The sequence below is a fragment of the Thermocatellispora tengchongensis genome, from assembly GCF_014202315.1.
Taxonomy (GTDB): domain Bacteria; phylum Actinomycetota; class Actinomycetes; order Streptosporangiales; family Streptosporangiaceae; genus Thermocatellispora; species Thermocatellispora tengchongensis.
In genome coordinates this window covers 57,033-102,059 of the sequence record NZ_JACHGN010000034.1, presented here as the reverse complement: position 1 = coordinate 102,059, position 45,027 = coordinate 57,033, and the positions used below count along the sequence as shown (strand labels likewise).

Annotated in this window: 44 protein-coding genes and 1 pseudogene (1 of these 45 cut by a window edge); 27 read left to right on the top strand and 18 right to left on the bottom strand. The window is 72.6% G+C overall.

The features are described 5' to 3' along the window. Window positions 1-153: 153 nt before the first annotated feature. Window positions 154-282 (top strand): annotated as a pseudogene (locus HNP84_RS56990) (peptide-methionine (S)-S-oxide reductase MsrA); the annotation flags it as partial. A 29-nt stretch (window positions 283-311) separates the two neighbouring features. Here the strand turns inward: HNP84_RS56990 and HNP84_RS47620 are convergent. Then, a complete protein-coding gene (locus tag HNP84_RS47620; protein WP_150935878.1) occupies window positions 312-563 on the bottom strand; it encodes a GntR family transcriptional regulator in 252 nt (83 codons plus the stop codon). Between the two features lie 76 nt (window positions 564-639). On the opposite strand from HNP84_RS47620, the gene HNP84_RS47615 reads away from it, so the two are divergent. Together HNP84_RS47615 and HNP84_RS47610 are read left to right on the top strand one after the other, a co-directional pair. Beyond that, window positions 640-1,167 (top strand): hypothetical protein, encoded by a 528-nt coding sequence (locus HNP84_RS47615; RefSeq protein ID WP_185056755.1) that lies wholly within the window; start codon window positions 640-642, stop codon window positions 1,165-1,167. Between the two features lie 606 nt (window positions 1,168-1,773). Beyond that, window positions 1,774-2,244, top strand: coding sequence for a DUF4262 domain-containing protein (locus HNP84_RS47610; RefSeq protein ID WP_246519542.1), 471 nt, complete (start codon window positions 1,774-1,776; stop codon window positions 2,242-2,244). Between the two features lie 371 nt (window positions 2,245-2,615). Here HNP84_RS47610 and HNP84_RS47605 read toward each other — a convergent pair whose 3' ends face one another. The 4 genes from HNP84_RS47605 to HNP84_RS47590 all read right to left on the bottom strand — a co-directional run bounded on the left by HNP84_RS47605 (window position 2,616) and on the right by HNP84_RS47590 (window position 6,693). Next, window positions 2,616-3,074, bottom strand: a complete 459-nt coding sequence (locus HNP84_RS47605) for a hypothetical protein (protein WP_185056753.1) — start codon at window positions 3,072-3,074, stop codon at window positions 2,616-2,618. Window positions 3,075-3,593: 519 nt separating this feature from the next. Beyond that, on the bottom strand, window positions 3,594-4,979 hold the full coding sequence (locus tag HNP84_RS47600) for a S8 family peptidase (RefSeq protein WP_185056752.1): 1,386 nt from the start codon (window positions 4,977-4,979) through the stop codon (window positions 3,594-3,596). A gap of 363 nt (window positions 4,980-5,342) precedes the next feature. Continuing rightward, the gene (locus HNP84_RS47595) at window positions 5,343-5,753 is read right to left on the bottom strand and encodes a hypothetical protein (protein WP_185056751.1); all 411 of its coding nucleotides are present in this window, start codon (window positions 5,751-5,753) and stop codon (window positions 5,343-5,345) included. A 235-nt stretch (window positions 5,754-5,988) separates the two neighbouring features. Next, window positions 5,989-6,693, bottom strand: coding sequence for a MerR family transcriptional regulator (locus tag HNP84_RS47590; protein WP_185056750.1), 705 nt, complete (start codon window positions 6,691-6,693; stop codon window positions 5,989-5,991). Between the two features lie 54 nt (window positions 6,694-6,747). On the opposite strand from HNP84_RS47590, the gene HNP84_RS47585 reads away from it, so the two are divergent. Next, window positions 6,748-7,446, top strand: coding sequence for a hypothetical protein (locus HNP84_RS47585; protein ID WP_185056749.1), 699 nt, complete (start codon window positions 6,748-6,750; stop codon window positions 7,444-7,446). Window positions 7,447-7,520: 74 nt separating this feature from the next. Here the strand turns inward: HNP84_RS47585 and HNP84_RS47580 are convergent, their stop codons facing one another. After that, entirely contained in the window at window positions 7,521-7,955 is a 435-nt protein-coding gene (locus HNP84_RS47580) for a nuclear transport factor 2 family protein (RefSeq protein WP_185056748.1), read from the bottom strand. A 97-nt stretch (window positions 7,956-8,052) separates the two neighbouring features. On the opposite strand from HNP84_RS47580, the gene HNP84_RS47575 reads away from it, so the two are divergent. The 3 genes from HNP84_RS47575 to HNP84_RS47565 all read left to right on the top strand — a co-directional run bounded on the left by HNP84_RS47575 (window position 8,053) and on the right by HNP84_RS47565 (window position 11,073). Beyond that, complete coding sequence (locus tag HNP84_RS47575) at window positions 8,053-8,526, top strand: MarR family winged helix-turn-helix transcriptional regulator (protein WP_185056747.1); 474 nt, start codon at window positions 8,053-8,055, stop codon at window positions 8,524-8,526. Between the two features lie 69 nt (window positions 8,527-8,595). Then, entirely contained in the window at window positions 8,596-10,641 is a 2,046-nt protein-coding gene (locus HNP84_RS54470; protein WP_185056746.1) for an oxidoreductase, read from the top strand. A 27-nt stretch (window positions 10,642-10,668) separates the two neighbouring features. Further along, a complete protein-coding gene (locus tag HNP84_RS47565) occupies window positions 10,669-11,073 on the top strand; it encodes an NUDIX domain-containing protein (protein WP_185056745.1) in 405 nt (134 codons plus the stop codon). Here the strand turns inward: HNP84_RS47565 and HNP84_RS47560 are convergent. From HNP84_RS47560 to HNP84_RS47540, 5 genes are all read right to left on the bottom strand, one after another. Continuing rightward, entirely contained in the window at window positions 11,034-12,827 is a 1,794-nt protein-coding gene (locus tag HNP84_RS47560) for a serine/threonine-protein kinase (protein ID WP_185056744.1), read from the bottom strand. The two genes, HNP84_RS47565 and HNP84_RS47560, sit on opposite strands and share 40 nt — an antisense overlap. Before the next feature lie 93 nt (window positions 12,828-12,920). Next, entirely contained in the window at window positions 12,921-13,493 is a 573-nt protein-coding gene (locus tag HNP84_RS47555) for a dihydrofolate reductase family protein (protein WP_185056761.1), read from the bottom strand. Between the two features lie 67 nt (window positions 13,494-13,560). Further along, the gene (locus tag HNP84_RS47550) at window positions 13,561-13,938 is read right to left on the bottom strand and encodes a hypothetical protein (protein ID WP_185056743.1); all 378 of its coding nucleotides are present in this window, start codon (window positions 13,936-13,938) and stop codon (window positions 13,561-13,563) included. A gap of 10 nt (window positions 13,939-13,948) precedes the next feature. Further along, window positions 13,949-14,830 carry an NAD(P)-dependent oxidoreductase gene (locus HNP84_RS47545; RefSeq protein ID WP_185056742.1) on the bottom strand — a complete coding sequence of 294 codons (882 nt, stop codon included), beginning with the start codon at window positions 14,828-14,830 and terminating at the stop codon, window positions 13,949-13,951. Continuing rightward, complete coding sequence (locus tag HNP84_RS47540; RefSeq protein ID WP_185056741.1) at window positions 14,827-15,708, bottom strand: NAD(P)-dependent oxidoreductase; 882 nt, start codon at window positions 15,706-15,708, stop codon at window positions 14,827-14,829. Before HNP84_RS47540 ends, HNP84_RS47545 begins: the two co-directional genes overlap by 4 nt. A gap of 115 nt (window positions 15,709-15,823) precedes the next feature. On the opposite strand from HNP84_RS47540, the gene HNP84_RS47535 reads away from it, so the two are divergent. After that, window positions 15,824-16,159 carry a winged helix-turn-helix transcriptional regulator gene (locus HNP84_RS47535; RefSeq protein WP_185056740.1) on the top strand — a complete coding sequence of 112 codons (336 nt, stop codon included), beginning with the start codon at window positions 15,824-15,826 and terminating at the stop codon, window positions 16,157-16,159. A 4-nt stretch (window positions 16,160-16,163) separates the two neighbouring features. Here the strand turns inward: HNP84_RS47535 and HNP84_RS47530 are convergent, their stop codons facing one another. Continuing rightward, complete coding sequence (locus HNP84_RS47530) at window positions 16,164-16,742, bottom strand: ArsR/SmtB family transcription factor (protein WP_185056739.1); 579 nt, start codon at window positions 16,740-16,742, stop codon at window positions 16,164-16,166. Window positions 16,743-16,846: 104 nt separating this feature from the next. On the opposite strand from HNP84_RS47530, the gene HNP84_RS47525 reads away from it, so the two are divergent. After that, complete coding sequence (locus HNP84_RS47525; protein WP_221337660.1) at window positions 16,847-18,361, top strand: alpha/beta hydrolase family protein; 1,515 nt, start codon at window positions 16,847-16,849, stop codon at window positions 18,359-18,361. A 123-nt stretch (window positions 18,362-18,484) separates the two neighbouring features. Continuing rightward, a complete protein-coding gene (locus HNP84_RS47520; RefSeq protein ID WP_185056738.1) occupies window positions 18,485-21,508 on the top strand; it encodes a zinc ribbon domain-containing protein in 3,024 nt (1,007 codons plus the stop codon). 12 nt (window positions 21,509-21,520) lie between these two features. Here the strand turns inward: HNP84_RS47520 and HNP84_RS47515 are convergent, their stop codons facing one another. Together HNP84_RS47515 and HNP84_RS47510 are read right to left on the bottom strand one after the other, a co-directional pair. After that, window positions 21,521-21,883, bottom strand: coding sequence for a DUF742 domain-containing protein (locus tag HNP84_RS47515; protein ID WP_185056737.1), 363 nt, complete (start codon window positions 21,881-21,883; stop codon window positions 21,521-21,523). After that, complete coding sequence (locus HNP84_RS47510; RefSeq protein ID WP_185056736.1) at window positions 21,880-24,033, bottom strand: sensor histidine kinase; 2,154 nt, start codon at window positions 24,031-24,033, stop codon at window positions 21,880-21,882. The genes HNP84_RS47515 and HNP84_RS47510 overlap by 4 nt, the downstream gene beginning before the upstream one ends. A gap of 355 nt (window positions 24,034-24,388) precedes the next feature. Between HNP84_RS47510 and HNP84_RS47505 the strand changes: the two genes are divergently transcribed. From HNP84_RS47505 to HNP84_RS47435, 15 genes are all read left to right on the top strand, one after another. Further along, a complete protein-coding gene (locus HNP84_RS47505; protein ID WP_185056735.1) occupies window positions 24,389-24,685 on the top strand; it encodes an SWIM zinc finger family protein in 297 nt (98 codons plus the stop codon). 46 nt (window positions 24,686-24,731) lie between these two features. Next, a complete protein-coding gene (locus tag HNP84_RS47500) occupies window positions 24,732-25,679 on the top strand; it encodes an RpnC/YadD family protein (protein ID WP_185056734.1) in 948 nt (315 codons plus the stop codon). Window positions 25,680-26,770: 1,091 nt separating this feature from the next. Continuing rightward, window positions 26,771-27,700 (top strand): DMT family transporter, encoded by a 930-nt coding sequence (locus tag HNP84_RS47495; RefSeq protein WP_185056733.1) that lies wholly within the window; start codon window positions 26,771-26,773, stop codon window positions 27,698-27,700. Continuing rightward, the gene (locus HNP84_RS47490; RefSeq protein WP_185056732.1) at window positions 27,697-28,320 is read left to right on the top strand and encodes a GntR family transcriptional regulator; all 624 of its coding nucleotides are present in this window, start codon (window positions 27,697-27,699) and stop codon (window positions 28,318-28,320) included. The genes HNP84_RS47495 and HNP84_RS47490 overlap by 4 nt, the downstream gene beginning before the upstream one ends. A 46-nt stretch (window positions 28,321-28,366) precedes the next feature. Continuing rightward, the gene (locus HNP84_RS47485; RefSeq protein ID WP_185056731.1) at window positions 28,367-28,732 is read left to right on the top strand and encodes a hypothetical protein; all 366 of its coding nucleotides are present in this window, start codon (window positions 28,367-28,369) and stop codon (window positions 28,730-28,732) included. 244 nt (window positions 28,733-28,976) lie between these two features. Next, entirely contained in the window at window positions 28,977-30,440 is a 1,464-nt protein-coding gene (locus HNP84_RS47480) for a sugar transferase (RefSeq protein ID WP_185056730.1), read from the top strand. 1 nt (window position 30,441) lies between these two features. Then, the gene (locus tag HNP84_RS47475; RefSeq protein WP_185056729.1) at window positions 30,442-31,509 is read left to right on the top strand and encodes a glucose-1-phosphate thymidylyltransferase; all 1,068 of its coding nucleotides are present in this window, start codon (window positions 30,442-30,444) and stop codon (window positions 31,507-31,509) included. Beyond that, a complete protein-coding gene (gene rfbB / locus HNP84_RS47470) occupies window positions 31,506-32,468 on the top strand; it encodes a dTDP-glucose 4,6-dehydratase (protein WP_185056728.1) in 963 nt (320 codons plus the stop codon). The genes HNP84_RS47475 and rfbB overlap by 4 nt, the downstream gene beginning before the upstream one ends. Continuing rightward, window positions 32,468-33,328, top strand: a complete 861-nt coding sequence (gene rfbD / locus HNP84_RS47465; RefSeq protein ID WP_185056727.1) for a dTDP-4-dehydrorhamnose reductase — start codon at window positions 32,468-32,470, stop codon at window positions 33,326-33,328. Before rfbB ends, rfbD begins: the two co-directional genes overlap by 1 nt. Next, entirely contained in the window at window positions 33,325-34,620 is a 1,296-nt protein-coding gene (locus tag HNP84_RS47460; RefSeq protein WP_312927291.1) for an MFS transporter, read from the top strand. The genes rfbD and HNP84_RS47460 overlap by 4 nt, the downstream gene beginning before the upstream one ends. A gap of 2 nt (window positions 34,621-34,622) precedes the next feature. Continuing rightward, the gene (locus tag HNP84_RS47455; protein ID WP_221337659.1) at window positions 34,623-35,372 is read left to right on the top strand and encodes a WecB/TagA/CpsF family glycosyltransferase; all 750 of its coding nucleotides are present in this window, start codon (window positions 34,623-34,625) and stop codon (window positions 35,370-35,372) included. Between the two features lie 11 nt (window positions 35,373-35,383). Further along, complete coding sequence (locus HNP84_RS47450; RefSeq protein ID WP_185056725.1) at window positions 35,384-36,547, top strand: hypothetical protein; 1,164 nt, start codon at window positions 35,384-35,386, stop codon at window positions 36,545-36,547. Beyond that, window positions 36,544-37,512 (top strand): glycosyltransferase family 2 protein, encoded by a 969-nt coding sequence (locus HNP84_RS47445; RefSeq protein ID WP_185056724.1) that lies wholly within the window; start codon window positions 36,544-36,546, stop codon window positions 37,510-37,512. The genes HNP84_RS47450 and HNP84_RS47445 overlap by 4 nt, the downstream gene beginning before the upstream one ends. Then, window positions 37,509-38,114, top strand: coding sequence for an acyltransferase (locus tag HNP84_RS47440; protein ID WP_312927289.1), 606 nt, complete (start codon window positions 37,509-37,511; stop codon window positions 38,112-38,114). The genes HNP84_RS47445 and HNP84_RS47440 overlap by 4 nt, the downstream gene beginning before the upstream one ends. A gap of 2 nt (window positions 38,115-38,116) precedes the next feature. Then, the gene (locus HNP84_RS47435; protein ID WP_185056722.1) at window positions 38,117-39,145 is read left to right on the top strand and encodes a TolB-like translocation protein; all 1,029 of its coding nucleotides are present in this window, start codon (window positions 38,117-38,119) and stop codon (window positions 39,143-39,145) included. Between the two features lie 88 nt (window positions 39,146-39,233). Here the strand turns inward: HNP84_RS47435 and HNP84_RS47430 are convergent, their stop codons facing one another. Then, window positions 39,234-39,845 carry a hypothetical protein gene (locus tag HNP84_RS47430; protein ID WP_185056721.1) on the bottom strand — a complete coding sequence of 204 codons (612 nt, stop codon included), beginning with the start codon at window positions 39,843-39,845 and terminating at the stop codon, window positions 39,234-39,236. A 189-nt stretch (window positions 39,846-40,034) separates the two neighbouring features. Between HNP84_RS47430 and HNP84_RS47425 the strand changes: the two genes are divergently transcribed. Both HNP84_RS47425 and HNP84_RS56595 read left to right on the top strand, forming a co-directional pair. Next, a complete protein-coding gene (locus HNP84_RS47425) occupies window positions 40,035-41,111 on the top strand; it encodes a YveK family protein (RefSeq protein ID WP_185056720.1) in 1,077 nt (358 codons plus the stop codon). Further along, on the top strand, window positions 41,108-42,499 hold the full coding sequence (locus tag HNP84_RS56595) for an O-antigen ligase family protein (RefSeq protein ID WP_185056719.1): 1,392 nt from the start codon (window positions 41,108-41,110) through the stop codon (window positions 42,497-42,499). The genes HNP84_RS47425 and HNP84_RS56595 overlap by 4 nt, the downstream gene beginning before the upstream one ends. Here the strand turns inward: HNP84_RS56595 and HNP84_RS47415 are convergent. The 3 genes in view from HNP84_RS47415 to HNP84_RS47405 are tightly spaced (each overlapping or abutting the next) and all read right to left on the bottom strand, a layout consistent with a single transcriptional unit that may run on beyond the window. Continuing rightward, window positions 42,483-43,574, bottom strand: a complete 1,092-nt coding sequence (locus HNP84_RS47415) for a DegT/DnrJ/EryC1/StrS family aminotransferase (protein WP_185056718.1) — start codon at window positions 43,572-43,574, stop codon at window positions 42,483-42,485. The two genes, HNP84_RS56595 and HNP84_RS47415, sit on opposite strands and share 17 nt — an antisense overlap. Beyond that, window positions 43,571-44,242 carry an acetyltransferase gene (locus tag HNP84_RS47410; protein ID WP_185056717.1) on the bottom strand — a complete coding sequence of 224 codons (672 nt, stop codon included), beginning with the start codon at window positions 44,240-44,242 and terminating at the stop codon, window positions 43,571-43,573. The genes HNP84_RS47415 and HNP84_RS47410 overlap by 4 nt, the downstream gene beginning before the upstream one ends. Beyond that, window positions 44,239-45,027, bottom strand: the 3' portion of a protein-coding gene (locus tag HNP84_RS47405) for an oligosaccharide flippase family protein (RefSeq protein WP_221337658.1). Its footprint extends 672 nt past the window's final position; only the last 789 of its 1,461 coding nucleotides appear in the window; its start codon lies off the right edge, out of view — the gene reads right to left on this strand; its stop codon occupies window positions 44,239-44,241. The genes HNP84_RS47410 and HNP84_RS47405 overlap by 4 nt, the downstream gene beginning before the upstream one ends.

Sequence of the window (45,027 nt, the reverse complement as noted above, 5' to 3'; positions counted from 1 at the left end):
GACGCGGCAACGTCGGCCTATCTCGAAACCATGATCAGATGATTCGGGAAAGGTACACCCCTTCCCGTCAGATCCACAGATTTCGATCATTGCTCCTACGCATCACCTCGACACCCTAAGGACACGGAATAGCGCCTATTGGTGCGTGAAACCGAGTGCTACCACCAGCAGTACCTTCACAAAGTCCCCAACGGCTACTGCGGGCTGGGCGGCACCGGTGTCAACGCAGGTGACCCTTCAGCCTGGTGCCCGACTGGGCTGACGACCTCTTCAGAGGAGTAGCCGGGATTGCTGAGACCTCCAGGGGGCGGTTATGCCTGCTCGGAGGTCTCGTTCTTGTCCTGGGCCACGAAGGAGCCCATGCCTGGGGTGGTGACGATGAGGCCGTCTTCGCGGAGCTTGGCGGTCACCTTGCGAATGGTCACACGGGCGACGCCGAACTCGCCTTCCATCTGAACCTCGGAGATGAGGTAGCGGGGCGGGTACTCGCCCGACTCGATGCGTGCGCGTACGACCTCGTAGATCTGCACCCACTTGGGTCGCGTCGGGTCGTAGTCGATCACTCGGCAACTGTAGGTAGTAGCTCCAGGGCAGGCATAGAAGCTCATAGCTATAGACAGGCTCTGTAGCCTGCGAGGCATGACGGAGCTTGAGGACCTGGTAGCGGGCTTCCCCGGCTGGTCGATCTGGCGCAGCCGAGGGGACGACAGGCCGGGAGACTGGTACGCAACGCGGCGGGGTCATCGGCTTACCCGGGCCGGGCTCGTGGCCGGCGCTTGCATGACGGTGGCCGCCGAGACTTTGGACGAGTTGCGGCGCGCTGGACGATCAGACGGGCCGGGCGACGGCGCGATGACGGCGGTGCAGGGAGGGCCGCGTCGGCTGGTACGTGACCTGGTGGAGTTCCCAGAGGGGGACTGTCCGGGTATCGCGCTACGGAGCCGGAAACGGCTGGATTGGCAGGACCAGCCGCGCGGCCCTTATCGAGTCATCGACCACACCTGCTGCTGCCAGGCAGTTTTCTACGAGCTGATCTGTGTCGGCGGCATCTACCAGGTCCACAAGGTCATTCAGTCCGACCTGCCCGAGCACACATACACCGGCGGCTGGAGAGGCGACGAAGTTCGCTACTCGTGGATGCGGATTGTGTTGGGCTCAGCCCGTTGACGCCTGACTTCTGTTAATGAGGGAAGGTCAGGAGCGTCGTAGACGACGGGCGAGGCTGCCTCGGGCGGTAGATCCAGACCGGCGAGGTGTCACCGGTGAGGCGCTGTTGCTGTACGCGTTGCATACAGCAAACCACATCCGATAGCCGCCCTCGTTATGCGATGCCAATTGGACCCGGGACGAGCTTCGTAATCCTAGAGACATCCCGTCTCAAATCAGGACATCTGGACTAAAGAGCAACGAAAACCATATTCGGCGCAAACCCAAATTGCGCCTGCAATCGGTGTACACGGGACAGACGCACGCCCTGGCATCGTTTGCGGGTCGATCGTTGGCCCCCAAGCGCGTAGGCGGCGTCGGCCGGGACCGGCCGAAGAGCCGCAGCCTGGCCGGCTGGCCGACAAGCGCGCGAGGCTCGCCCTTGATAGCGAGAAGAAAAGTAGCTTTCGATCTTGGGGCGAGGTCGGACATCGCCAGTAGCAGAGGTCGTAGTCCGGCTGCTTCGCTGATCGCGGAGCCCGTACGCTACGGCCTATGTCTCCTGATGGTCCGGGTTGTCGCTGCATCGTCTGCCATGACTACGGGGACCGCGATGAGTGGGACGCCATGGATCGGCACACCGTCGAGCACGTCCGGAGTCGCGGCTGGAGCGTGACGATGATTCCGGAGGACGATCTGGGGCCCGGCTTCGCCTACACCGTCGGCCTGTGGCACACCTACCGGTCGCCTGAGCTGGCTATGTTCGGCCTGGACATCCATCTCATGCACGAGCTGCTGAACCGCCTCGGAGACGGTGTCGCTACGGGGGAGCCTGTCGAAGCGGAGCAGGAGCGGCACGACCTCATCGCGCGGCACCCTGTGGTCCTCAAGCAGGTCGACGTGAGGTGGTATCGAGAGTTCTTCGGGCAGGCGATCGCGTTCTATCGGCGTCCACCGTTTCCGGTGCTGGAAGTTGTGTGGCCTGACCCCCATGGCCGGTTCCCTTGGCACCCGGACTACGCCGAGCAGTACCGGGAGCTACAGCCCTCGCTGTGGCTCTGGCCCGGCGACCAACGAGATCTTTCTTCGTCTCATTGAAGGTAAGACGCCGCGCCGGGGACGACTTGCTCCCGCGAGAGATTTCTAGGACGTCTTGACGGCGTCCCGTCGGGTGGTCGCTTTGACCTTGCTGCTGGCTGCACCCTTGATCCTGTCCATCGACAGAGAGGAGCGCGAAGGGAAGCAGCGTATGCAGCGAGGGGAGGACCCGGTAGAGCGGCGCCGTGTGGTGGCGGCGAGTGCGGGCGCCGGGCGGGGTGAGTGAATGACGAGATGCGGGCGCGGGTGGCGGCATCTCGGATGGCTCAGGGACTTCCGCCGGTGGTTGAGGATCTGGCGGTGTTGGAACGGGTGGCGTCGGTGTTCCGGCTCGTCGGCGGGGACGAGCCGGAGCGCTTCCGCCGGGTGGCCTAAGCGATCCAGTCGAAGGTGAACCTGTCGGGGTCCCACTTCTTGCGCGGGTCGGCGGGCGCGACGGTGATGGTGCGGATGACCGCGGCGACGATCGCGCGTTGTTGAGAGACGTTCATGGCCTCCCATCGGGTGAGCATCTCCTGAGCGGTGCCGATGAAAGGGATCAGGGGCGAGGTGCGCGACAGGCTCGCCAGCTGGACGCGGTTCTTGTCCAGTCGCAGTTCGATCGGGGCGCGGGCGGCCATCCATTCCTTGCGGCTGATTTCACGGCTGGCCCAGGCGTGGGCGAGTTCTTCCAGCAGTTCCTCGTCGGCGCGTACGGCCTCGGCGAGGTTGTCGTCATCGCCTCCGTCGTGGTGAATGCGTTCGGCGAGGGCGGGAGAGTCGAGCGCGGTCAGCAGCATGTCACGGACGTAGTCGTCGGTACGGGCGGCGTTGGTGGCGACGACCGCCACATGAGCCGCTACCGGGAACGTTCGGCCACACATACCGGGGGACTCCTGCTCGGGGGCGGCCGTAGTCCGAGCACGCGTTCAACATGGTATTCAAGCGCGTCATGGGCATTTCGCCGAGGAGATACGTCCGAGCTCAGTTCGAAGATGCCGGTGGCGGGCGCGGTGGCTCGGCGAAGAACGCCATTACCTCGTCGTTCGAAGGTGGAAACGAGATCGTGTCGCCATCTGCCGCCGGGAAGGCCGGCGGGGCATGACATGCGGGCCGCCTGCCTGCTGTCGGGGTGCGTCGGCCTGACCAGCGGCGAGGCGTCAGGACCTTCGCCGGGCTCATGACGGGTCGAAGGGTGCGGCCCCTCGCTCTGCTCGGGGCTGGGCTTTCGGGGGCAAGCCCTCAGCCCTCGTACGCTCTGCTCCGAAGGCGGATGCCGGTCACGCCGCAGCGTGACCGGCATCCGCTGTACGGCCGTTACGCCTAGACCTCTGTCAGTGGCGTACTGCCGGGGGCGTGGTCTCGGGGCTTCACCGTTGGCCGGTGGTGCCGGTGTTCAGCGAGAGGGCGGCGGCGAGGTCGATCCGCTTGGTGGTCACCGTGGTGCCTCCGCTGCTGTAGGTGATGCTCTTGCCGGTGTTCTGCAGCTTCTCGACGAGCTCCTCACCGGGCAGGTTCTGGTTGGCCTGCCGGAGCAGTGCCAGGGCGCCCGCGACATGGGGTGCGGCCACGGAGGTGCCGCTGAGGACGCCGAAGGTGTCGCCGGGCATGGCCGAGTCGACGGCCACGCCGGGCGCGAAGAGGTCGAGCAGGGGGCCGCGGTTGCCGAAGGAAGCGGGGGCGTCGTGGTCGTCGGTCGCGCCTACCGCCACCACCGCGGAGATGCACGCGGGGCTGGTCACGCCGTCCTCGTACTGGTCGTTGCCCGCCGATACGACCGTGGTCACGCCGAAGTCCTTGAGCCAGAGGATCTCCCACCTGAGAGCCCCGTAGGCGGGGTCCTGGTCGCAGTGGGCCGTGTGTTTCGGGCCTACGCTGAGGCTCAGATTGACCGCTACCACGTTGAGCCCCGCGTGTACCTGGTCGACGTACTGCAGCGCCAGCTTCTGGTCGGAGGTGAAGCTGAGGAAGCACGGCGCAGAGGTGCCCATTTCCTGGCAGATGGGACCGTTGAACCGGGAGAACACCTGGATCGGCAGGATGCCGGCTTCCGGCGCGACGCCGCTGGAAGGAGCGGTCGCGGTCTTCTGGCCGGCCGCGATCCCCGCGACATGCGTGCCGTGGTGGCACATCATCGTGCCGTTCACGACGCATTTCGCGGTCTCGGCGTCGGCCGCGCCTGCGCCGGTCTGGGACGGCAGGCCGTTGGGGCACAACGAGTCGGCCTGGTAGCGCGGGTCGGGGTCGGAGGTGGAGAAGCATGCCTCGCCCACGATTCGCCCGGCGAAGAACGGGTGATCTCGATCGATGCCGGTGTCGAGGATCGCGATGGTGGAGCCCTCGCCGGTCCAGCCCGCCGTGTTGGCCTGGTCCGAACCGATCAGCCTGGTGCTGACGTCGAGCGCCGGCTTGCTCAACTCGTCCTTGTAGACGGCCCTGACCAGGTCGTCGGCCACGGCCACGGCGAGGGTCGGCTTGTCGATGGTGGCGACGAGAAAGTCGCTGGAACTCGTCTTGTCGATGACCGTGGTCTCGCTCGAAGCCGCTTCGAGGGCGTCGGCCACCCGGGCGACGTGGCCCCTGACCTCGACAACGGCGCGTACCTTCGTGCCGTTGTTCACCTCGTCTATGAGGTTCTGCGCCACGGACGGGGCAGCGGCTGTGGCCTGGGCCTGGGCCGGGGCCCCGACGGCTAACGCGGTCGTCGCGGTGATGGCGAGCACGGCGATGCTCGCCAGTAGAGACCGTAGTCTCACTGATCCTCCGAGGGGGAATGGGCCGTCCAGAATGGGACGGGGCTGAGGAATGGGGAAGCCACCGGAACTGCGGGAATGCTCAGTTACGCGACCGCCTCCATTGCCGATGTCTGGAAATCTCCCCACTGCGCGGTAGACGCGAGGCTGAGAGTACGGAATGGGACTGACAAAAAGACGTGACATCAGTCGGTCGCGGTCACGAGGGTGTATCGGCGGCGAATTTGGTTCTCGGGCGGCCTTCTGTCGGGTATTCCGCTCTGCCTCTGCCTCTGCCTCATCCTTGGACCAGTGCCGGCGTCGTCGGGTCTCCGCTACGTGCGCGGTGTTCGTGGGTGTCTCGTCGGTCGTGGGAGGTCGGGGGCGTCAGCGCCGTGGGCGGCGGTGACGGGCGAACCAGGCGCGTGACGATGACGGCAGGAGCAGCAGCACGATGACGGCGCAGCCAGCCGGTACGAACATCACGGCTGCCGCGGCCGTGAGCGCCGGTACGTCTCGGCCCGCCGCCAAGCCGGCCAGTGTGGGCCCCGTGGTGAGCAGGCTGATCACGCTGAAGCCGACCGCCAGAAGGCGCGGGCCACGCCACCCGCGCCACAGCCCTCTGGCGATCACACCACCGAAAATCGCCAGGATCATCCGCATTGCGCCGTCTGGGATTTGACCGCTCGCGATGGACAACGCCCCGATGGCGAACAGCAGGACCGCGATCGTGCCTACTACTGCTACGGTGATGATCACCGGCATGGGGGGCGTACGGTCGTCGGCCGCGGCGTTCATTCATGACAATTCAGGCTCCAGTCGGTGGCCGGGTTCGGTTTGACGGACTCGGAGGATTGTGATGGGGATCGGTGGGTCGGATGGAGGCGCCCCCGGTCTGCCTGGTCTGCCCGGTCTGCCCGGCCTCCCGGCTCCCGGCCTGCCGGTCTGCTATCCCCGTGCCGTCGCTCTGCGGCGGCCGGCCCCGCCTCGCTGACCGGCGCCAGCCGTACCTGGGATGCGCCGGGCCGGTTTCTCAAGCGGCGACGGGGACTTCGAGGATGGTGGCGTGGCTGCCGTCGGCGTCGGTCAGGTGGTCTTCCAGGGTGGGGCCGGTGATGGTCAGGTGGTGCCGGTGCAGCCAGGCGAACAGGTCCTGGCCGGCGCGGCGCAGGTCCGTTGACGGGGGGACGACGGCGCGTACGACGGTGCGCTGGGGCAGGGTGAGCGGGGCGCCGGTGTGGTCGGTGGTGACGGCGGCGGTGAAGCCGCCCGCGGGTTCTCCGTTGAGCCAGGTCAGCAGGGTCGCCGGTGGTGGCGGGCAGATGGCGGCGAGGTCGGACGGGTGGGCCACGTTCAGGCGGCGGACGCGTAGCCGCCGGGGGCCGACCGTGGTCTGCTGGGGCAGGATCGACATGGGCGTGGCGAGGTGGTCCTCGGCGTGGGCGGCGGTCGCCGTCAGGGTGGCGATGTCGCGGTGGATGGTCGTCAGGATCTCGGTCAGGGCCTGGCGGAGCTGGGCCTCGGGGGCGTCCAGCAGGTCGGCGATCTGACGCAGTGGCAGGCCGAGGCGTTGCAGGCCGCGGATGCGTTCGAGGCGGGAGAGTTCGGCTACGCCGTACCAGCGGTAGCCGGTGGCGCGGTCGATCGCGGCGGGGGCCAGCAGGCCGATCTTGTCGTAGTGGCGCAGGGTGCGTTCGGATACGCCGACCATGCGTGCGAGTTGCCCGATCCGCCACATGACGCCCTCTCGTGTTGACTTTGTCCCTGCGTCAGGGTTCTACGGTCACCGTCCATGACTGATCTGAACCCTAGGAGCCGGCTCACCGGGGTGCTGTTGCTGACCGCGGTAATCGCCATGATCGCCGGTGCGGCCATCGTGGTGCCATCGGGGTTGACCCTGAATCCGTCCGATCCCGGCGGCGTGCTGGCCGCGGTGCGGGAGCAGGCCGGGCTCCATCTGATCGAGTTGGCCTTCGACGTGCTGGGCTGGCTGGCGCTTACGGCGGCCGGGCTGGTCATGGCCGGTCGGCCGGCCGGGGCGCCCAGGCCGTACGCGACGACTCTGGCGGGCGGCCTGCTGGCCGCCGCCGGACTGGCCGGTCTCCTGCACGACGCCGGGAACCTGGCGCTGACCCAACTGGCCGCCGACCCCGACGCGCCGGCGGCGGCCACGGTGGCGGCGGCGGTCCTGCTCACCGCCAAGTGGATGGTCAATCTGGCCGGGCTGCTGTGGGTGGCGGCCACGGTGGCCGGCGCGGCCGGCATCCCGATGCCGCGCGGGCTGCGCATCGCCGGTGTGGTCGCGGCGCTGTCCGGCCTGGCCTCGGTCGCGCTGCCGTGGACGGCCGGGACCGGCGTCCTGCCGCCGGCGATGGAACAACTCGGGTACGCCCTGCACCTGCCGATCATGATCTGGTACGCGATCCTGGGCCGGCGGTATCTCCGCGATCGGGAGCAGGCCCGTGAGGCGGCATGGCAGCGGGACGCCTGATCGGCTCCCGGTCGTACGCGAGTGCGCCCGTGATCCGCGGGCGCTCTTGCCGCGTGGCCGCCGAGCCTCGGTGTTCAGGAGGGTGAGCCGGTGGCCCAGATGGGGGTGCTCCGCAGGTGGGTCAGACGCCATCCTTGCGGGGTGCGGGCCGCCTGGAAGCGGTAGACCTCGCCCAGCGTGAGGCGGGGGGCGGGGGCGAGGCGGCCTTCCGGGGGGTTGCCGGTGGCGAACGTGACGACCAGGTTGGCGCGGACGTCGGCGCGGTCGCCGTCCAGGTCGATCAGGACGTTGCCGACCACGTGCTGGATGCGTTCCCCGGGCGAGTGGGTGCGCTGGGCCTGGGCGGTCAGGGCGTCGCGGCCCTTCGCCAGGCCGCCGGGCGTGTGGACGGTGGCGTCCTCGGTGAAGATCGACGGCATCTCGTCGAAACGGCCCTCGTCCAGGACGACGCCGAGGCGGTACACCAGGCGGGTGATCTCGTCGCGGTCCAGTAGCTCTTGTGCCTGCATGCTGATCTCCACTGTTCGTTGGCACTTCCAATGTTGGGTGCGCCAACGATATCCCGAGATTGTGGGGAGTGCCAATGGCTTTTGCTAGATTGCCGTCGTGGAGCTGACCGAGGGCACGGCGCCGGAGCGGCTGCGCACCCTGCCGAGCCGGTTGATCAATATGGCCGCGTTGTCCGCCAACCGGCTCGTGGACCGGGTGCTCGCCGATGAGGGGGTGCGGCGCTACCACTACGCCCTGCTCGCGGCGCTGGAGGAGTTCGGCCCGGCCAGTCAGGCGGCGCTGGGGCGCAGGACCGGGATCGACCGCAGTGACGTGGTGGCCGCGATCAACGAGCTGGCCGAGCGGGCGCTGGTCGAGAGGAGCCCCGATCCGGCCGACCGCCGGCGGAACATCGTGAGCATCACGGCGGAGGGGAGCCGGCGGCTCGCCACACTGGACCGGCTGCTGGCGGCGGCCCAGGACGAGTTGCTGGGCCCGCTCTCGGACGCCGAGCGGCGGCAGCTCGTCGATCTGCTCACCCGGGTGGTGGAGCGGCAGTCGGCCGGTGATCAGGCCCGCTTGATGGGGTAGGACGCGCCCCCCGCACCCGGTTTCCGAACGGCACCCTGACTAGGCGGACATGTTGATCGTGGAGGGGGAATGGTGCGGGTCGAGGAGCTGTCCGTGGCCGAGCGGCGGGTGTGGGAGGCGTTCGAGCGGGGCGAGGAGGCCGACTTCACCACGGGCGACGGCGAGCAGGACGCTCCCGCCCGGGGCGACCGCTGGGGGGCGGAGCGGACGATCCGGGCCGGCGTGGTCGCGGAGCTGCTGCTGCGGGAGGAGGCGCGTCCGGTCGCGGGGCTGCGCGTCAAGGGGGCCCGGATCGCCGGGGAGCTGAACCTGAGCCATTCGGGCGTGCACCACTCGGCGCGGTTCCTGTCGTGCTTCTTCGACCGGGCGCCGAACCTCTACTGGACGCGGGCGCTGCAGGTGAGCTTCACCGGCTCCCGCCTGCCGGGGCTGTCGGGGGCCAACGCCCAGGTCGGGGGGCACCTGCGGCTGGACGGATGCGTGTTCACCGGGACGGTGGAGCTGCGCGGGGCGCAGATCGCGGGCAGCCTCACGCTGGACCGGGCCCGGGTGGACGTGGCGGGGCTCGCCGTGGACTGCGACCGGATGCAGGCCGACCGGGGTGTGGGCGCGATCGGGCTGCGGGCGCGCGGGCAGGTGCGGCTGTCCAACGTCACGGTGCACGGCACGCTGATCCTGGATCACGCCCGGCTGGCCGTGGGCGGCTCCGAGCGCGAGGCGCTGAACCTGGACGGGCTGGTGGCCGAGGGCAACGTGTTCTGCAGGCACATGGCCGTCACCGGCATGATCACCTGCCGCAACGCCCGCGTGACCGGCCCGTTCGCCTTCACCGCCACCACCATCGAGCGTCCGGGCGAGATGGCGTTCCGCGGGTCGCGGATCACCGCGTCGGGCGGGCTGTTCCTGGGCGGCGGCTTCTCCGCCACGGGCTCGGTACGGCTCGCCGACTCGCGGGTGGAGCGGGAGCTGAGCCTGCACGGCGCCCGCCTGGACAACGCGGGCGGCGAGGCGCTCCAGGCGGGGGAGTTACAGGTCGAGGGCAGTGTGAACGCGCGCGAGCTGCGCGCCCGGGGGCGGGTGGACCTGTCGATGGCCCGAGTCAGCGGGTCGCTGGTGCTGGACGGCGCCGAGCTGGCCGCGCCCGGCGGGGTGGCACTGGACGCCGACGGCTGTTCGGTCGGCGGGTCGCTGTCGTGCGCGGGCGGGTTCCGCGCCGAGGGCGCGGTGCGGCTGGCCGACGCGACCATCGGCACGTACGCCGACTTCAACGGCGCCCATCTGCGCGATCCGGGCGGCACGGCGCTGGACGCGTCGGCGGCGACGGTCGGGAGCGGGCTGTTCCTGGGGCGCGGCTTCACCACCGAGGGCGAGCTGAACCTGATCGGGACCCAGGTGCGCCGGCACATCCACCTGAACGACGCCACGCTGTCCAACCCGGGCGGCCGGGCGCTGGCGGCCTGGCAGCTTGAGGCCGGCGAGCTGTACCTGCGGCCCAAGCAGCCGCCCGAGGGCCTGCTCGACCTGCGGCACGCCCGGATCGGGGTGCTGCGGGACGACCCGGCCACCTGGTCCCCGCGCCGCCAGGACGGCCTCACCTACGACGCCCTGGACCCCATCCTGCCCGCCACCCGCCGGCTGGAATGGCTGCGCGGCGACCCCGACGCGTACGTGCCGCAGCCGTACGAGCAGCTCGCCGGCACCTACCGGCGGCTCGGGCACGACGAGGAGGCGCGCACCGTACTGCTGCACAAGCAGCGGCGGCGCCGGGCCACGCTGCCCAGGCACTCCCGGCTGTGGGGCGTGGTGCAGGACGTCACGGTCGGGTACGGCTACCGCCCGCTGCGCGCCGCCGCCTGGTTCGCCGCCCTGCTCGCCCTGGGCGCCACCGTGTTCACCCTCGACCCGCCGCCCCCGGCCGAGGCAGGCAAGGGCCCGGCGTTCAACGCCGTCGTCTACGCCCTGGACCTGCTGTTCCCCCTGATCGACTTCGGCCAGGAGAAGGCGTTCCAGCCCACGGGGGGCGGCCAGTGGATCGCGTACGCCCTGGTGCTGGCGGGCTGGGTGCTGGTCACCACCATCGCGACCGGCATCACCCGGGCCCTGTCGCGGCAGTAGCGGCCAGGGGTGTGACATGATCGCCACATGATCGACGCCGAGACCGGCTGGTACTTCATGCACGCCTCGATCAAGGGCGTGGTGCTCAGCGACGAGGGCGTGCTGCTGTGCCGGAACCCGCGCGGCAAGTGGGAGCTGCCCGGCGGCTGGCCCGACCGGGAGGACCGCACCCTCGCGGAGGTGGTACGCCGGGAGGTCCGCGAGGAGTGCGGTCTCGACGTCGAGGTGGGCCAGGTCGTCGGGGCCGAGATCTTCGAGATCGCGGGCGGCAAGGTGCTCATCGTGGCGGTGAGCGCCACGGCCGAGGGCCCGGTCGCGCCGCGGGCGAGCGAGGAGCACAGCGAGGTGCGGTTCTTCCCGCTGGACCGGCTGCCCGAGGACCTTGAGGACGGCTACGAGCCGCTGATCCTCGCGGCCCGCGCCCGGCGATAGACGCGGTACGCGGCCCACAGCGCCAGGGCGGCGATGTAGAACGCCACCGGCCGGAGGTTGGCGCCCTCCAGGCCGGAGGCGGGCGCGCCCACGAAGAGCCACCCGAGCAGGGAGGCGAAGAACCGGATCGCGGGCAGCAGAGCGATGATCAGCCATGCGCTCATCAGGCCCTCCCCGAGCCGGGCCGGGCGGAGCAGGAGCCCGCATGCCGGCAGGATCAGGGCCAGCGCCGTGACGCTTCCCCATTCGAGGAAGAGCTGTGGGGCGTTCCCGCCAGGGGAGAGCGTGAGGTACGCCCAGGCGTACGCCGCCGCGCCCGCGAGGCCGAGCGCGGCCACGACGGCGGCGCCGGAGGCCGGGGGCGCGGGACGGGCCGCGCGCGGGCGGGCCCGGAGGGCGGCGGCGATGGCGAGAAGGGCCGCGACGCCGATCAGGGCCTTGCCCGTCGCGATGATCCGGGGCTCGGCCCAGATCCCGACATAGTCGAATAAGGGGTCGTAGGTGCGGCTGGACAGGTAGGCGGGGATCGTGGCCGCTTGGTACACGCCCAGCCCCGCGATGGTGCCCGCCGTGGCCCACACACGGTCGTCGCGGCGGCGGCTGCGCCACCACAGGAACACCCCGATGCCGGCCAGGGCGGCGGGCACGGCGATGGCCCCGAGCGCGATCATGAGCACGAACAGGTCCGGGGCGCTGCTGCTGGAGAAGACCTGCCTCGTGGTGCCCACTGTTCGGTCGATCGCGGGGGCCAGCCCGCACAGCAGGCCGAAGACCAGCGCGAGCCGGCCGGCGACCCGGAGCGCCACGGGCGCGGGCGGGGCGGTGGCCGGTGGCGGTTGCGGGGCTCGGCGGGCGGGCACGGTCGTCGGCTCGGCCGGCGGTGCCTGCTGTGCCTCTTGGGCCTGTGTCTCTTGGGCCTGGGTCTCTTGGGCCTGCTGGGCCTGCTGGGCCGGGCCGTTGCCGGTCAGGGCGTGCAGGAGGCCGGGGATCTCGGGGCGGGCGGCCGGGTCCTTGGCCAGGCAGCGTGCCAGCAGCGGCCGGAGGTCGTCCGGTACGCCCGACAGGTCAGGGTCGCGGGCGAGGACCGCGTTGATCAGGGCGGGGACGGTCGGGCCGGTGAACGCCTGGTGCCCGGTGGCGGCGTACACCATGGTGGCGGCCCAGGCGAAGACGTCGGAGGCGGGGCTCGCCTTCTGGCCGTCGAACTGCTCCGGCGCCATGTACGCGGGCGTGCCCACCAGGCCGGAGGCGGTCGCGCTCTCGTCCAGCACCCGGGCGATGCCGAAGTCGATGACGACCGGCCCTTCGGGGCCCAGGATCACGTTGCCGGGCTTGAAGTCGCGGTGCACGATGCCGGCGCGGTGGATCGCGGCCAGCGCGGTGAGGGTGGTGACGGCCAGGCGGTGCAGGCCGCTGCCGCCCCGGGGGCCATCCTCGGCCACGACGCCGGCCAGGGAGGGGCCGGGGATGTACTCGCTGACGACGTAGGGGCGGCCGTTGAAGACGCCCATGTCGAGGACCTGGGCGGTGCAGAAGACCGCGACGCGGCGCGCGGCGTCGGTCTCGCGCATGAAGCGGCGGCGTACGTCGGAGTCGGCGGCCATGCGGATGTGCAGCAGCTTGACCGCGACCGGGACGCCCGATGACGCCTCGCCCCGGTACACCACGCCCTGCCCGCCCGCGCCGAGCACGCCGGTCAAGGTGTAGTCGCCTATTTTGTCTGGATCCCCCGGCTCAAGTGCGTGGGAGCTCACGTCCCGCCCTTCGCCCCGCCCGGCCGCCTACACGGCGTACACGATAGGTGCCGGAGCGGGAGCCTGGGAAGGGGTGAGCCCGACGACCCTCGGCTAAGCCCCCCGGGTGAACCAGGTGACGCGGGCGCCGTTGCCGAAGGCGCGGGTGTCGGCGGGCGTGAAGCGGGTGGGGGAGAACGCGCCGGAGAAGGCGGGGATGCCGTCGCCCGCCACCACCGGGTAGCTCTTGACCACCAGCTCGTCGATCTCCGGGAGCAGGACGCCGGCGAGCTTGCCGCCGCCGCACAGCCAGATGTCCATGCCGGGCTGCCGTTTCAGGTCGCGGACCAGCTTCAGGGGGTCGTTGCGGACCAGCTCCACGCCGGGGTCGTCGATGGCGCCGAGCGTGGTGGACACGACGTACTGGCGCAGGTGGGCGTACGGGCTGGCGACGCCGATCCGCAGCGCCGGCTCGTACGTGCCGCGGCCCATGATCAGGGTGTCGAAGTGCTTGTTGGGCGCGTCGATGCCGAGCTGGGCGCGGATGTGGGTCGGGAGGGTCTCGGGGTATTCGGCGCTCATCCAGGCGGTCATGTCGTCGCCCAGCGGGTAGAAGTCGGTCTCGTCGCCGGGACCCGCGATGCGGCCGTCGATGCTCACGGCGACGTAGTAGACGAGCTTTCGCAAACCGATCACTCCATGCGTAGTACTCCGGCTGTTGTGGTCTCACCGTAGTACTACGCATGGAGTGGTGTCAACGGCGGTCCTCGACGTGGACGACGGTCAGTTCCCGGCCGTCGGCGTCCCGCTTGGCCCGGCCGGCCAGGCCCACCCGCAGGTCGTCGGGCACGGCGACCTCGTCCGGGGCGACGTAGGTCAGGATGTCGGGGTGGTGGCAGGCGACGGCCCACCCCGGGGCGTCCTCAAGGTGGATGACGTCGAAGTCGCCCGCAGGGGTGCCCGGCACCACCGGGCCGTACTCCCGGAGCAGGTCCACGGCCTGCGCGGCCAGGTCGCCGGGGGCCGGGTCCATGAGGATCACGCACGTGCCGTGCGCGAACACCACCCATGACTTGACCGGGTTCAGCAGCGTCCGCCAGATTTCGGGCAGCAGGGGGCCTTCGTCGTCCATGCGCCGGAGGCTAGCGCGTGGCCGGGGCGCCCTTCATCGTCTCGGTGAGGCGGGTGAAGCCGTCCTTGGCGTGGCCGTCGGCGATGGCGCGCTGGGCGATGGCCCGCGCCGCGATCAGGACCGTGGTGTCCAGGCCGTGCCCGGTCGCGGTGTGGATGATGTGGTCCATGCCCGCGGCGGCCGACTCGATGGTGGACGTGTCGCCCGGGTACTCGCCCCGGTCCACCTCCGCCGCGAGCTCGTCGAGCAGAGCCGGGATCAGGTCGCCGATGCCCTTGGCGAACGGCGCCAGATCCGCGGCCGAGATGCCCTCCTCGCGGGCGAGCGCGAAGGCGTGCATGAGCCCGGCCATGCTGGTCCAGAACAGGTCCAGCAGCGCCACGTCGTGCGCGGCGGCCCGGCCCGGGTCGGCGCCCAGGTGGGTGGCGGAGCCGCCGAGCGCCGCCAGGGTGGCGCGGTGCCGCTCGTAGACCTCGGCCGGGCCGCTGTAGAGCAGGACCGCGTCGGGGCCGCCGATCGTCACGGTCGGCGTCATGATCGCGCCGTCCAGGTAGTCGATGCCGTTGGCCGCGGCCCACTCGGCCATCGCGCGGGCGCGGGCGGGCGTGTCGGCGGTGAGGTTCACCAGCGTACGCCCGGCGAGCGCGTCGGCCGCGTGCGTGACGATCGTCTCCACGGCGTCGTAGTCGATCACGCAGATCACGGTCAGCGGGCTCGCCGCGACCGCGTCGGCGACACTCGCCGCGAGCCGCGCGCCCTGCTCCACCAGGGGCTCGGCCTTGGCCGGGGTGCGGTTCCACACGGTGACGGGGTGCCCGGCGCGCAGGAACGCGCCGGCCAGGGCCTGGCCCATCGGGCCGAGGCCGAGCACGGTGACAGGGGTGGTCGTCATGAGTTCTCCTTGAGCAGGGTGATCAGGCTGGACACGGGGCCGGCGCCGAAGCCGGCGGCCACGCCGCGGCGCAGCAGGGCGCCCAGGGGCTCGGCCAGCTCGGTGCTCACGCCCTGGTCCCGGCTGACGTCCAGCAGGTTCACGTACGCGGTGGCCTGCATCTCCAGGTTGGAGGCGGCGTCGGACAGGTCGCGCTCGTCGTGCGCGCGGGCCATCTCCGGCAGACCGCCCAGCATCGCGGTGAGCCAGCGCACCACCATGGGCGCGAACTCCGACACCGGCTCCCCGGCCGAGTCCACCAGCGCGGCGGCGTGGAAGAAGCCGCCGAACATGCCGTACATCGCGGTCAGCAGCGCCAGGTCGTACAGGGAGGCCCGGCCCGGGTCCTCGCCGAGGAAGTGCGCGTCGCCGAGCCCGCCCAGCGTCCCCTCGTGCGCGGTGAACGCCGGCCGCGACCCGCTGTAGAGCACGAACGCGCCCGGACCGCCGATCATCGGCGGCACGGCCATGATGCCGCCGTCCAGGTAGTCCGCGCCGTGCCCGGCCGCCCAGCCGGCGGCCTCGCGTGCCTGCCGCGGGGTGCCGTTGGTCAGGTTCACCAGCGTGCGCCCGGCGAGGGCGCCCGCCACCGGGTCCAGCACCTCGTGCACGGTGCCGTAGTCGAGCAGGCAGACCACCGTGACCGGGCTCGCCTCCAGCGCCTCGGCGGGCGTGGGGGCCACGCGCGCGCCCTTGGCGGCCAGGTCGTCCGCCTTGCCGGGGGTGCGGTTCCACACCGTCAGCGGGTGGCCCTGGACGAGGAACGTCTCCGCCAGAGCCCGTCCCATCGCACCCAGTCCGAGCACCGTCACCGGAGGCCGGGTGTCGTCGTCAGTCATAGATCAGCACTCCACTACGAGTTTTCGAAGGCGTTGTCGATGCTGGTGGAGTGCTGATGTTTCATCAAGTACCTACTATTTTCTCAGGTACCCACCTTTTGGTAAGGATGCGGCGATGAAGAAGCGTACGTACAACTGCGGGCTCGACGCCGCCGTGGACGTGGTCGGCGGCAAGTGGAAGGCGCTCATCCTGTGGGCACTGCACCACAGGCCGCTCAGGTTCGGCGAGCTGTCGCGGTCGGTGTCGGGCATCAGCGAGAAGATGCTGATCCAGCAGCTCCGCGAGATGGAGACGTACGGGCTGGTGCACCGCGAGGTCTATCACCAGGTGCCGCCCAAGGTGGAGTACTCCCTGACCGAGTTCGGTCAGTCGCTGAACACCGCGCTGCTTCCCCTCGGCGAGTGGGGCGAGAAGCACATGGCCCGGATCGAGGCCATCCCGCGCGACTGACCGCTCACCCCTCGGCGGGGAAGGCGTACAGGCGGGCGTAGACCGGGCGCGAGCCGGGCGGGGCGTCCTCGGCGGAGCGGCTGTACCTCATCAGCAGCGCCATGTACGCCTCGAAGAACTCCGCGAACTCGGCCTCGGTCATGCGCACCAGGCCGCGCGACGCCTTGACCCAGGCCGGGTCGCGCCCGTACGCGGCGGGCAGGCCGTGCGACAGCAGCTCCAGGTCCTCGGCCAGGTTCACCCGGTGCAGCTCCAGCAGCGCGGCGCGGTCCTCGGGCGGGAGCTGGTCGGGGTCGGGCAGGCGCAGGTCGCGGCGCTCGGGAGAGGCGCGCCACCAGCGCTCGCGGCCCGCCGAGCGCTCCGGGATCTCCTCGATGAAGCCGTACTTCTCCAGTTGCCGCAGGTGGTAGCTGGTGGTGCCGGTCTTGGCGCCGAGCAGCTCGCCCAGCGTGGTCGAGGTGGCGGGGCCGTGCAGGCTGAGGTGGCGCAGCATGCGCCGGCGCATGGGGTGGGCCAGCGCCTTCAGCCGCGCCGGGTCGTCGAGCACGTACGGCTCGGGGGCCCGTGATTCGTGTGATGCCATCGCCGCCATTCTCCTCCTCCAGGCCGAGCGGCCGCGTCCTTCCGCAGAAGGATATCTGCAGAGACATCTTTGCCGAGACTTCTCTGCAAACTATCGTCGGCGACATGAGACGACTCATCGCCGCAGTCGCCCTCGCGGCGCCGGCCCTGCTCGCCATGCCCGCCGCCGCGGGCGCCGTGCCTGCCGTAAGTGCCGTGCCTCCCGCCGCGGGTGCGGTGCCTGCCCTGAATGCCGTGCCTGCCGTCGCCCGCGCCGGGGCGGGGCCGGGGGCGCCGGACGTACCCGCTGATCTGCGTGCCGAGGAGGTGAGCTTCCGCGGGGGCGGGCTCACCTTGCACGGCACCGTGCTGTCGCCCGCCGCCGCCGGCGTGCCCCGGCCGGGGATCGTGCTGGTGCACGGGGCCGGGGGCGGCACGCCGCGTACCGCCCTGATGACCGAGGCCGTCGCGTTCGCGCGGCAGGGCATGTCCGTGCTGGTCTACGACAAGAGGTCGGCGGGCTACTCGTTGTTCGAGCGGTCCTACTCCCTGCTCGCGGACGACGCGCTGGGAGCCGTGGCCGCGCTGCGCGCCCGGCCCGGCGTCGATCCGGGCAAGGTCGGCCTGTGGGGGCTGAGCGAGGGCGGCTGGGTGGCGCCGCTGGCGGCCTCCCGCGCGCCCCGCGACGTCGCCTTCGTGGTGCTCGTGGGCGCCAACGGGCACACCCCGCTGCGCCAGCAGACCTGGGCGGTCGCGGCCGGGCTGCGCCGGGCGGGGGTGTCGGGATCGCTGGTGGACCGGGCGGAGCCCGCGATGTACCGGATGATCGCCGACGCGGGCCTGTTCCCCGAGCCGTACCACGACGCCGAGGGGGTGCTCGCCGCGGTGCGCGCGCCCGTGCTCGGGATCTGGGGCGTGCACGACCTGCTGACCCCGCCCGCGGAGTCGCCGCCGCTCATGGCGGCCGCGCTGGAGCGGGGCGGCAACCACCGCCACACCTTCCGCTACTTCGCCGGCGCCGACCACGCCGCGCACCTCACCCCCGACGGCGGCGTCACCCGCCTGCCGGAACTGGCCCCGGGCTACCCCGAACTGGTCGGGTCCTGGGTGCGCGACGTCACCTCCGGGCGCACGCCGGCCACCGGCACGTCCGGGCCCGCGCCGGTGCAGGCCGTGCGGACCGTTCCGGTCGAGCCGTCCGCCGGGTGGGAGTCGGCGCCGGTGCAGTTCGCGGCGCTGGGGGTGTGCCTGGCCGGATTCGGCGGGTACGGCCTGGTCGCCGCGGTGCGGCGGGTGCGCCGGGCGGGGCCGGCGTCCGGGCGGGTGAGCCGGGCCGCGGGCCTGCTCGCCGCCGCGGGGCCGGTCGTGATGCTCGGGTTCTTCGGCTACATGGTCCATGTCCAGCGGGCGAGCGCCAAGCTGGCCGATCCGGGACCGCTCCTGGCCGGACGGCCGCTGCCGTGGCTGGCGCTGCAGATCCTGGCCGTGGTCGCGGTGGCGGCGGGCGTACGGGTGGCGGTCGCGTGGGGGCGGAACCGGGCGCTGGTCCGGGGCGCGGAGAGGGCGCGGACGGCTCTGCTGCTCGCCGCGGGGGCCGTTTTCCTCGCCTGGGCGGTCTACTGGGGTCTGCTTTTGCCCTGAATGGCGATATCGTCCTCTTCCAGATATGAAAATAGGATGAAATGGGATGTCATTACCCGTAGCTAACCCTACGGTGGTCTACTGGCGAGATCACACTGACGATCGATTCAGGTAGGCCGGTTCATGAACTGGCGTAAGTGCCCCGACTGCGGCGCAGAGCAGCGGGCCGACCAACAGGTCTGCCCGCACTGCGGGCTGCCGCTCCACGGCCCGCTGGCGGAGGAGTACTGGGCCGCCTGCGAAGCGCTCGCCGAGCTCGACGGGCGCCGCGCCGAGCTGGCCGCTCGGCGTGAGCACGCGTACCGGCGGCTGTGCGAGGAGCGGGCCAAGGACCCCGTCGCCGTCGCGCCCGCCACCGCCGAGGCGGGCGGTGGGACCGGACGCCGCGCGGGGCGCTCGGCCATCCCGTTCAAGCTCGTCACCACCGGGCCGGCCGCCGGCCCCGACGAGGAGGAGCCCCCGCCTCCGCCCCCTCCGCCGCCGCAGCGGCCCGCTCCGCCCCCCAACGCGGTGCAGAACGTGCACCTGCTGTTCGGCGGGGCGCTGCTGGCCGTCACGGCGACCGTGTTCACCCTGGTCACCTGGGACGTGCCGATCCTGCGCGCGGCCGTGCTGGCCGCGACCGCCGTGGCCGTGCTCATCCTGCCCTGGCCGCTGGCCGGGCGCCGCATGACCGCCATCGCCGAGGTCGTGGCCCTGATCGGGCTGATCCTCATCCCCATGGCCGGCGTCGCCGCGGGCGAGGCGCTGAGCGGGACCCCGGGCTGGCCGTTACCCGGCGGCTTCACGCCGGGGCTGGCCCTGGCCGCCGCCGCGGTGACGTTCCTGTGGGCGATCTACTCGATGATCGCGCCGGTGAACCTCGCGCGCCCGGCCACGATCCTGCTCGCCCAGACCCCGCTTCCGCTGGCCGCGCTCGCCGCCCGCCCCACGATCGGCGCGTTCGCCCTGGCCCTGGCCGCCACCACGGCCGTGGACCTGTTCCTGTGGCGCTCGACCAGGCGGTCCAAGGCCACCGCCGAGCGCGTCGTGGCCCTGACCGCCGGCACGATCACCGGCGTGGGCGCCCTGTGCGCCGGGCTGGCCGCCTCCATGCTCGTCATCGACGCCGCCCACTACGTGCGGCTGCACGGGCTCCCGCTGGACATCGGCAGCAACCTGCGCATCTCCTTCGTACTGCTGGTCACCGGGCTCATCGGGGCCGCCTGGGCGTTCGCCCAGCGCCGCGTCAAGCGGCACATCGCCGCCGCGCTCGGCGCCGTCGCCGGCGGGGCCGCGCTCGCCACCCAGGTCGCGGTGCTGCTCCCGCCCGAGTGGACCGTCCTGGCGTACACCGGCGTCGCGTACGCGCTGCTGGCGGTGTGCGCGAAGCTGCCCACGCCGCTGCGCCCCGGGGTATCGGTCGCCGCGGCCCTGGTGCTGTGCGGCACCGGCGTGTGGGTCCTGGACGATGTGGTGCGCGCGGTCATCCTGCCGTTCGACTGGGTGCTGCACCCGTGGCAGGGCGCGACCGGCGGGGCCCGCGCCGACATGGGGCCCGGCCTGTCCGGCTGGACCGGGCCGCCGGCCGTGCCGTTCGTCATGGCCGCGCTCGCCGCCTTCTGCCTCAACGGCCGCCCGCTGATCCGCCTGGTGCTGGCCGACCTGATGCCGCGCAGCAAGCGCAAGAAGGCCGCGGCCAGGAACGCCGAGCGCCAGGCCGCCATGCCCGAGACGCGCCGCCGCAACGGGGCAATCCCGCTCGCCTCCCGGCGCAAGGGCACGGTCGCGCCCGCCGTGCTGCCCGTCTCGGTGGGCTCCGCCGCGGTCAGCGGCGGCCCCGCCAGGCCGGCCCGGCCCGCGAGCGCCCCGGCGCTCAAGCCGTGGTCGCTGCGGTTCGTGCGGGCCGCGGTGCCGGTGTTCGCCACCTTCGCCGCGCTCACCTTGCCGCCCGCTCTCGGCCTGCCGTACGCGGCGGCGCTCGGCGTGCTGGCTGCCCTGGCCGTCGCGCTGGTGGTGGCCGGGAGCGTGGTGCAGGTCCGCAGCCTGGCCATGCACCGCACGGTCGTCGGGCTCGGCACCGGCGTCACCATGATCCTGTGCGCCTGGTCGCTGGCCGACCGCGCCGCCACGCTGCCCGTGCTCGTCTTCGTCTGCCTGCTGTACGGCGTGTGCCTGCTGCTCGCCCGCACCACCGCCGCCCAGATCGTCACCGGCGCCGGGGCCGTGCTCGCCGCCGGAGGGGTGGCCGGCGCGGCGGCGCTGACCTTCGGCTGGCCGCCCACCGCGGGCGTGCTCGGCCTGCTCGCCGTGCGCGCCCTGTCGCTGGTGCCGATGCGGCTGCCGCACCGCGTACGGCTGGCGACCGCGCGCATCAGGGCCCCGCTCGCCGCCGTCCCCGTCGCGCGCAACCGGCAGTGGGTCTCGATCGAGGCCGCGGCCCTGGTGGTGTCCTACGCCGCGTACGCGCGCCCCGGCATCACCGCCGCCGACGTCGCTATGATCACGGCGGTGATCGCCGCGCTGGCCGGGTTCGGGGCCTGGAACCGGCGCGGCCGGTGGCGCACGGTGGCGATCTGCGAGGCGTACGCGCTGGCGGTGCTCGCCCCGCTGCCGCTCGCGGGCGCGTTCTTCCCCGCGCTGTTCGGCCCGTACGGCTGGGTGGCGCACGCCTGGACCGGCGCCCCCGAGACCGCGCGCGCCGCGCTCACGCCCGGCGAGGCGTGGCAGGCGCAGCCGCTCCTGCTCCCCGTGCTGCTGCTCGCGGTCGCGGGCGCCGTCGTGGCCGCCTGGGCGCACCGGGGCCGGGCGGCGGCCCTCGGCGTCGCCCGAGTGACGCTGCCGGTCCCGGCCGTCGCGCTGCCCCTGGCGCTCGACCTGCCCTACTGGGCCGCGCTGGCCTTCCTGGTGCTGCTCACCGCCGGGCCGGCGATCTGGGGCGCGGCCGGCCGCTCGCCCGCCGTCGGCGTCGCGCTGTGGACGGGCACGCTCGCGGCGGCCTGGTCCCTGGCCGAGCCGGTCGCGACGATCGCGGTCCTCACCGCTCTTACGATCACGGGGGCGTACTGCGTGCGCAAGGCGCGCAGTGCGCCGGGCGGCGCCATCGCGCCTTCCGGGCTGCCGTGGTGGCGCTCGGCGCTGGGCGGGGGAGGCCCCAGGCGCCCGTGACCTTCCGCGGCGTCACAGGGCCCGCAGGCCCTGCAACACCTCCCGCAGCAACCCCTCCTGCGGCAGCTTGGCCACCGTCGCGGGCGGACGCACCGTCACCAACCCGCGGTCGCGCAGGTCGCCGAGCAGCACCCGGCACACCGCCAGCGCCAGGCCGGTCGCCGAGGCGGCCTCGGCCACCGACACGGGCGAGGAGCACGCCGCGAGCACCCGCAGGTGCTCCGGCGTGAGCCGGGCGGTGTCACCGCCGCCCGGCACGGCCGTCACGATCGCGATGAGGTCGAACTGCGCCCCGGTCGGCCGGGTGCGGCCCCGGGTCACGGTGTACGGGCGGACGATCGGCCCCGCGTCGTCGTCGAGCCAGCGGTCGCTCATGGGAGGTTCTCCTGCTCCGCGCGCTTCCACCCGGCCTGGAACGAGGTCAGCAGGGTGCTGGACGCCACTTCGTCCGATGACGGGGTGGGCGCGGACAGGGGGGCCTGCGGTGCCTGCGGCTGCTGCGGCTCGCGGAGCTGGGGCGCCAGATTGGCCTGCCGTACGCGCCTGGGCAGGCCGCCGTTCCCCTCGGCCGCGGGAATCCGCTCGACCGAGAAGGAGGGGTGCGACTGGGGCGTGAACATCGGGTGCGGCAGCTCGGGCGCCTCCACCACCAGCGTGCCGGGCAGCAGCACGATCGCGGTCGTGCCGCCGTACGGGGAGGGGCGCAGCGACACCTGGATGCCGTGCCTGGCCGCCAGGCGGCCCACCACGAACAGGCCGAGCCGATCGCTGTCGGCGAGGTCGAACTCCGGCGGCTGCGCGAGACGCGCGTTGATCGCGTCCAGCTCCTCCTGGCCCAGGCCCAGGCCGCGGTCCTCGATCTCCAGGGCGTACCCGCGGGCCACGGTCTCGCCGCGCACGTGCACCTGGGTGTTCGGCGGGGAGAATATCGTCGCGTTCTCCACCAGCTCCGCCACCAGGTGGATCACGTCGGTGACCGCCGCCCCCACCAGCGACGGGCCGGAGTGGAAGTCGATGGACACCCGCAGGTAGTCCTCCACCTCCTCCACCGCCGCGCGTACGACGTCGAAGATGCTCACCGGGTTGCGCCAGCCGCGGCCCGGGGTGGCGCCGGAGAGGATGATCAGGCCCTCGGCGTGGCGGCGCATGCGGGTGGTGAGGTGGTCCAGGCCGAACAGGCCGTCCAGCGTCTCGGGGTCGGTGGCGGCGCGCTCCATCTCCTCCAGCATGGCGAGCTGGCGGTGCAGCAGCGACTGGTTGCGCCGGGCCAGGTTGAGGAAGACCTGGTTGACGCCCTTGCGGATCTGGGCCTGGCCGACCGCGGCCTCGATGGCGGTGCGCTGTACCGAGCCGAACGCGGCGCCGACGTCCGCGATCTCCTCGGTGGTGCCGGCGCGCAGGTCGGGCACCTCGGACTCCACGTCCACGTCCTCGCCGCGGCGCAGTCGCTCCACCACGTGCGGCAGCCGCCTGTGCGCCAGGTCGAGCGCGGCCGTCTGCAGGCTGCGCAGCTCGGCGCCGATGTGGCCCGCGAACCGGATCGACACGAAGATCGACAGGGCGACCGCGACCAGGCCGAGGCCGCCCGCCACCGCGATCTCCAGGATGATCCCGTTCGCGATGGGCGTGGCGCGGTCGGCGTTCGCGGCGCTGCTCTCGCCGCCCAGCTTGTCGAAGGCGTCGGACAGCGACTTGGCCGTCGGGCCCCAGGCGGCGGTGTCACCGGGCAGCGGCCCCTCGGGCCGCGCCGTCTTGGCCACCGTGTCCTCGATCTCCTCGAACCGGTTGAACAGCGCGGTGTTCTGCAGCTTCAGGTACGGCGCCCGCAACTGGTCGTCGAGCTGGTTGAACGCCATGGAGTACAGCAGGCGCCGGTTCTCCACCATCCGCCGGAACGCGGCCAGCTCCTCACCGGTCATCTTCCCGGCCGCGACCGCGCCGCTGAGCAGCGCCGACTGCTGGCTGAGCAGCTCGCGGCTCTGCCCCATCACCACGATCGCCCGCGCCTGGTCGATCAGGTCGATGTCGCCGACCAGCCGCACCTTCTCGAACAGCCGGTACGCGGCGGCGATGATCCCGCTGTAGGCGTCGATGGTCTGCAGCCGGGTGAAGTTGCCCGTGTCCACCCGGGAGCGGATGTCGGCCAGGCGGTCGGCGTGCACCAGCAGCTCGCCGAGCCGCTGCCTCATCGGGGCCGGCGTGTCGGCCTGCACGTCCTCGTCGAGCGCGGCCTCCTCCAGCGCCGCCAGCGCCTTGTTCGTCGCCTGCCGCCGCTCGTCGAGCGCGGCCCGCGAGACGGGATCGCCCAGGTACGCCGACGACTCCATGCGCTCGTTCTGCAGGGCGGTGTTGAGCACCCGTGCCGGTACGACGACGCCCTCGAACACGGTGTTGATGCTCAGCAGCTCAAGCCCTTTGGTGACGGTGAGAGTGGCGGCGAACCCCCAGATCGCCACCAGCGACACGAGGGGCACGAGGAGCAGCGCCGCGATCTTGACCCGGATCGTCCGTCTGCGACCACCCATGAAGACCTCGCATTCCGGGTATGCGTGGTGATTAGGTGGCGAAACCCTAGCAACGGATGTCACGTGCCACTAGTGGTGTGACATCACGAAAAGGCCCTAGCGGACGGGGTTCCGGGGCCTTTTGGGGCAGCCGTGAGGGGACCCACCGCAAGTGACCCGCCGGCCGCACCCCCCGTGACCTCGCCCGACGTTCCCGCGGGTGACGACGGCCACCGATCCCCGGCCGGTGATTTCCCCCATTCCAGTCGCCAATGATTTGTAGCCGTTTCGTCATGGGCAACCGCGGCGAGGGCGGGCACCCCCACTTTTGACGACAGGTCGTGAAGTTAGATGACAAGCGACAAGGGGAGGCCGCATGCCATCGATCGCTGGCCTGCTGGAAGCCGAGATCGCCCGCGCACCCGACGCCGTCCGAGCCCGCGGCGCCGAGCTCAACAGATCCGGCGCCGTCCAGGTCGTCCGCTTCGGCCCGTCCGCCGTGACCGCCGAAGTCGACGGCCCCGCCCACCGAGTGGAATTCACCCTCGTCAACGGCACCCTGCACTGGTTCTGCACCTGCCCCGAAGGCCGCGCCGGCGCCTTTTGCCACCATTGCGTAGCCGCAGCCCACTCAACCCCGAAAAAGCGGGAAATGGCGCCGAACTTTATCTAGGTAAAGTCGGGGTCATTGCGAACGCGCTTTCGCTAAAGTCGCCGCCATGCCAACGGCACAACATGAAACTCTTATCGACTTGTTCCGGAACAGACCGGCCCTGGCGGCGGAACTCCTGCGTGACGCCTTCGGCATGCCGGTCCCCGAACACAAGTCCATCGATATCGCCTCAAGCGACTTCAACGAGACGACCCCGGTCGAATACCGCGCCGACGCCGTCGTCGTCCTGGCCGACGAGAAACCGGCCATGGCCGTCGTCGTCGAGGTCCAGCGCGGCTTCGACCGATCGAAGCCGTGGAGCTGGCCGGTCTACCTGGCCAGCGTACGTGCGAGGATGAAGTGCCCGGCGGCGCTCCTGGTGGTCGCCCCCACCAAGAGGGTCGCCAAGTGGTGCAGGAAACCTATAGTGATGGGTCATCCGGACCTGATCCTGCGCCCGCTGGTCATAGGCCCGGACAACATACCGATAATCACCGATCCCGGACAGGCGGGCAAAACTCCAGAGATGGGGGTATTGTCCGCTATGGCCCACGGTAACAGGATCAACAGCACCGAAATTCTCAATGCCGCATTTGCCGGTCTGTCAGGCGTCGATCAGCAACAAGCGACTCTGTATGCTGACATGATATGCGCGGCTCTCAAGGGGGCGGCGTTCCGGCACTGGGAGAGTCTCATGATGACCGAGGTCAAGTATCAGAGCTCGTTCTTCCGCAGGGTGGCCGCGGAGTGGCGGGCGAAGGGCCTGGAGGAGGGCCTGGAGAAGGGGCTGGAGAAGGGCTTGGAGACGGGCCTGACGAAAGGCCTGGAGAAGGGAAGAGAGGAGGGCAGGGCGCAAGGTGAGGCGCGCGCCATAGTGGTGTTCCTGGAGGCGCGTGGCATCGCGGTGCCGGAGGAGACGCGGGAGCGGATCATGCGCTGCGATGACTTGAACGTCCTGGAGGAGTGGGCACGCAGGGCCACAGTCGTGGACCGGGTCGAGAAGCTCTTCGAGTAAACCTCCACCCCCGGGCCTGCCCCACCCACAGGCCCGGGCCGCCCCCTTCCCCACACCCGTTCCTGGGCCTGTCCCGTTCCCGGGTCTGTCCGGTTCCCGGGTCTGTCCCGTCTCCGGTCTGTCCGGTTCCCGGGTCTGTCCCGTCTCCGGGTCTGTCCCGTTCTTGGGCCTGTCCCGTCTCCGGGCCTGATCCGCTCCCGGGCCTGATCCGTTCCCGGGCCTGTCCCGCCCACAGGCCCGGTCGCCGCCCCCCTTTCCCGCACCCGTTCCCTCCAGGAGGGCACCCCGGCCGCCCGAGCGGCCGACCCGCCCCCTGACCGGCTTTCGCGTCCAGACTCCGTTCCCAGGCCACACACCCCCGAGTCGCGCCCTTCCGGCATTGGGGGCGCGGCTGCTGCCCGCACTTCGGCGCGCGCGAAGGTGGCACCTCCGGTATGTGGCGACGGCGCCTCCTCGCCACGCCGCGCCTTGGGGCCACAGGACCACGGGGACCACGCCCGGGGGCGCAGGGGACGCCGAGGCCATGCCCGGGGGGCGCGAGGCCGTGCCCGGGGGGCGCGAGGCCGTGCCCGGGGGGCGCGAGGCCGTGCCCGGGGGCGCAGGTGCCCGGGGGGCGAGGCCGCGCCTGGCCACCAGAGCGCGCTCCCTCGGGCGTGTCGGGAGGCGCGCGACCGGCACAGCGGAGCCGTGCCTCCGGTGCCATGGGAACCGCGGCCGGGTGCTGGGCAGGCTTCGCCCCCGGTGTGCGGTGACGTATCTCAGACGCGCCACGCCGCCCCCGGACACCGGGAGCCGCAGCGCCCGGCCCGTTGCCGCGGCCGGCAGTGACCAGCTCGGCCGCGATCGGGCTCATGGTCGGCGCATACGGGGCCCGCGAGCGCCGACGGCGACGGCCGATGCACCCAGCAGGTCCATGGTGGTCCCTCCTGCCGCCCGGTGGTCGCCTCGACCGCGGGCCTGGGACGACTGCTCGATGGCGCCGCGGTGTACGGCGGCCCCGCCCCCAGACTCGCCAACGCCACGTCCGGCGTTCCGAGCCCGGCCTCCCATTCGATTGGACTTCCGTTGTCTAGTTGTCAGACAATGATGGTATGAGGATTCATGGGGCCGGGGCCGTGCTGGGGGCTGCCGCGTTGTGGGGGACGGCGGGGGCCGCGGGTGTGATCGCGTTCGGGGGTGGTGGGGCCGTTGATTCCGTGGCTTTGGCGGCGGCTCGGCTTGTCGTGGGTGGGGTGGTGCTCGCTCTGGGGGTGGGGCTGGGGCGGGTGGCCGGGGTCGTGCGGGGGATGCCGCCTGGGGATCGGTGGTTGATGGGGGCGGCGGCGGTGGCCGTGGCCGTGTATCAGCTCGCGTTCTTCGCCGCTGTGAGCCGGACGGGGGTGGCCATCGGGACCGTGGTCGCCATTGGGAGCGGGCCGGTGTTCACGGGGGTGCTGGCGTGGGGGTTCGAGCGCGTACGACCGTCGCGGCGGTGGGGGGTGGCCACGGCGGCGGCGGTTCTCGGGTGCGCGTTGCTGATCCTGGGGGGCGAGGCCGCGGTGGCGGGGAGCGGGCAGGTGGCCGAGGGGGTGGCGCTGGCGCTGGTGGGCGGGCTCATCTACGCCTTCTACGCCGTCTGCGCGGCCCGGATGATCGGGCGGGGGGCCGCTTCGGACGGGGTCATGGGGGGCATGTTCGGCGGGGCGGCGCTGATCATGCTGCCGGTGCTGCTGGTGGGGGATGTGGGGTGGCTGGGCACGCCCGCGGGGCTGGGGGTCGCCCTGTATCTGGGGTGTGCCACCACCGCGCTGGCCTATTTCCTGTACGGGCGGGGGCTGCGTACAACCCCGGTCGCCACGGCGGCCACGCTGGCGCTGGCGGAGCCGGCGGTGGCGGCGGTGCTGGGGGTCGTGGTGCTGGGGGAGCGGCTGGGCGGTGTGTCCGTGGGCGGGCTGGTGCTGCTGGGGGCCGCGCTGGTCGTGGCGGCTCTGCCTGAGGCGGGGGCCCGCAGGCGGGTCGGGGCGGCAGAATCATCGGTGTGAGCATTCCGTTGCGGCCCATCTCGGCGGTGCAGGCGCTGGCCGACTCCGTACGGGGGCGGGTGCTGTCGGGGGAGATCCCGCCGGGCACCGCGCTGCCGGAGCAGGAGCTGTCGGCCGCGTACGGCGTGGCCCGCCCCACCGTACGCGAGGCGCTGGCGCTGCTCGTGCACGAGGGGTTGCTGCGCCGCGAGCGCAACCGCAGCGCGTACGTGCCCGAGGTGAGCCCCGCCGACCTGGCCGACCTGATGTACGTCCGGCGCCCGCTGGAGGATCTGATGGCCCAGGCCCTCGCCGGGCGCAGGGTGGCGCCGGCCGACGAGGCGCTGGCGCGGATGGCCGGGCTGCCGGCCGACGCGCCGTGGGCGCTGGTCGTGGCGGAGCACATGGCGTTGCACGAGGCGCTGATCGTGGCCGTGGGCAGCCCGCGGCTGGAGCGGCTGTACGGCGCGCTCGCCGCGGAGACCCGGCTCGGGCTGGTGCGGCTGCGCCGCGTCTACGAGGACCGCGAGGTGCTGGTGGCCGAGCACCGCGAGTTGCTCGACACCATCGCGCGCGGGCCCGTCGAGGCCGCGCGGGAGGCGGTTCAGGCACATCTGGACCACACGTGGGGCGAGGATTAGCCAGTTCCCTTGCACGTGGAGCCCTCAACTCGGGACAATCGCGCCCATGCACGGCAATGCAGTGCCGGACTCATACGTGTACGTCACGGAGGAAGGCGTCACCCGCCACTACGCCGACGGGAGTGTCGAGGCGCTGGCGTGGGAGGACGTGGTCGAGGTCAGGATCACGAGCGGGGGCGGGGAGGGCGGCGGCGATGCCGAGGTGCACTACATCCTGCTCGACCGCGAGGGCCAGGGCTGCGTGGTGCCGCGGTCGGCCACCGACGCCTCGTTTCTGACCCGGCTGCGGTATCTCCCCGACTTCGACCTCGATCGGCTCGCCTCCGCGGTGGCCGCCCCGCCGCAGGGGCATGTGGTCGTGTGGCGCAGTCCCGACCCGCCCTCGCCGCTTCCGGACCTCGAATACGACTGATCATCGGCGGTTCCGCCCCTGCCGCGGTGGTCGTCCGCACCACCTTTGGACCGTTCCGTCAACCCCTCGAAGGCCCCTTTATCGGCCACTTGTGGACAGTCCCCCTTATTCCGCTCACATGGGTTGATCTTTAAGATTTCCCTGGGTACCCACTGCTCCTGCGACATGAGGGAAATGTGTCAACCAACGGGACTGGATGCACGTCTCGTTTCTGCTAACACAAAGGGCAGCAGGGTGGGGTGGAATGAGGGTGGGGCTGGAGGAGCCCGCTGTCGCGCTCCTCGACGAAGACGCGCCACGCACGGCGCCGAGCATATGGACCAGGTCCTATGTGCGGCTTCTGCTGGCCGGCGATCTCGCCTGCGCGATGATCGCCTGTGAGATCGTGATCGGCACGCGCCTGGCATTGGGCGCCTACATCCCGGTGTCCGAGGCGTTGCTCGGCACCGTGCTCGTACTGATGTGGCCCGGGGCGATGGCGTTGGGGGGCGCCTACCGCAAGCGGGTCCACGGAGAGGGGACCGAGGAGTTCCGCGCCGTGTTCGAGGGCGGCGTGGGCATGACGGCCGCGGTCGCGATCGGCGCGTACGCGACCCAGACGATGCTGGCCCGCAGCTTCGTGCTCGCGATGCTGCCGCTGGCCATGGTGCTCACGCTGGTCTTCCGGTTCCGCATGCGCAAGCGGCTGCACCGGCGGCGCATGGAGGGCGAGTACATGCGCAGGGTGGTGGCGGTGGGCCACCGCGGCTCCGTGCTCGACCTGATCATGCAGTTCCGCACCCAGCCGTACCACGGCATGCAGGTCGTCGCGGCCTGCCTGCCGCCCGGCGGGGCCGGCGAGCAGCGCGACATCGGCGGCGTGCCCGCGCTGGGCGACTTCGGCGACGTGGCCGCGGTGGTGGGGAAGGTCTCCGCCGACGCCGTCGCCGTGCTCGCCTGCCCGGAGCTCGACGGCGCCGCGCTGCGCAGGCTGGCCTGGAGCCTGGAGACCGGCGGCATCGACCTGTTCGTGGCGCCGGCGCTGCTGGACGTGGCGGGCCCGCGCACCAGCATCCGCCCGGTCGCCGGCATGCCGCTGTTACACGTGGAGCATCCGGAGTTCCGTGGCGCGCGGCGAGTGGTCAAGGACCTGTTCGATCGGGTATCGGCCCTCGCCGCGCTGCTGCTTCTGGCCCTTCCGCTGCTCGTCATCGCGCTGGTCATCCGGGCCACCAGCGAGGGCCCGGCGCTGTTCCGGCAGACCAGGGTGGGGGTCAACGGGCGCGAGTTCCAACTGTTCAAGTTCCGCACCATGGTCAAGGACGCCGAGCGGATGAAGGCGGACCTCGCCGGCAGCAACGAGTTCGACGGGGTCCTGTTCAAGATGCGGAACGATCCAAGGATCACCCGGATCGGCTTCTTCCTGCGCCGATACTCCCTGGACGAGCTGCCGCAGCTCCTCAACGTGCTGCGGGGCGAGATGTCGCTGGTGGGCCCCCGCCCGCCGCTCCCCGAGGAGGTCGCCCAGTACGGCGCCGACGTGCGCCGCCGCCTGGTCGTCAAGCCCGGCATGACCGGCCTGTGGCAGGTCAGCGGGCGTTCCGACCTGACCTGGGAGGAGTCGGTCCGGCTCGACCTGCGCTACGTCGAGAACTGGTCGCTGGTCCTGGACCTGCAGATCCTGTGGAAGACCTGGTCGGCCGTGGCGCGCGGAGAGGGGGCGTACTGAGGTGAAGGCGCTCGTCCTCGCCGGCGGGTCCGGCACCAGGCTCCGCCCCATCACGTACACCTCGGCCAAGCAGCTCGTGCCCGTCGCCAACAAGCCGGTGCTGTTCTACGGCCTGGAGAGCCTGGCCGAGGCCGGGATCACCGAGACCGGGATCGTCGTCGGCGACACCCACGCCGAGATCGAGGCGGCCGTCGGCGACGGCTCGGCCTTCGGGCTCAAGGTCACCTACCTGCGCCAGGAGAAACCGCTCGGGCTGGCGCACGCGGTGCTGATCGCCCGCGACTACCTCGGCGCGGACGACTTCGTCATGTATCTCGGCGACAACTTCATCGTCGGCGGCATCGGCGACATCGTGGCCCGGTTCGCCGAGACCCGCCCGGCCGCGCAGATCATGCTGACCCGCGTCAGCGACCCCCGGCAGTTCGGCGTCGCCGAGGTGGACGCGGCCGGCCGGGTGGTCCGGCTGGAGGAGAAGCCGAGCGAGCCCAAGAGCGACCTCGCGCTCGTCGGGGTCTACCTGTTCACCCCGGCCGTGCACGAGGCGGTGACGGACATCAAGCCGTCCGGGCGCGGCGAGCTGGAGATCACCGAGGCGATCCAGTGGCTGCTGGACGGCGGCCACCGCGTGGAGTCCACGCTCATCTCCGGCTACTGGAAGGACACCGGCAACGTCGCCGACATGCTGGAGGTCAACCGGCTGGTGCTGGAGTCGCTGGAGCCCCGCGTGGACGGCGACGTGGACCCCGCCAGCGAGCTGATCGGCCGCGTGGCCGTGGAGCGCGGCGCGGTCGTCACGCGCTCCCGCATCGTCGGCCCGGCGGTCATCGGCGCGGACGCCAGGATCGCCGACAGCTACATCGGCCCGTTCACCTCCATCGCGACGGGCTGCTCGGTGGAGCACAGCGAGATCGAGTACTCGATCGTGCTGCCCCGGGCCTCCATCTCCGGCGTGGGCAGGATCGAGGCGTCGCTCATCGGGCACGACGTCGAGGTCACCCCCGCCCCCAATACCCCCAAGGCCCACCGTCTCGTGCTGGGCGATCACAGCAAGGTGCAGATCAGTTCATGAGACCCAAGAAGGTCCTGGTCACCGGCGGAGCGGGGTTCATCGGCTCCGCCTTCGTGCGCGACCTCGTCGGTGACGGCGCCGAGGTGACCGTGCTGGACAAGCTCACCTACGCCGGCAATCTGGCCAACCTCGACTCCGTCGCCGGCCGCTACACCTTCGTCCGCGGCGACATCTGCGACGACTGGCTGCTGGCCCAGGTCGTCCCCGGTCACGACCTGGTGGTCAACTTCGCCGCCGAGTCGCACGTCGATCGGTCCATCGACAGCGCGGCCGACTTCGTGCGCACCAACGTGCTGGGCACGCAGACGCTGATGCAGGCGTGCCTGGACGCTGGCACCAAGCGGGTCGTGCACGTCTCCACCGACGAGGTGTACGGCTCGATCGACATCGGCTCCTGGGACGAGTCGGCGCCGCTCGCCCCGCGCTCCCCGTACGCCGCCTCCAAGGCCGGCGGCGACATGATCGCCCGCGCGTACGCCGTCACGCACGGCCTGCCGGTCTGCGTCACCCGGTGCGGCAACAACTACGGCCCGTTCCAGTTCCCGGAGAAGGTCATCCCGCTGTTCGTGACCAACCTGCTGCAGGGCCGCACGGTCCCGCTGTACGGCGACGGCGGCAACGTACGCGACTGGGTGCACGTCTCCGACCACTGCGCGGCCATCCGCCTCGTCGCCGAGGCCGGCGAGCCCGGCGAGGTCTACCACGTCGCCGGGACCGCCGAGCTGGACAACAAGGAGCTGACCGCCCGACTGCTGGAGGCGTGCGGCGCCGGCTGGGAGATGGTGGAGTACGTCGAGGACCGCAAGGGCCACGACCGCCGCTACTCCCTGGACGACGCCAAGCTGCGCGCCCTCGGCTACCGGCCGCGGGTGCCGTTCGAGGACGGCCTCGCCGACACCGTGCGCTGGTACCGGGAGAACACCGCCTGGTGGCTCCCCCTGAAACAGGCGCACGGCTGATGCGCTGGATGGTCACCGGAGCCGGTGGCATGCTCGGCACGGACCTGGTGGAGCGCCTGCGCGCCCAGGACGCCCAGGTCATCGCGCTCCCTCGCAGCGCTCTCGACATCCGCGACCGCGAGGCGGTGCTGCGCGCCCTGCGCGAGCTGCGGCCGTCGGTCGTGATCAACTGCGCCGCCTGGACCGCGGTGGACGACGCCGAGACCCAGGAGGACGCGGCGCTGCGGGTCAACGGGCACGCCGTCGCGTTCCTGGCCGAGGGCTGCGCCGAGGTCGGCGCCCGGCTGGTGCAGCCCTCCACCGACTACGTCTTCGACGGTTCGGCGCACGAGCCGTACGCCGAGGACGCCGCGACCGCGCCGCTGGGCGCGTACGGGCGGACCAAGCTGGCCGGGGAGCTGGCCGTGCTGGAGACGCTGCCCAGCACCGGCTACGTCGTGCGCACCGCGTGGATGTACGGTCGCGCGGGCGCCAGCTTCGTGCGCACCATGATCCGGCTGGAGGCCGAGCGCGAGACCGTGAACGTGGTGGACGACCAGCACGGCCAGCCCACCTGGACCCGCGACCTGGCCGCGAGCCTGGTGGACCTGGTGCGCGCCGACGCCCCCGCCGGGATCTACCACGGCACCAGCTCGGGCCGCACCACCTGGTACGGCCTGGCGCGCGAGGTCTTCACGCTGCTCGGCGCCGACCCCGGCCGCGTACGCCCGGTGACCAGCGCGGAGTTCCCGCGCCCGGCGCCGCGTCCGGCGTTCGGCGTGCTCGGGCACAAGCGGTGGGAGGCGGCGGGGCTGTCGCCGATCCGGCACTGGCGGGACGCGCTGCGCGCGGCCTGGCCGGAAATGGCCGGCTCGGCGTGACCTACCTGTCCGAAAGCCGGGCCCTGTCCGAAAGCCGGGCCCTGTCCGAGAGCCGGGCGGCGGAGGCGGTCGGCGGGCCCCGGCCGGCCGGGGCGGCGGCCCGGCTGGCGACCGGCAACGTGGTGGCGCTGGGCCTGGTCAGCATGCTCACCGACGTGTCGGCCGAGATGGTCACGGCGGTGTTCCCGGTCTACCTGGTGCTGGTGCTGGGGCTGAGCCCGCTGCAGTTCGGCCTGCTCGACGGCGTCTACACCGGTGCGACGGCCGTGCTGCGGCTGGCGGGCGGGCACGTGGCCGACCGGTTCCGGCGGCGCAAGCTGGTGGCGGGCATCGGCTACGGGATGTCGGCGGCGGCCAAACTGGGGCTGCTCGCGGCGGGCCGGTCGGTGCCCGCGCTCGGCGCGGTGCTTGCGGTGGACCGGGCCGGCAAGGGGCTGCGCACGGCCCCGCGCGACGCGCTGATCTCGCTCAGCGCCCCGCCCGAGCGGCAGGGCGCGGCGTTCGGGCTGCACCGGGCGCTGGACACGGCGGGCGCGCTGGCCGGGCCGCTGGTCGCGGTGGGCGTGCTGTGGCTGACCGTCGGCGCGTACGACGCGGTGTTCACGGTCAGCTTCTGCGTGGCGCTGCTCGGCCTGCTGGTGCTGGTCCTGTTCGTGCGCGAGGAGACCACCGCCGAGCCTGCGCCGCGCCGGGCCGGGACCTCCGTCCGGGACGCGCTCGCGCTGCTCGGGCCGGGCCGCTTCCGGCGGCTGGCGGTGGCGCTGCTGCCGCTGTCGCTGGCCACGATCAGCGACGCCTTCCTGTACCTGCTGATGCAGCAGCGGCTGGACATCCCCGGCCAGTGGGTGCCGCTGCTGCCGGTGGGCGTCGCGGCGACGTTTCTGATCTTCGCGGTGCCGCTGGGCCGGGTGGCCGACCGGATCGGCCGGGCCCGCGTGGTGCTGGCCGGGCACGCCGCGGTGCTGGGCTGCTACCTGCTGATCGCGCTGGACGCGCTGCCCGGGTTCGCGCTGCTCGCCGCGGTGCTCGGGCTGCGCGGCCTGGGCTACGCGGCGACCGACGGCGTGGTCAGCGCGCTGGCCGGCCCGTTGCTGCCGGAGCGGCAGCGGGCCACCGGGCTGGCCGTGGTGCAGACCGGGCAGGCGCTCGCGGCCATGCTCGGCGCCTGGGTGTTCGGCCTGCTGTGGACGGCGCTGGGCCCGCGCGAGGCCGTGTGGGCGATGGCGGCGGGGCTCGCGGTCGCGCTGGCGGCGGCGGCGCGCGTACTGAACGGATTGGGGCGTGGAGGATGACGGTGGCACCGGAGCGCGCGGCGCTCCTCGGCACGGTGCTCGACCCGCTCGGCATGCGCGAGGTCGTGGCCCGGTGCGTGGCCGCGGTGGACGCGGGCGAGTACCTGAGCATCGGCGTGGTCAACGCGGCCAAGATCGTGCACATGCGCGCCGACGCGATGCTGCGCGAGTCGGTGCTCGACTGTGACCTGGTGCTCGCCGACGGGCAGGCCGTGGTGTGGGCGAGCAGGGTGCTGGGCCGGCCGGTGCCCGAGCGGGTCGCCGGGATCGATCTGTTCCTGGAGCTGCTGGCCGAGGCGGCCCGGCGCGGCCACCGGGTGTACTTCCTGGGGGCCCGGCCGCACGTGCTGGAGCGCGTGGTGGCCGAGGCGCGGCGGCGCTTCCCCGGCCTGGTCGTGGCCGGGGCCAGGGACGGCTACTTCCCGGTCGAGGAGTCGGAGACCGTGGCCAAGGAGATCGCGGCCACCGACCCGGACCTGCTGTTCCTCGGCATCACCTCGCCGAAGAAGGAGATCTTCGTCGGCGAGTGGGGCCGGGCCACCGGCGCCAAGGTCGTCCACGGCGTCGGCGGCTCGTTCGACATCCTCGCCGGCGAGATCCGCCGCGCCCCGCGCGTCTGGCAGCGCGCGGGGCTCGAATGGCTCTACCGCCTGCTCCAGGAGCCGGTCCGCCTCGGGCCGCGCTACCTCACCACGAACACGCGCTTTGTGCTGCTGCTCGCCGCAGAGCGCCTGCGGAAGTCACGGACCTGATGGAGGACGTTATGAGCACGAGCCGGCGGATGGCGTTGCTGAGCCCCGCCACCCACGCCGACTTCGTGGCGGAGATGGTGGACCTGTCCGTGGCCGGGCTGCCGCCCGGCTACGTGGACGGGGAGTTCGTCTTCACCCGGCGGGGCGTGCGCGGCGCCGACGGCACCTGGACCGCCAGGCCCGAGGGCCGCAGCGTCCGCTATGCCGCCATCGTCGCGCTCGGCGTCAACACCCTGCCCGAGGAGCGCCAGCGCGAGGCGCTGTCCGGCGACACCGCGCTCGACCTCACCGGCCACCTGATCAAGGGGCTGCCGGCCCGCGACGGCCTGGGGGACGTGGCCCTGATCTGCTGGGCCGCGGCCGAGACCGGCCACTCCGACCTGGGCGCTGCCGTGGACCGGCTGGCGGCGCTGGAGTCGGCGATCGGGCCGCAGGACCAGGTGTTCACCGTGGAGGCGGCCTGGGCGCTGGCCGCGGCGGTCGCCGTGCGCGCGGCGGGCGGGCCGATGGCGGACGCGGTGCTGGAGCGCTCGCGGGAGCGGCTGTTGCGCGGGCTGCGGCAGGACCGGCTCTACCGGCACACCCTCGGTCCCGCCTCCGGCCCGCTGGTGCCCTGGTACCGGGCGCACGTCGGCTGCTTCGCCGACCAGGTGTACCCGCTCCAGGCGCTGGCCCGGCTGCACCGGCTCGCCGGCGACCCCGACGCGCTGGCCGCCGCCGAGCGGGTGGCGGCGGGCATCTGCGCCGCCCAGGGCCCCGAGGGCCAGTGGTGGTGGCACTACGACGCCCGCTCCGGCGCGGTGGTGGAGGGCTTCCCCGTCTACAGCGTGCACCAGCTCGCGATGGGCCCGATGGCGCTGCTCGACCTCGCCGACGCGGGCGGCGGCCTGCGGCTGCAGGAGATCGCGCTCGGCCTGGGCTGGATGCTGGACCGGCCGGAGACGCAGGAGCGCATGGTGCTGCCCGAGCTGGCGCTCACCTGGCGCAAGGCCGCCCGGGAGGACCCGCGCAAGGTGGTGCGCGGGGCCAGGGCGGCGGCCACCCGGGTACGCCCGGGGGCCCGGCTGGGCGTGCTGGACCGGGTGTACCCGCCGGTCGCGGTGGACCGCGAGTGCCGCCCGTACGAGCTGGGCTGGCTGCTGTACGCGTGGCTGTTCGGCGGGGCGGACCGGTGACCGGGACCGCGGAGCGGCCGGTGGACGTCTCGGTGATCGTGGTCACCTACCGGTCGGCGGCGTACATCGGCGCCTGCCTGGCCGCGCTGGAGAAGGCGCTCGACGGTGTGGACGGCGAGGCCATCATCGTGGACAACGCCTCCGGCGACGACACCGTGGAGGTCGTGCGGAAGGCCGCCCCCTGGGCGCGGGTCGTGGCCAGGGACGCCAACGACGGCTTCGGCGGCGGCTGCCACGCGGGCGCGGAGGTCGCCCGGGGCCGCCGCCTGCTGTTCCTCAACCCCGACGCCCAGGTGGCCGCCGACTGCGTGGCCGCGCTGCTCGACGCCGCCGCCCGCCACCCGCGCGCCGGCATCGTCGGCGGGCGCACCGTGGACGAGGCCGGGGTGACCGACCCGCGCTCGTGGTGGGGCAGGCCCACCCTGTGGTCGGCGTTCTGCTTCGGCGCGGGCCTGTCCACCGCGTTCCCGGGCCACCGGATCTTCGACCCCGAGTCGCCCCGGCCCTGGTCCGGCGACCCGCGCGAGGTGCGCGAGGCCCCGGTGGTGACCGGGGCGCTGCTGATGATCGAGCGCGGCCTGTGGGACCGGCTCGGCGGCTTCGACCGGTCCATCTTCATGTACGGCGAGGACGCCGACCTGTGCCTGCGGGCCGCCCGCGCCGGATACCGCCCGGTCGTCACCGCCGAGGCGGTCTACGTGCACCCGGGCGGCATGTCCTCGACCAGCCTGCGCAAGCTGGTCATGCTGTTCACCGGCAAGGCGACGGTGGCCCGCACCCACCTGCCGCCGGTGGCGCGTACGCTCGCGATCGGGTTCTTCCAGGCCGGGGTGCTGCTGCGCGCGGTGCTCGGCCGGTTCCTGTCCGCGCCGGGCGCGGGCAGGCAGGGCAGGCCGGCCGTGCCGGCACAGGACTGGCGCGGCCTGTGGCGGGCCCGGTCGCAGTGGAGGAGAGGGTGGGCGTGAAGATCGCAGCCAGTGCCGATGTGGATGAGACCGCGGAGCTGGGGGAGGGCACCGCGGTCTGGCACCTCGCGCAGGTCCGCGAGGGCGCCCGGCTGGGCCGCGGCTGCATCCTGGGGCGCGGGGCGTACGTCGGGCCGGGCGTGCGCATCGGCGACAACGTGAAGCTGCAGAACTACGCGCTGGTGTACGAGCCGGCCGTGCTGGAGGACGAGGTGTTCGTCGGCCCGGCCGCCGTGCTCACCAACGACGTCTTCCCACGCTCCACCGACGTGGACGGCGCCCTCAAGCGCGACGGCGACTGGCAGGCCGACGGCGTGGTCGTGCGCCGGGGCGCGTCCGTCGGGGCGCGGGCCGTCGTCGTGGCCGGGCGCACCATCGGCCGGTACGCCCTGGTCGCCGCGGGCGCGGTCGTCACCCGCGACGTGCCCGACTTCGCGCTGGTCGCGGGCGTGCCCGCGCGCCGGATCGGCTGGGTCGGCCGCGCCGGCGTCACGCTGGTGGAGAAGGGGCCGGGCCGCTGGGCCTGCCCGCGCACCGGCGAGGAGTACACCGAGGCCGAAGGCGTGCTCACCGGCCCGCTGGGGATCGCGGAGAGCGGCTGAACGTGCGCGGTTCGTTCGGGGGCAGGCTCGCCGTCTTCGCCGCCGCCGCGCTGGCGCTGGTCGTGGTGGTGGCGGTCGTGGTGGTGCGGGCCAGGGAGGAGCGGAGCACGGCGACCGCGGCCGTGCCGACGGGCACCGCCATCGCCACCGGGCCCGCGGAGATCCACGCCGAGGACCTGCTGGCCGTGCGCACCGGGCCGGGCGCGGGCAGCGGCACCGTCCTGGCCTCCGCGGGCGGTGCCCTGCGCGCGCTGGGAGTCCCGTGCCGGCGCTTCTACGCGGCGGCCGGCACCGCCGTGTGCCTGCGGGTCACCGACGGCGTGATCACCGGCTCGGACGCGATCGTGCTCGACGGCGACCTGCGCGAGCGCGAGCGGGTCGAGCTGCCCGGCGTGCCCAGCCGGGCCCGGGTCTCCGCCAGCGGGCGCATGATCTCCTGGACCGTGTTCGTCACCGGCGACTCCTACCTCAGCGTGGGCTTCTCCACCAGGACCGGCATCCTGGACACCCGCACCGGCAAGGTGACCGACAGCCTGGAGAAGTTCGAGCTGATCCAAAACGGCGAGGTCAACCGGTCGGTGGACCTCAACTACTGGGGCGTCACCTTCACCGCCGACGACAACGTCTTCTACGCCACCGTCTCCACGCGCGGGCGCGTCTACCTGGTCAAGGGCGACGTGGCCGCCAGGCGGATGACGGTGGTCAAGGAGGGGCCGGAGTGCCCGTCGCTGTCCCCCGACGGCACCCGGCTGGCGTACAAGAAGCGCACCGGCGACTCCACGAGCCCCTGGCGGCTGCACGTGATGGACCTCGCGACCGGCGCCGAGACGCCGCTCGCCGAGTCCGGCAACGTCGATGACCAGGCCGCGTGGCTGGACGCGCGCACCGTCATGTACGGCAAGGCACGCGGCGACACCGTGGACGTGTGGGCCGTGCCCGCCGACGGCTCAGGCGCGCCCCGGGTCCTGCTGCGCGACGCCTTCTCGCCGGTCCCGCCTCCGGGTGACCCGGCCGGCGGCGATGGGCACTGAGGCGGTGAGCACTGTGGGCACTGAGGTGACGGGCACCGAGGCGACGGGCACTGAGGTGACGGGCACTGAGGTGACGGGCACTGACGGGTCAGGCCGTGGCGGTCGTCCTCCGGCGGCTCGTGAGGCGTCCGACGGTCGCGGCGGCCCACAGCGCGAGCAGCCCGCCGATCGCCATCAGCCCGGCCGAGGCCCGGTTGATCTGCAGCGACTGGGGGACCGGGCCCACGATGGTGTCGATCGGCTGCCAGGTGATCATGAGCTTGCCGTTGGCGCCGCTGGAGGTCTGCCAGCCCTTCAGCCGGTCGGTGAGCAGCTTGAGCGCGATGTCGAGCGTGCGCCGCGACTCCACCGGGTCCTGCGAGACCGAGCGCACCGTGGCGTACGGCTGGTCGTACACCGGCACCTCCTCGTTGCCCCAGTGGGCGACGTCGAAGGTGAGCCGGGCGTGCCCGCCGAGCGCGCGGATCTCGGCCCGGGTGCGGGGGTTGTCGAACAGCCGCCCGGCGGCGATGGCGGTGAAGACCTGGTTGTCGCTGAAATGGTCGTAGAGTTGGCCGTGGAAACCCGTGGTGGTGGTGACGAAGGCGATCGTCACCCGGCTTTCATACCAGGGCGAGCGGTATTTCACGTAGAAGACGCCCGCCAGGGCCACAAGGACGACGAGTATCGCGGCGCCATATCTCGGCAAGCGCGTTCGCATCGTCAGTCCCCTCCGCCGTGTGCCATTCTCGCACAGCGGGCGGGAAACACGTCCGCCCCTGGCGGAGAGGGCGGCCATGGGAAACACTTGGAAGTCCGGGACAACCGGCCGGTGTCCTCGCGCGTCCGCTTACGCGCGGGGTGGCACCCGCCCCGGACGCACGACCCCGGGCGGGGGTGAAAGGAAGTTATGGATCTGCTCGATTCGCTGCGTGCGCTGCTGAGACGCTGGCCGATAACCGTGGCATTCCTGGTGCTCACTCTGGGTGGCACGCTGGGGGCGTTCATCGCGATTCCGTGGCAGTATGAATCGCAGGCGACCATGGTGTTCCTATCCTCCCGGCAGAACGCCAAACCGGTCGGCGGCAATCCGTGGCTGGCGTTCGACACCTCGCTCACCATCACCGCCGAGGTGGTCGCGCGCGGAATGAGCGACAAGATCACGGTGGACGCGCTGAAGGCCAGGGGATTCACCGCCGAATACACCGTCGGGCTGAACCAGGAGTCGCGCGGCCCGCTCATGGACATCGTCGCCACCTCCGGCGATCCGCAGCAGGCGCAGAAGACCCTGGACGCGCTGGTGGCGCTCAGCTACAGCCGGCTGCGCGAGCTGCAGCGCAAGTCCTCGATCCTGCCCGACGCCACGATCAGCATGACCCCGGTGATCGCGACCAAGCAGGCCGAGATCGCGCCCGAGCCCAAGATCCGGATGCTGATCATCGTCTTCGCCGGCGGGATGCTGCTCACCCTCGGCGTGCCGCTGTTCGTGGAGACCCTGGCGCAGAAGCGGGCCCGCGAGCGGGTCTCGACCGCCGTGCCCGGACCGGTTCCGGCCGCCCCCGCCGCACCGCTCGTGCCCCCGCTCGCCGAGGAGCCGGTACGCGGCGCGTTCACGCCGACCATCCAGCCGGGCGCCGGGGTCCAGCCGAGCGTCCAGCCGGGCGTCCAGCCGGGCCTCCAGAGCCCGCCCGTCCAGTCCGGCTCTCCCCGCCCGGCCAACGGCTCGGGCCTGGGGAGCGGCCTGTCCCGGCCGGCCAACGGCGTCAAGAGTTCCCCGGCCCGGCGGCCCTCCGACGGCGAGGAGGCCGTGGTGGTCGTCGACTCGCCGCAGGACCCGTGGGCGTCGAGCGAGGCGCCCGACCCCGATCTGACCGCGCCGCAGCCCATCGTGGTCGATGACGACCTGTTCGTCTGGTCCAGGGAGGAGACCCGGCGCGGCGGCGACGGGCCCGGCGCCGGGCACGGCCCGGCCAGACCGTCGCGGTGACAGTCGCGGTGACCACGACCGCGCCGCAACAGGGCGCGCTGCTGCCGCCTCCGCGACGGTTGCCGGGGCGGCACTCGCTGCGCCCGCCGCGGATGGTGCAGATCGACCCGGTCTCGGTGCTGACGGTGTTCCTGATCACCCTGCTGGTGCTGCCCGCGCGCTACATCGTCGGGCCGCTCGGCGGGGCCGGCACCCCGGCCACCGTGATGGCGGTGCTGATGCTGGTCTGGTACGCGCTGTCCACGCTCTCCCCGCGCTGGACCCCGCTGCGCGGCCCGCAGCCGCTGCGGCACGTGATCCTGTTCTTCGCGCTGGCGCTGCTGGCCGGCTACGTGGCCGGCACCACCCGGCCGCTGAGCGCCGACGAGCTGAACACCGCCGACATGGCGCTGATCCAGCTCGCCGGGTGGGCCGGGATCGCGCTGGTCACGGCCGACGGCATCGCCGGCATGGACCGCCTGGAGGACATCCGGCACCGGCTGGTGATCGGGGCCGCGTTCGTGGCCTCGATCGGGCTGATCCAGTTCTTCACCGGCATCGAGCCCAGCCGCTTCCTGGCGCTGCCCGGCCTGGTGGAGAACGGCGCGTCGATGCTGTTCGAGCGCGAGGACTTCTTCCGGCCCATGGGCACCGCCACGCACCCGATCGAGATGGGCATGGTGCTGGCGATGGTGCTGCCGCTGGCCCTGCACGGCGCGCTGTACGGCCCCGAGCGCATGCGGCGCCGCCGCTGGATCATGGTCGTCCTGATCGCGGTCGCGGCCCCGATGAGCGTGTCGCGCTCGGCGCTGCTCGGCCTGGCCGTCGCCCTGATCGTGCTGCTGCCGGTGTGGCCGCCCGCCTGGCGGCTGCGCGCGCTGCTGATCACCGGCATCGGCGTGATCCTGATGCGGCTCGCGGTGCCCGGCCTGATCGGCACGGTGCTCAACCTGGTCACGGTGATCGGCGAGGACGACAGCACGGTCGCGCGCACCGACGACTACGCCGAGGTGGTGCGGGCCTGGGCGGTGCGGCCGTTCTTCGGCCAGGGCACCGGCACCTACCTGCCCACGATCTACCGGGTCCTGGACAACCAGTACCTCCTGACCCTGGTGGAGGCCGGCCTGGTCGGCCTGCTCGCGCTGCTCGCCCTGCTGTGCTCCGGGTGGATGCTGGCGCGCGGGGCGCGCCGGGCGAGCGCCGACCCGGCGGCCAGGCACCTCGCGCAGTGCCTGGCGGCCTCGGTGGCGGTGGCGATCTTCGGGTTCGGCACCTTCGACGCGTTCAGCTTCCCGATGATCTCCAACGTGCTGTTCCTGATCCTGGGCTTCTGCGGCGCGCTGTGGCGGCTGCAGACCCGCGGCGAGCAGCCCGCGCCGGTCGCCCGGGGGATCATCCCACGGCTTTGACCAGCGCCTCGGCCACCCGCTCCTGGTCCTCGGGGGTCAGGTGCGGGTGCATGGGCAGCGACAGGATCTCGCCCGCCGCGGCCTCGGTGACCGGGAAGTCGCCGGGGCCGCGGCCGAGCCCGGCGAAGGCCGGCTGGAGGTGGATCGGCACCGGGTAGTGGATCTGCGCCTGGACGCCCGCCTCGCGCAGCGCGTCCAGCACCCGGTCACGCTCGGCCACGCGGACGACGTACAGGTGCCAGACCGGCACGTTGCCCGGGGCGACCGCGGGCAGGCGCACCCCCTCCGCCCCGCCGAGCAGTTTCGCGTAGCGGTCGGCGGCCTCGCGGCGGCGCTCGTTCCAGGCCGCCAGGCGCTTGAGCTTGGCCCGCAGCACGACCGCCTGGAGGGTGTCCAGGCGGGAGTTGAAGCCGAAGCTCTCGTGCACGTACTTGCGCTCGCTGCCGTGCGAGGCCAGCAGCCGCGCGGCCCGCGCCGCCTCCGCCGAGGCGGCCAGCACCGCGCCCGCCTCGCCGTAGGCGCCGATGTTCTTGCCCGGGTAGAAGCTGGTCGCGGCCAGCCCCACCGGGGGACGGCCGGCCTGCTGCGAGCCCTGCGACTGGGCGGCGTCCTCCACGACCGCCAGGCCGTGCCGGTCGGCCAGCGCCTGGAGCGCGGCCATGGGCGCCTGCTGGCCGTACAGGTGGACCGGGACGATCGCGGCGGTGCGCGGGGTGACCGCCGCCGCGGCGGCGTCCGGGTCGAGCAGCAGGGTCTCGGGGTCGGCGTCGGCGAGTACGGGCCGCAGCCCGGCCCGTACGACGGCCTCCGCGGTGGCCACGAACGTGTTGGCCGGGATCACCACCTCCGCGCCCTCCGGCAGCCCGGCGGCGCGCAGCGCGATCTCGATGGCGTCGGTGCCGTTGCCCACGCCCACGCAGTGCGCAACCCCGGAGAAGGCGGCGAACTCCTCCTCGAAGGCGGCCACGTCGGGCCCCTGCACGAACGCGGTGTCGCGCAGCACCCGGGCGAACCCGGCGAGCACCTCCTCCTCGACCTCGGCGTGCGCCGCGCGCAGATCGACAAAGGGGATCATCTGTCTACTCCTGTGTTGACGGTGGCGGGGCGTACGTACCGGGCGGGCGCGCCCAGCCAGACCTGCTCGGCCGGGACGTCGCGCGTGACCACGGACCCCATGCCGACCAGCGCGAACGCGCCGATCGTGAGGTTCTCCCCGACCAGCGCGCCCGCGCCCAGGTACGCGCCGGTCTCCACGCGCACCGAGCCGGCCAGGCGGACGCCGCCCGCCAGGGTGGCGAAGCCGCTCACCTCGTCGTCGTGGGTGAGCGTGACGTGCGGCATCACCGACACGTGCGGGCCGACCCTCACCGAGGCGGTCAGCACGGTCTGCGCCATGATCACCGAGCCGGGGCCGACCGTGGAGGAGCGGCTGACCGACGCGGTGGGGTGGATGAGGGTGGCGTAGCGGGTCGCGGGCAGGCCGAGGCGGTGCACGATGCGCCACCGGCTGGCGTAGTCGCGTGGGTTGCCGGTGCACACCACCACCTGGGCGTGCGGGTAGCGGTCGATCTCCTTGGCGCCCCCGAGCACCGGGACGCCGTCCACGCTCGTGCCGTGCAGGCCCGGGTCGTCGTCGAGGTGGCCCAGCAGCTCCCAGGTGGGGATGTGGGCGTTGACGTCCTCGACGAGCTGGGCGGTCTCGCGGGCGAAGCCGCCCGCGCCGATGATGAGCAGGGGTGTCACGCGTCTCCCTTGACCTCGCGGAGCATGGACCGGTTGCGGTAGCCGTACAGCCCGGCGGCGGCGAGGCCGGCGGCGCCGGCGACCGCGAGCGCGAGCGGGCCGGGCGCGATCCAGGCGGTCGCGGCCACCGCGACGGCGGCGACGGCGAGCGCGGAGAGCACGCCGGGGGCGATGCGGCGCAGCAGCGCGGGCACGTCCACTTCGCTGCGGCGCAGTTGCCACAGGTACACGGGCAGCACCACGACCAGCGCGACCAGCACGACCGAGCCGGCCGCGCCGCGCAGCCCGTACGCGTGGGTGGCGGCGAGCATGACCGGCACGAGCGCGGCCAGCCACAGCGCCTGCACGGCCAGCACGGTGCGGGAGCGCTCCAGCACCACGAGGTAGTCGTAGATCAGCTCGAAGAAGATGCGCAGCCCGGCCAGCGCGCCCAGCCCGGCCAGCGCGACCGCGGCGGCGGCCCACTCCGGGCCGTACACGAAGGTGATCAGCGCCGGGGCGCTGCCGCTGAGCAGCAGGCAGACCGGCAGCGTGAGCCCCACCAGCAGGCCGGCCGTGGCCAGGAAGGCCCGGTTCAGCGCCGGCCGGTCGTGCTGCAGCCGGGCGAACGCGGCCGGGGCGACCGAGCGCACCGGCTGGGAGAACACCGCGACCGGCCAGCCCGACAGGTTCACCGCGAGCACGTACAGGCCCAGGGCGTGCTGGCCGAGCACCGCGCCGACCACGAGCTGGTCGGCGTACCCGGCGGCGAACACCACCATGGACGCGCCCGCGAGCGGCAGCCC

Coding starts and splice junctions, on each gene's coding strand:
- HNP84_RS47615 (WP_185056755.1), top strand. CDS start 640: ATGACGGAGCTTGAGGACCTGGTAGCGGGCTTCCCCGGCTGGTCGATC.
- HNP84_RS47610 (WP_246519542.1), top strand. CDS start 1,774: ATGGATCGGCACACCGTCGAGCACGTCCGGAGTCGCGGCTGGAGCGTG.
- HNP84_RS47595 (WP_185056751.1), bottom strand. CDS start 5,753: ATGAACGCCGCGGCCGACGACCGTACGCCCCCCATGCCGGTGATCATC.
- HNP84_RS47590 (WP_185056750.1), bottom strand. CDS start 6,693: ATGTGGCGGATCGGGCAACTCGCACGCATGGTCGGCGTATCCGAACGC.
- HNP84_RS47585 (WP_185056749.1), top strand. CDS start 6,748: ATGACTGATCTGAACCCTAGGAGCCGGCTCACCGGGGTGCTGTTGCTG.
- HNP84_RS47580 (WP_185056748.1), bottom strand. CDS start 7,955: ATGCAGGCACAAGAGCTACTGGACCGCGACGAGATCACCCGCCTGGTG.
- HNP84_RS54470 (WP_185056746.1), top strand. CDS start 8,596: ATGGTGCGGGTCGAGGAGCTGTCCGTGGCCGAGCGGCGGGTGTGGGAG.
- HNP84_RS47565 (WP_185056745.1), top strand. CDS start 10,669: ATGATCGACGCCGAGACCGGCTGGTACTTCATGCACGCCTCGATCAAG.
- HNP84_RS47550 (WP_185056743.1), bottom strand. CDS start 13,938: ATGGACGACGAAGGCCCCCTGCTGCCCGAAATCTGGCGGACGCTGCTG.
- HNP84_RS47545 (WP_185056742.1), bottom strand. CDS start 14,830: ATGACGACCACCCCTGTCACCGTGCTCGGCCTCGGCCCGATGGGCCAG.
- HNP84_RS47540 (WP_185056741.1), bottom strand. CDS start 15,708: ATGACTGACGACGACACCCGGCCTCCGGTGACGGTGCTCGGACTGGGT.
- HNP84_RS47535 (WP_185056740.1), top strand. CDS start 15,824: ATGAAGAAGCGTACGTACAACTGCGGGCTCGACGCCGCCGTGGACGTG.
- HNP84_RS47530 (WP_185056739.1), bottom strand. CDS start 16,742: ATGGCATCACACGAATCACGGGCCCCCGAGCCGTACGTGCTCGACGAC.
- HNP84_RS47525 (WP_221337660.1), top strand. CDS start 16,847: ATGAGACGACTCATCGCCGCAGTCGCCCTCGCGGCGCCGGCCCTGCTC.
- HNP84_RS47520 (WP_185056738.1), top strand. CDS start 18,485: ATGAACTGGCGTAAGTGCCCCGACTGCGGCGCAGAGCAGCGGGCCGAC.
- HNP84_RS47515 (WP_185056737.1), bottom strand. CDS start 21,883: ATGAGCGACCGCTGGCTCGACGACGACGCGGGGCCGATCGTCCGCCCG.
- HNP84_RS47510 (WP_185056736.1), bottom strand. CDS start 24,033: ATGGGTGGTCGCAGACGGACGATCCGGGTCAAGATCGCGGCGCTGCTC.
- HNP84_RS47505 (WP_185056735.1), top strand. CDS start 24,389: ATGCCATCGATCGCTGGCCTGCTGGAAGCCGAGATCGCCCGCGCACCC.
- HNP84_RS47500 (WP_185056734.1), top strand. CDS start 24,732: ATGCCAACGGCACAACATGAAACTCTTATCGACTTGTTCCGGAACAGA.
- HNP84_RS47495 (WP_185056733.1), top strand. CDS start 26,771: ATGAGGATTCATGGGGCCGGGGCCGTGCTGGGGGCTGCCGCGTTGTGG.
- HNP84_RS47485 (WP_185056731.1), top strand. CDS start 28,367: ATGCACGGCAATGCAGTGCCGGACTCATACGTGTACGTCACGGAGGAA.
- HNP84_RS47480 (WP_185056730.1), top strand. CDS start 28,977: ATGAGGGTGGGGCTGGAGGAGCCCGCTGTCGCGCTCCTCGACGAAGAC.
- rfbB (WP_185056728.1), top strand. CDS start 31,506: ATGAGACCCAAGAAGGTCCTGGTCACCGGCGGAGCGGGGTTCATCGGC.
- rfbD (WP_185056727.1), top strand. CDS start 32,468: ATGCGCTGGATGGTCACCGGAGCCGGTGGCATGCTCGGCACGGACCTG.
- HNP84_RS47450 (WP_185056725.1), top strand. CDS start 35,384: ATGAGCACGAGCCGGCGGATGGCGTTGCTGAGCCCCGCCACCCACGCC.
- HNP84_RS47430 (WP_185056721.1), bottom strand. CDS start 39,845: ATGCGAACGCGCTTGCCGAGATATGGCGCCGCGATACTCGTCGTCCTT.
- HNP84_RS47425 (WP_185056720.1), top strand. CDS start 40,035: ATGGATCTGCTCGATTCGCTGCGTGCGCTGCTGAGACGCTGGCCGATA.
- HNP84_RS47415 (WP_185056718.1), bottom strand. CDS start 43,574: ATGATCCCCTTTGTCGATCTGCGCGCGGCGCACGCCGAGGTCGAGGAG.